The following is a 56198-nucleotide window of genomic DNA, read 5'->3' on the forward strand; positions in this document are numbered from 1 at the left end:
TACCGGCCAGGTTTCCAACGCCTCGGGCAACAAGGTGTGGTTGGTGTAGGAAAGCGTTTCAACCGTCACGTCCCACGCGGCTTCCCACGGAATGTCGTGCAGGTCTACCAGTTGGCGCATCAACTCGGCCACGGCGATGGACGGGTGGGTGTCATTGAGCTGGATGGCAGCGTGCTCACCCAGGCTGAGCACCGAGCCGTGCATGTTTTTGTGGCGGCGCAACAAGTCTTGCAGCGAAGCGGAGACGAAGAAGTATTCCTGGCGCAGGCGCAGTTCCTGCCCTGCTTCGGTGCTGTCGGCAGGGTAAAGCACGCGCGAGATGCTTTCGGCGCGGGCCACTTCGGCGACGGCGCCCAAGTGGTCACCGGCATTGAAGCGTTCCAGGTGCAGGTCTTCCACGGCCCGTGCACGCCACAGACGCAGGGTGTTCACACTGGCGCCGCGCCAGCCCACTACCGGGGTGTCATAAGCAACGGCGCGCACGGTTTCGTTGGGCGTCCACACCTGGATCAGCTTGCCGGAGGCATCCGGCAGGGTTTCGACGCTGCCGCCAAAGCCGATCGGGTAAATCACTTCGGCCCGTTCAAACTCCCACGGGTTGCCGAAGTCCAGCCAGCGTTCGGTCTGTTCCTGCTGCCAGCCATCCACAATCGCCTGGCGGAACAAGCCGTGCTCATAGCGAATGCCGTAACCGTGGCCGGCAATCCCCAAGGTCGACATGCTTTCCATAAAGCAGGCCGCCAAGCGGCCAAGGCCGCCGTTGCCGAGCGCCGCGTCGGGCTCCAGCAGGCGGATGCGTTCCAGGTCGACGCCCAGTTCGGACAGGGCTTCGCGCGCAATCTCCAGCACGCCGAGGTTGCTCAGGCTGTCGTAAAGCAAGCGGCCGATGAGGAATTCCAGCGAGAGGTAATAAACCCGCTTCTGGCCTTTGCGGTAAATACGGCGCGTATGGTTCATCCAGTGGTCGACCATCTGGTCGCGGGCGGCCAGGGCAATGGCTTCAAACCAGTCGTGGTCGAAGGCGTGGTCGGGGTCTTTACCCACCGCGTAAGTGAGTTTGGTCAAGACAGCATCGCGGAATGCGGCTACCTCTGCTTCTCGTGCAAGCGGTTCCTGAGACATCGGTGCGACCTCGGGCGAGATTGAAGGAGTTGCTAGAGCCTAGTCGGTCTGACAGACGGTGAACGTGCTGGTTCGGCAGTTTTTTAACTCATTCACCTTTGCGGGAAAATGATGCAGGGGTCGTGCCCGATCGGGGTTTGAGCAGCCTTCTGGCTGAAAGCCGCAAAATACTGTTCAAAAAATCATCAATCCCGGTATTATCGCGCGCCCAGATAGCGCCCCACCTTGGAACCCTGATGAAGCCTCAACTGATCGCCGCCGCGGAACTCGACCGTCTCGAGACTTGGCAGAAATATTCCGCCCACATGTGCGGTGGCTGTGTGTCCAGCTGCTGCACGCTGCCGGTTGAGGTGAAGATCAAGGACCTGATCCGCATTGGCATCGTCGATGAGTTCGAGCGCAGTGACCCACCGAAGAACATCGCCAAGCGCTTGCAGAAAGAAGGCATCGTCGAGCGCTACAACTCCAAATCGGAGATTTTTACCCTGCAGCGCATGAGCAACAACGATTGCCTGTACCTGGATCGTAAGACGCGCTTCTGCACTATTTATGACAAGCGCCCGGATACCTGCCGCAACCACCCGAAAATCGGCCCGCGCCCGGGGTATTGTGCGTACAAGCCGAAGGAAGTGGTGCGCGAGACCAATTTCCGGACTCTCGACAAGTTCTGATGATCATGATGATCGTTCCCACGCTCCGCGTGGGAATGCAGCCCTGGACGCTCTGCGTCCGCCCTTAAAAGCGGGACGCGGAGCGTCCCAAGCGGCATTCCCACGCAGAGCGTGGGAACGATCAGGCATAAAAAAACGCCCCCGGCCTTTCGACCGGGGGCGTTTTTCATTCAGCCTGAGTTAACTCAGTTCTTGGCTTTCTTGGCAGCGCGGGTACGCTCGCCTTCGTCCAGGATCTTCTTACGCAGGCGGATCGACTTAGGTGTCACTTCGCACAGCTCGTCGTCCTGGATGAATTCCAGAGCCTGTTCCAGGGTGAAGCGAACAGGTGGAACCAGAGCGATGGTTTCGTCTTTACCCGAAGCACGCATGTTGTCGAGCTTCTTGCCTTTGGTTGGGTTGACGCCCATGTCGTTGTCACGGCTGTTCAGACCAACGATCTGACCGTTGTAGATCTCTTGACCGTGTTCAACGAACAGCTTGCCACGCGCCTGCAGCGTTTCCAGGGAGTAGGTCAGTGCCTTACCGGTTTCTACCGATACCAGAACACCGTTCTGACGGCCGGACATGTCGCCGGACTTCATGGTGTCGTAGCGATCGAAGATCGAGGTCAGGATGCCAGCACCGTTGGTCAGGGTCAGGAACTGGTTACGGAAACCGATCAGACCACGAGCAGGGATGTTGTATTCCAGACGCACACGGCCTTTGCCATCCGGCACCATGTTGGTCAGGTCACCTTTACGCAGGCCCATCTCTTCCATGACCTTGCCCTGGGATTCTTCCGGGGTGTCGATGGTCACGTTTTCGAACGGTTCCTGCTTCACGCCGTCAACAGTACGGATGATCACTTCTGGACGACCAACGCCCATTTCGAAGCCTTCGCGACGCATGGTTTCGATCAGTACCGAGAGGTGCAGCTCACCACGGCCGGAAACCTTGAACTTGTCAGCCGAGTCGCCTTCTTCAACGCGCAGTGCAACGTTGTACAGCAGCTCTTTGTCCAGACGTTCCTTGATGTTACGGGAAGTCACGAACTTGCCTTCTTTACCGCAGAAAGGCGAGTCGTTTACCTGGAAGGTCATGGAAACGGTTGGCTCGTCAACGGTCAGAGGCTTCATCGCCTCGACAGTGTCCGGCTGGCACAGGGTGTCGGAGATGAACAGCGAGTCCATGCCGCTGACGCAAACGATATCGCCGGCGAAAGCTTCTTCAACGTCAATACGGTGCAGACCGTGGTGACCCATCAGCTTCAGGATACGACCGTTACGCTTCTTGCCATCAGCACCGATAGCCACAACCGGGGTGTTCGGCTTGACGCTACCACGAGCGATACGGCCAACGCCGATAACACCCAGGAAGCTGTTGTAGTCCAGTGCGGAGATTTGCATCTGGAACGCGCCTTCACGGTCAACCTTCGGCGGTGGAACGTGGTCAACGATTGCTTGGTACAGCGGGGTCATGTCTTCCGCCATGGCGGTGTGTTCCAGACCGGCAATACCGTTCAGGGCAGACGCGTAGATCACTTGGAAATCAAGTTGCTCTTCGGTAGCACCCAGGTTGTCGAACAGGTCGAAAATCTGGTCCAGAACCCAGTCCGGACGTGCGCCTGGACGGTCAACCTTGTTGATGCACACGATCGGACGCAGGCCGGCTTCGAAAGCCTTCTTGGTCACGAAACGGGTTTGCGGCATAGGGCCGTCTTGAGCGTCAACCAGCAGCAGAACGGAGTCAACCATCGACATTACGCGTTCTACTTCGCCGCCGAAGTCGGCGTGGCCCGGGGTATCCACGATGTTGATGTGGTAGCCGTTCCAGTTGATAGCGGTGTTTTTAGCCAGGATGGTAATACCGCGCTCTTTTTCCTGGTCGTTGGAGTCCATCACGCGCTCGTCGTTGAGCTCGTTGCGCTCCAGGGTGCCGGATTGACGCAAGAGTTTGTCTACCAGGGTGGTTTTACCATGGTCAACGTGAGCAATGATGGCGATGTTACGTAGATTTTCGATCACTTGTGTATCTCGATCAGAGGATTCGGTGTGCTGACAGGTCGTGGCAGCGATTAACAGTAGAGTCAGGCCTTGCCGTTACAGCTTGACGGCAGAGTCGGGGGGCCGGTGACGCAGGCCACAGGCAAACAGCCCCGGGCTCTTAGCTCGGTCGATAAACGCGCACATTGGCATGCCCCTCACTGAGCAAATGGTGGGCATGCAGGCGACTCATCACGCCTTTGTCGCAATACAGCAGGTACTGACGGCTGTTATCCAGTTCCTTGAAACGCGCGTTCAATGCGTAGAACGGCAGCGTTTGCACGTCGACGCCAGCGATTTCCAGCGGCTCATCTTCGGCGGCATCCGGGTGACGGATGTCGACGACAATCTGGCCGGCCAGGGCTTCACTGACTTCTTCGATTTGCACGTCTTGGCCCAATTCGTCGATTACGCGATCGATCGGCACCATTTTAGCGTTCTCGAGCGCACGCTCCAGAATCGCCATGTCGAACTGTTGTTCTTCGTACTCCACGCGGTTGCGCTTGGCGTGGGTCTTGGGGTTCACCGAAATGACCCCGCAATATTCAGGCATGTGCTTGGCGAAATCCGCCGTGCCGATTTCTTCGGCCAGGTCGATGATGTCCTGCTTGTGACTGGCGATCAGCGGGCGCAGCACCAGCTTCTCGGTCACGCAGTCGATCAGCGACAGGTTCGGCAGCGTCTGGCTGGAGACCTGGGAGATCGCTTCACCGGTCACCAACGCGTCGATCTGCAACTGATCGGCGATTCGGGACGCAGCGCGCAACATCATACGCTTCAATACTACGCCCATATGACTGTTATCGACTTTGCCGAGAATTTCACCCAGCACTTCCTCGAACGGCACGCTTACAAATAGCACGCGTTGGGAGCTGCCGTACTTCTTCCAGATAAAGTGCGCGACTTCCATCACGCCCAATTCATGTGCACGCCCGCCCAGATTAAAGAAGCAGAAGTGGCTCATCAGGCCGCGGCGCATGATCTGGTAGGCCGCCACCGTGGAATCGAAACCGCCGGACATCAGCACCAGGGTCTGTTCCAGGGCACCCAGCGGGTAGCCGCCGATGCTGTTGTGCTGGCTGTGAATCACAAACAACCGTTGGTCGCGAATTTCCATGCGCACTTCAATTTGCGGCGCTTTCAGGGAAATTCCGGCGGCGCCGCACTCGCGACGCAGCTTGCTGCCGACGTATTTCTCGACGTCCATGGAGCTGAAGGTGTGCTTGCCGGCGCGCTTGCAGCGCACCGAAAAAATCTTGCCTTCAAGCTCATTGCCAAAGTGCAGCTTGCACTTCTCGGTGATGTCGTCGAAGTCGCCCAGCGGGTACTCATCCACCTGCAGGAAATGCGCGATGCCCGGCATGCAGCTCAGGCGCTCGGTCATGTCCTTCAAGGCTTTGGCATCGGTGATACGGGTTTCCAGCTCGAGGTTGTCCCACACGCCATTCACCACCACAGCCGGGTCCAGGTCACGGAGCACGGCACGGATGTTCTTGGCCAATTGACGGATGAAACGCATCCGTACCGGTCGGCTTTTGATGGTGATCTCGGGGAACACTTTAACGATTAATTTCATGGAAACAGCGCGCGCCGGGCCTGCTGAAAAAGGGGGGCGCGGATTATAGCGGAAATCGCTCAAGGTTTAACCAGTTAATATGCATTACACACGACGCGCACCAAAACGGGTCATTTACGTCAATTAACGCTACATTGCAGTGCGTGATTTATTCCGTTTCGGCGGATTGCACCGTTATAGGGGCCATTTTGAGGCAAAAAGGCCATGTTGGCGCACTGGCATGCAATTTGCTCTCTTGTGAGGCAGGTTGCCTTGGTCGAGTATTCGCGCCGGCATCACCCACATTCTAAGGGCTAACTCCACTATCCAGCCCGAAGCCACCCGGAGGACACCATGTCGAAGTCGGTTCAACTCATCAAAGATCATGACGTTAAATGGATTGATCTGCGCTTCACGGACACTAAAGGTACTCAGCACCACGTGACCATGCCGGCTCGCGACGCGCTGGATGATGCTTTCTTCGAAGAAGGCAAAATGTTCGACGGTTCCTCCATTGCCGGCTGGAAAGGCATCGAAGCTTCCGACATGATCCTGATGCCGGACGACAGCACTGCCGTTCTCGACCCGTTCACCGAAGACCCAACCCTGATCATCGTCTGCGACGTGATCGAGCCTTCGACCATGCAAGGCTACGACCGCGACCCACGTGCGATCGCCAAGCGCGCCGAGGAATACCTGAAGTCGACCGGTATCGGCGACACCGTATTCGTAGGCCCGGAGCCAGAATTCTTCATCTTTGATTCGGTCAAGTTCAAGTCCGACATCTCCGGTTCCATGTTCAAAATCTTCTCCGAACAAGGTTCGTGGATGTCTGACCAGGACATCGAAGGCGGCAACAAAGGCCACCGTCCAGGTATCAAAGGTGGCTACTTCCCAGTTCCGCCGTTCGACCACGACCACGAAATCCGTACCTCCATGTGCAACGCCATGGAAGAAATGGGCCTGGTCATCGAAGTTCACCACCACGAAGTGGCGACTGCCGGCCAGAACGAAATCGGTGTGAAGTTCAACACCCTGGTGGCCAAGGCTGACGAAGTTCAGACCCTGAAGTACTGCGTACACAACGTGGCTGATGCCTACGGCCGTACCGCTACCTTCATGCCTAAGCCACTGTACGGCGATAACGGTTCGGGTATGCACGTTCACCTGTCCATCGCTAAAGAAGGCAAGAACACCTTCGCTGGCGAAGGTTATGCCGGCCTGTCCGACACTGCCCTGTACTTCATCGGCGGTATCATCAAGCACGGTAAGGCCCTGAACGGCTTCACCAACCCGTCGACCAACTCCTACAAGCGTCTGGTGCCAGGTTTCGAAGCACCGGTAATGCTGGCCTACTCGGCGCGTAACCGTTCCGCTTCGATCCGTATTCCTTACGTGTCCAGCCCACGCGCTCGCCGTATCGAAGCACGCTTCCCGGACCCGGCAGCCAACCCATACCTGGCCTTCGCTGCCCTGGTCATGGCTGGCCTGGACGGCATCCAGAACAAGATCCACCCTGGCGACGCCGCCGACAAAAACTTGTACGACCTGCCGCCTGAAGAGGCCAAAGAGATCCCACAAGTGTGCGGCAGCCTGAAAGAAGCCCTGGAAGAGCTGGACAAGGGCCGTGCGTTCCTGACCAAAGGCGGCGTATTCAGCGACGACTTCATCGATGCCTACATCGAGCTGAAAAGCGAAGAAGAAATCAAAGTACGCACCTTCGTACACCCACTGGAATACGAGCTGTACTACAGCTGCTGATCCGGTAGCGCTGCTTAACGTGGCGTAACGAAAAGACCTCCTTCGGGAGGTCTTTTTTTGCCTGGCGTTTAGCGAGCCGGGGCGTGGCGGTCGAGCAGTTTGCCAACCATCAAGGTGCCGAGAGCACTGAGCTGATGAATCGCCAGGACGGTATCGCGGTGTTTGCCTTCCAGCGCCTCTGACAAATCAAGCAACAAGGTGCTGACCGAGGTAAAGGCTTCGAAGCTGTTGACCAGCAGGGACTCGTCGTCGCTGCCAGAGTCGATGGTGAAGACGGATAGAGGTGGATTTGGGGTTGCTTTGAACATGTCTTAACTTCCTCGAATGAGGCCGCCATCGACTCGCTACTAAACGATAGGGTGGCAGCTATGCGCAGGTTAGTAGACCGGGGAAGTTAAGCAAAAGCCGGCGCACCCGAAGATGCCCTACGCACAGCCGCCATAAAGGTCGGAGTGGTACGACTTAACTTAACCCTCAGGCTACTAAACCTGATCGCTGATGAGCAGCGACCGAGCAACCTTAGAGACGACAAGCCAGCCGTACAAGCCGGCGGATTCTGGCGCACCTGTAGGCAAGCACGCAAGCTAAGGTAGCCTCTGGCTGACACTGCCCAAAATCTGCAAACCCAATCAAAATGTGGGAGCGGGCTTGCTCGCGAAGGCGGTGTATCAGTTAATGCATCGGGTGACTGACACACCGCCTTCGCGAGCAAGCCCGCTCCCACAAGGAGATCTACGTTGAAACATAAACTTGCATTCGCCCTGTTGTTCGCCTGCGCCACAGCCAGCGCCGCGCCGCCCACCCTGGAGCCTCTGCTCAACAGCATCGCCGAACGCCTGGAGATTGCCGACCAGGTGGCCCTGAGCAAATGGGACAGCCACAAGCCCGTAGAGGACAGGAAGCGCGAACAGGAAGTGATCGCCAGCGTGGTCGCCCAGGCGCCCACTTACAAACTCGACCCCGCCGCCGCCGAGCAATTTTTCTCGGCACAGATCGAAGCCAATAAGCTGGTGCAATACACCCATCTGTCCGACTGGCAGTTCCAGGGCAACGCGCCCGACGACCCGCGCCCAGACTTGGTCAAGCAAATTCGCCCGCAACTGGACCAACTGCAAAAACGCCTGCTGCAGCAACTGGCCGACTTCACCCCGCAGCGCACCGATCCACAGTGCCCGCAATGGCTGGCCACCGCCGTGCATGAGCCGCAGAATGATCCGCTGCGCCAACTGGCAATGATCCGCGCCACCGCCGAGCTGTGCATCTACAAAGGTTGAGGCCTGAAACCCAATCAAAATTGTGGGAGCGGGCTTGCTCGCGAAGGCGGTGTGTCAGTCACCTGATGCATTAACTGAAACACCGCCTTCGCGAGCAAGCCCGCTCCCACATTTGGACTCGGTGCATTCAGTTGCGCCTTCCAAGCCTTCCTGAACAACCTTCACAAAACTGCACTATATTGGTGCGATAGCTTGCACGCTTCCCACCTGCCCAGCCCATTTTGGTTCGATTCTTCCCGAACAAGCTGGCAGAACGCCACAGTTTCGCGCCTTAAACCCCTATTTCAGGGCTTTAACGCTTCTTTTCGGAGCCTTGGTTTGGTTTTTGCATTTTCCTTGTATCAGCGTGTGCCTCAAGCCCGCGCCTTGCTCCAAAAGAGGTCCTGATGACCATCAGCGATGCACTGCACCGTTTGTTACTCGACAACCTGACCACCGCGACCATCCTGCTCAATGACGACCTGCGTCTTGAGTACATGAACCCGGCGGCGGAGATGCTCCTGGCCATCAGCGGCCAGCGCAGCCATGGGCAGTTCATCAGCGAATTGTTCACCGAGTCGGCCGAAGCCTTGAGCTCGTTGCGCCAGGCGGTGGAACAGGCACACCCGTTCACCAAGCGTGAAGCGATGCTCACTGCCCTCACTGGCCAGACGCTGACCGTCGACTACGCCGTGACCCCAATCCTGAGCAACGGCGCAACGTTGCTGTTGCTCGAAGTGCACCCCCGCGACCGCTTGCTGCGCATCACCAAAGAAGAAGCGCAGCTGTCCAAGCAGGAAACCAGCAAGATGTTGGTGCGCGGCCTGGCCCATGAAATCAAGAACCCGCTGGGCGGGATTCGCGGCGCGGCGCAACTGCTCGCCCGCGAACTGCCCGACGAGCACCTCAAGGACTACACCAACGTCATCATCGAGGAAGCCGACCGCCTGCGTAATCTGGTGGACCGCATGCTCGGCTCGAACAAGTTGCCCTCCTTGGCCATGACCAACGTGCACGAGGTGCTGGAGCGCGTCTGCCAGTTGGTGGAAGCCGAAAGCCAAGGCTGCATCACGCTGGTGCGCGACTACGACCCGAGCATTCCCGATGTATTGATCGACCGCGAACAAATGATTCAGGCGGTGCTTAATATCGTGCGCAACGCCATGCAGGCCATCAGCAGCCAGAACGAGCTGCGCCTGGGCCGTATCAGCCTGCGCACCCGTGCCCTGCGCCAGTTCACCATCGGCCATGTGCGCCATCGCCTGGTGACCAAAGTCGAGATCATCGACAACGGCCCGGGCATTCCTGCGGACCTGCAGGAAACCATCTTCTTTCCCATGGTCAGCGGCCGCCCGGACGGTACCGGGCTGGGCCTGGCCATTACCCAGAACATCATCAGCCAGCACCAGGGTCTGATCGAATGTGAGAGCCATCCTGGCCACACCACGTTCTCGATCTTTCTGCCTCTGGAACAAGGAGCCCCATCGACATGAGCCGTAGTGAAACCGTCTGGATCGTCGATGACGACCGTTCTATCCGCTGGGTCCTCGAGAAAGCCTTGCAACAGGAAGGCATGACCACCCAGAGCTTTGACAGCGCCGACGGAGTGATGAGCCGCCTGGCTCGTCAGCAGCCGGATGTGATCATCTCCGACATCCGCATGCCCGGCGCCAGTGGCCTGGACTTGCTGGCGCGGATCCGCGAGCAGCACCCGCGCCTGCCAGTGATCATCATGACCGCGCACTCGGACCTGGACAGCGCTGTCGCGTCCTATCAGGGCGGCGCCTTTGAGTACCTGCCCAAGCCATTCGACGTGGACGAGGCGGTGGCGCTGGTCAAGCGCGCCAACCAGCACGCCCAGGAACAACAAAGCCAGGAAGCCCCGCCCGCGCTGACCCGCACCCCGGAAATCATCGGCGAAGCGCCGGCGATGCAGGAAGTGTTTCGCGCCATCGGGCGTTTGAGCCACTCCAACATCACCGTGTTGATCAATGGCGAGTCGGGTACCGGTAAAGAGCTTGTCGCTCATGCGCTGCACCGTCACAGCCCACGGGCGGCCTCGCCGTTTATCGCGCTGAACATGGCGGCGATTCCCAAGGACTTGATGGAGTCCGAGCTGTTCGGCCATGAGAAAGGCGCGTTCACCGGCGCCGCCAACCTGCGGCGTGGCCGCTTTGAACAGGCGGACGGCGGCACACTGTTCCTCGATGAAATCGGCGACATGCCGGCCGACACCCAAACCCGCTTGCTGCGCGTATTGGCCGACGGCGAGTTCTACCGCGTTGGCGGGCACACGCCGGTCAAGGTCGACGTGCGCATCATCGCCGCGACGCACCAGAACCTCGAAACCCTGGTGCACGCGGGCAAGTTCCGCGAAGACTTGTTCCACCGTCTGAACGTGATCCGTATCCACATCCCACGCATGTCGGACCGCCGCGAAGACATCCCGACCCTCGCCCGCCACTTCCTCAGCCGCGCCGCCCAGGAGCTGGCCGTCGAGCCGAAGCTGCTGAAAAGCGAGACCGAGGAATACCTGAAGAACCTGCCGTGGCCGGGCAACGTGCGCCAGCTGGAGAACACCTGCCGCTGGATCACCGTGATGGCATCCGGGCGTGAAGTGCATATCAGCGACCTGCCGCCGGAGCTGTTGAGCCTGCCGCAGGACTCCGCGCCGGTCACCAACTGGGAGCAAGCGCTGCGCCAGTGGGCCGACCAGGCCCTGGCACGTGGGCAATCGAACCTGCTGGACAGCGCCGTACCGGCCTTCGAGCGCATCATGATCGAAACCGCCTTGAAGCATACCGCCGGCCGCCGCCGCGACGCCGCCGTGCTGCTCGGCTGGGGCCGCAACACCTTGACGCGCAAGATCAAGGAGTTGGGGATGAAGGTCGATGGCGGGGATGATGACGAGGGTGATGAGGCTTAACACCTCTTCCTGACCCACTGAAGATCCCCTGTGGGAGCGGGCTTGCTCGCGAAGGCCGTGCGTCAGTCAGCAGATGTATTGACTGACACACCGCCTTCGCGAGCAAGCCCGCTCCCACATTTGGTTCTCCACAAGGTTTGGGATCGTGCACCGCTTCAATGCACCATGAACTAGCATCGCGCACATCCAGCCAGCCTGAAACACCCGCCGAATCAACAAAAAATCAAATCGCAAAAACAGCAAAGCCCCGTATTCCGGGGCTTTGCGCATTCTGGAAATTATTTTTGGCACACATTGCAAACTCTGGCACGCGCCCTGCAATAACCCTGACATAACCCAGTTTCGGGGACCTTGGTACAGGCAGGCCGAGAATCCCCTCTTTACACCCGGGGTGCTTGATGCGAACCGCGTCGTGCCCCACACCCGTTTCGGGAACCTCGGTACAGGCAGGCCGGGGATTCCCTCTTTAATACCGAAGCCTTGTAAGGCTTCACCCCGTTTTGGGAGCCCTGGTACAGGCAGGCCGGGAACTCCCTTCTTTACACCCGGGGCTTATGCGGCACAGCGCCCATAGCCCCAGCCCGTTTTGGGAACCTTGGTACAGGCAGGCCGGGAATTCCCTCTTTTATTGCTCTCGGAGATGGATCTCCAACCGCCAGCGGCCATCGGCCTTCTCGCCTTTCCATTCCCCGTGCAATGGCCGAGCCGCCACCAGGTTCAGCAGCAAGCCGCCATCCGTTTTGCGGATGCGCCAATTCACATCGTTGTCATTGACCTTGAGCTGCCCACTGGCGGCCTTGCCTTGCGCGTCGAACAACAGCGCCACGGTGCCGTCGATATGTTCGCCGTGCAGCTTGGGCTCACTGTTGAACCACACCACCACATTGTCCGCAGCGGTCTCTACCTGCTGCAGCTCAACCGGGTCCGGGGTGGTCAGGCGGCCGATCATCAGGCCGATCATCAAACCGACAATCGCCAATGAGCCCATGACCTTGGGCAATAGCTTCGGTCTTGGGTCGTCTTCAGGGGTAGAATGCAGCGCATCTTTGCCTTCGGAGCCGTGCATGTTTCACGTCATCCTTTTTCAACCAGAAATTCCGCCGAATACCGGCAACGTTATCAGGCTGTGCGCCAACAGTGGCTGCCACCTGCATTTGATCGAGCCGCTGGGCTTCGACATGGACGACAAGCGCCTGCGCCGCGCCGGGCTGGACTACCACGAGTACGCCACCCTCAAGCGCCACGCCGATTTGGCCAGCTGCCTGGAAAGCCTTGGCCACCCACGGCTGTTCGCGTTCACCACCAAGGGCTCGCGGCCGTTTCATGATGCCCGCTTTGCCGAAGGCGACGCCTTCCTGTTCGGCCCGGAAAGCCGTGGCCTGCCGGCCGAGGTGCTCGATGCCCTGCCCGACGGCCATCGCCTGCGCCTGCCAATGCGCGAGGGTTGCCGCAGCTTGAACCTGTCCAACACCGTGGCCGTTGCCGTCTACGAAGGCTGGCGCCAGCTCGGCTTTAAATAACACCGCATAACAAATGTGGGAGCGGGCTTGCTCGCGAAAGCGGAGTGTCAGTCAACGAAGATATCGACTGAAGTACCGCATTCGCGAGCAAGCCCGCTCCCACATTTGATCGGTGTCGTTGCTCAGAACAGCTTATTGAACAGTCGACGAACCTTCTGTTTGCATGCGCTGCAGCTCTTGAGCGTACAGGGCATCGAAGTTCACCGGAGCCAGCATCAGCGCCGGGAACGAGCCACGGGTGACCAGGCTGTCCAGGGTCTCACGGGCATACGGGAACAGAATGTTCGGGCAGAACGCACCCAGGGTGTGGCTCATGGACGCTTCGTCCAGGCCCTGGATCAGGAAGATACCAGCCTGTTGCACTTCAGCGATGAAAGCGACTTCTTCGCCGTTCTTGACGGTGACCGACAGGGTCAGCACGACTTCGTGGAAGTCACCTTCCAGTGCCTTTTGACGGGTGTTCAGGTCCAGCGCAACGCTTGGCGTCCATTCCTGACGGAAGATAGCCGGGCTTTTCGGCGCTTCGAACGACAGGTCACGCACGTAGATCCGCTGCAGCGAGAATTGTGGGCCTTGGGCTTCTGCTGCTTCGGTGTTCTGTTGGTCAGTCATCGCAGATCCTTCTTGATCTTGGGGTCTTTTAGGGTTTTGGCGTCAGACGAGCAGCAGCGCATCGAGTTTACCGGCGCGCTCCAGAGCGAACAGGTCATCGCAACCACCGACATGCTTGTCGCCGATCCAGATCTGCGGCACGGACGTGCGTCCCGCTTTCTTGGTCATCTCGGCGCGCACCTGGGGCTTGCCGTCGACCTTGATCTCTTCGAAGGCAACGCCTTTTTTCTCAAGCAAGGCCTTGGCCCGCATGCAGTAAGGGCAATAATCGCTGGAATAAACGACGACCTGGCTCATATCACTTCACCAGCGGCAGGTTATCGGCCTTCCAGCTGCCAATACCGCCGGACAGTTTGGCGGCGGTGAAACCGGTCTTGAGCATCTCGCGGGCGTGGGTGCCGGCGTGCTGGCCTTGGGCGTCGACCAGGATGATGGTCTTGGCTTTGTATTTTTCCAGCTCGGCCAGGCGTGCGATCAGCTTGTCCTGCGGAATGTTCAGTGCGCCGACGATATGCCCGGCAGCGAAATCCTTGGCCGGGCGAATATCCACGACAACGGCCTCATCCTTGTTGACCAGCGCGGTCAGCTCCGACGTGCTCAGGCTGCGGCCACCGCGGCTCATTTCATGAGCGATCAGCAGCGCCAGCAGGATGACGAAGGCACCCGCGAGCAGGTAGTGGGCAGTGGCAAATGCAATCAGGTGATCAACCATCAAGGAGGTTCCAGGGCGTTAAAATGGCGGTAAGTATACACAGCCGTCAGGGGCGGCCAACCCCCGTAAAGCGGTGACGTGGTCGGAAGTTCGCTTTAAACTGCCACTCACTTTTAGAATGCCTTCCTTTATTACCGCCGCGAGAGGATCTATGACTACCACGCCTAAACCTTTGGTCCTGATAATTCTCGATGGCTTCGGACACAGTGAAAGCCACCACGACAACGCCGTGTACTCGGCCAACAAGCCGGTACTCGACCGCCTGACTGCCACCGTACCCAACGGCCTGATCTCCGGTTCCGGTATGGACGTGGGTCTGCCGGACGGCCAGATGGGCAACTCGGAAGTCGGCCACATGAACCTCGGCGCCGGACGAGTGGTATACCAAGACTTCACACGCGTGACCAAATCGATCCGCGACGGCGAGTTCTTCGAGAACCCGACGATCTGCGCGGCGGTGGATAAAGCAGTCGCCGCCGGCAAGGCCGTGCACTTCATGGGCCTGCTGTCCGACGGCGGCGTTCACAGCCACCAGGACCACCTGGTCGCGATGGCCGAACTGGCCTTCAAGCGCGGCGCTGACAAGATCTACCTGCACGCCTTCCTCGATGGCCGCGACACCCCGCCTAAAAGCGCGCAATCGTCCATCGAACTGCTCGACGCCACCTTCGCTGCGCTCGGCAAAGGCCGTATCGCCAGCCTGGTCGGCCGTTACTTCGCCATGGACCGCGACAACCGTTGGGACCGCGTCTCCCAGGCTTACAACCTGATCGTCGACGGCCAGGCCGAATTCAACGCCGCCACCGCCCAGGAAGGCCTCGAAGCCGCCTATGCGCGTGGCGAGAGCGATGAGTTCGTCAAAGCCACCACCGTCGGCGAGCCGGTCAAAGTTGAAGACGGCGATGCCGTGGTGTTCATGAACTTCCGCGCCGACCGTGCCCGCGAACTGAGCCACGTGTTTGTCGATGCCGGCTTCAAAGACTTCGAGCGCGCCCGCCAGCCGAAGGTCGAGTTCGTCATGCTCACCCAATACGCCGCCAACATCCCGGCCCCGGCAGCTTTTGCCCCGGGTAGCCTGGAAAACGTGCTGGGCGATTACCTGGCGAAAAACGGCAAGACCCAGCTGCGCATCGCCGAAACCGAGAAATACGCCCACGTGACGTTCTTCTTCTCCGGCGGCCGTGAAGAACCGTTCCCAGGTGAAGAGCGCATCCTGATTCCATCGCCAAAAGTCGCCACCTACGACCTGCAGCCGGAAATGAGCGCGCCGGAAGTCACCGACAAGATCGTCGATGCCATCGAACACCAGCGCTACGACGTGATCGTGGTCAACTACGCCAACGGCGATATGGTCGGCCACAGTGGCAATCTGCAAGCGGCTGTGAAGGCAGTCGAATGCCTGGACCTGTGCGTCGGCCGTATCGTCGACGCCCTGGAGAAAGTCGGCGGCGAGGCGCTGATCACCGCCGACCACGGCAACTGCGAGCAGATGTCCGACGAATCCACCGGCCAGGCCCACACCGCTCACACCACCGAGCCGGTGCCGTTCATCTATGTCGGCAAGCGCGACCTGAAAGTGCGTGAAGGCGGCGTGCTGGCGGACGTGGCGCCGACCATGCTGAAGCTGATGGGGCTGGAGAAGCCGAAAGAGATGACCGGCACCTCAATCCTGGTCTGACACACCGCAAAACCTTGTGGGAGGGGGCTTGCTCCCGAAAGCGGTGGATCAGTCGACCTCTATTTGACTGACTCACCGCCTTCGGGAGCAAGCCCCCTCCCACATTCGATCGCCAGCGTTTGGCAGATGTCTTTTTGCCATATGCCCGCCACTCGGCACCTATCTTGCCTTCCAGCCCGAATTGGGCGTTTTTTTTGCGGCGCTTGGCGGGCATACTAGGCCGTCCCTTTCCCTGGTGTCGCCCGCCTCTATGCTTCGCGCCTTGATTACCCTCGCTTTAGTCTGCCTGCTCCAACCGGCGTTTGCCGATGAGCGCGCACAAACCCAACAACAGTTGGACGCTACGCGTCAGGACATTACCGAGCTGAAAAAACTGCTCGGCAAGCTCCAGGAAGAGAAGTCCGGGGTGCAGAAAGACCTGCGCGGCACGGAAACCGAGATGGGCAAGCTGGAGAAGCAGGTCCAGGAGCTCCAAAAAGAATTAAAGAAGAGCGAGTCGGAACTGGAGCGACTCGACGCTGAGAAAAAAAAACTCCAGACCGCACGCGTTGAACAGCAACGCCTGATCGCGATCCAGGCCCGCGCCGCCTACCAGAGCGGCCGCCAGGAATACCTCAAGCTGCTGCTCAACCAGCAGAACCCGGAAAAATTTGCGCGCACCCTCACCTACTACGATTACCTGAGCAAGGCGCGCCTGGCGCAATTGAAGGGGTTTAACGAAACCTTGCGGCAACTGGCCAATGTCGAACAGGAAATAGCCGACCAGCAGTCGCAATTGCTCGACCAGAAGACCGCCCTCGACACGCAGCGCGACCAGTTGGACAAAGTCCGCAAGGAACGCCAGCAGGCCCTGGCCAAGCTCAATGACGACGTAAAAGCCCGCGACGCCAAGCTGCAAGCCCGCGAGCAAGACCAGGCCGACCTGGGCAAAGTCCTCAAAACCATCGAGGAAACCCTGGCCCGTCAGGCACGTGAGGCCGAGGAAGCGCGGCAAAAAGCGCTGATCGCCCAGCAGGAAGCGGAAAAAAAGCGCCAGCGTGAGGCCGAGCTGGCCGCCACCACCGACGCGCCAGCGCCGCGTAAACCGGCGCACGCAGCGCCTGGCCCAGTGGTTTCCAGCAGCGGCGAGTCTTTTGGCGGACCTTTTGCTTCAGCCCGTGGAAAACTTCCATGGCCTGTTGATGGTCGACTACTGGCACGCTTCGGTGAAACCCGTGGCGATGACACCCGCGCCAAGTGGGATGGGGTGATGATCAGTGCTGCCGCCGGCAGCCAGGTCCATGCCGTCCACGGCGGGCGCGTGGTGTTTGCCGATTGGCTGCGAGGCGCTGGTTTGTTGGTGATTCTTGACCACGGTAATGGCTATTTGAGCCTTTACGGCCACAATCAGACTTTACTCAAGTCGGCAGGTGATGTTGTAAAAGCCGGTGAATCCATCTCCACTGTCGGTAACAGTGGCGGCCAGGACACTCCGGCGCTGTACTTCGCTATTCGTCAGCAGGGCCGCCCAAGCGACCCTGCACAATGGTGCCGTTCCCAAGGATAGGGCCGCACCTACATTAGGAGTTCGTTCGACATGCTGCATTTGTCCCGCCTCACTTCGCTGGCCCTGACGATCGCCCTGGTGATCGGCGCGCCGCTGGCTTTTGCCGACCAGGCTGCACCGGCTGCACAAGCTGCCACGGCCGCGACCACCAAGGCGCCGCTGCCGCTGGACGAGCTGCGCACCTTTGCCGAGGTCATGGACCGGATCAAGGCAGCCTATGTCGAACCTGTAGACGACAAGACCCTGCTGGAAAATGCCATCAAGGGCATGCTCAGCAACCTCGACCCGCACTCCGCCTACCTGGGCCCGGAAGATTTCGCCGAGCTGCAGGAAAGCACCAGCGGTGAGTTCGGTGGCCTGGGCATCGAAGTCGGCTCCGAAGACGGCCAGATCAAAGTGGTCTCGCCAATCGATGACACCCCGGCGTCCAAGGCCGGCATCCAGGCCGGCGACTTGATCGTGAAGATCAACGGCCAGCCGACCCGTGGCCAGAGCATGACCGAAGCCGTCGACAAGATGCGCGGCAAGCTCGGCCAGAAAATCACCCTGACCCTGGTGCGCGATGGCGGCAACCCGTTTGACGTGACCCTGGCCCGCGCGACCATCACGGTCAAAAGCGTGAAGAGCCAGCTGCTGGAGTCGGGCTACGGCTACATCCGTATCACCCAGTTCCAGGTCAAGACCGGCGACGAAGTGGCCAAGGCCCTGGCCAAGCTGCGTAAAGACAACGGCAAGAAGCTCAACGGCATCGTGCTCGACCTGCGTAACAACCCGGGCGGCGTGTTGCAGTCTGCGGTGGAAGTGGTCGACCACTTCATCACCAAAGGCCTGATCGTCTACACCAAGGGCCGTATCGCCAACTCCGAACTGCGCTTCTCGGCCACCGGCAATGACCTCAGCGAAAACGTGCCGTTGGCCGTGCTGATCAACGGCGGCAGCGCCTCGGCGTCGGAAATCGTCGCCGGCGCCCTGCAAGACCAGAAGCGCGGCGTACTGATGGGCACCACCAGTTTCGGCAAAGGCTCGGTACAAACCGTGTTGCCGCTGAACAACGATCGCGCATTGAAGATCACCACGGCGCTGTACTACACGCCGAACGGTCGCTCGATCCAGGCCCAGGGCATTGTGCCGGACATCGAAGTACGCAAAGCCAAGATCACCAACGAGATCGACAGCGAGTACTACAAAGAGGCGGACCTGCAAGGTCACCTGGGCAATGGCAACGGCGGCGCCGACCAGCCGACCGGCAGCAGTGCCAAAGCCAAGCCCATGCCACAGGACGATGATTACCAACTGGCCCAGGCACTGAGCCTGCTGAAAGGCCTGAGCATTACGCGCAGCCGTTGATATGCGTTTTGCCCTGATCATCGCTGTGCTGTGCAGCCTGGCCGGAATCGCCCATGCGACTCCGGCCGACGCGCCTCGCAAAGCCTACCTGACCCTCATCATCGACGACCTGGGGCAAAACCTGCCGCGGGATCGGCGCGTGCTGGCCCTGCCCGGGCCGGTGACCACCGCGATCATGCCCGACACGCCCCACGCCGCCGAATTCGCCCGTGAGGCGCACAAGGCCGGCAAGATCGTGATCCTGCACATGCCCATGGACCCGGCCACCGGCCCGTTCGCGTGGCACCCCGACCTGCCCCTCGAAGAACTTGGCAAGCGCCTGGACGCCGCCTTCAAGGCCGTGCCTTACACCGCCGGCATCAACAACCACATGGGCAGCCGCATGACCGCCCAACCGGCTGCCATGGCATGGTTGATGGCCGAGCTGCAACGGCGCAACAAGTTCTTTGTCGACAGCCGCACCAGCGCGCAAACCGTCGCGGCCGCCGAAGCACAGAAGATCGACCTGGCCCATGTCTCGCGGGATGTTTTCCTCGATGACGAACGCACGGAAGCGGCGATTACCACGCAGCTGCAAACCGCGATCAAGCTGGCGCACAAACAGGGTTCAGCAGTGATGATCGGCCATCCTTATCCACAGACCCTGGCCGTCCTTGAACGCGAGCTGCCCAAGCTCAAAGCCCAGGGCGTCGACTGGATTGATATCAAGTTGATGATCAGCGTGCGCAGCAACCAAGCCATGGCGGCACACGGCAAAAACGGTACGTACCTTCCGGCGCGTAGATAGTTACCGCTCGGCACCGACTGCACTGCTCGATAGTTGATGCTCCCATCAACTGGAGAGCCCTCCATGAAGCCTCTGCAATTTAATGACCTGCTCATCAGCTTTACCAGCGAGTTTCTGCCGCTATGGAACGACAAGGGGTCGGGCGCGCACAAAGCCGTCGGCCTCTGGCGGCCGAGCACCGCCTCCGATGCCCTGAGGCCGTTTTTTACCTTGGGTGATATCGCGGTCAACCACTATCGCAATATCAACTACAGCAACGTTGTCGCCGTGGTCAGCGACGTGAACACCGTCGATGGCACGGCCCTGCGTGCGCCAGTCGATTATCAATTGGTGTGGCAGGATGAAGGCAGCGGAGCGCTGAGCAATGCGTCCATCTGGCGCCCGCTGCCGCCCGAGGGCTATGTGGCGATGGGGCTGGTGTACGGCGTCGACTACGACAAACCCTCACGCCATGCCGTGCGGTGCGTGCGACAAGACCTGGTGATGGCCGCTCAAGCGGGCGAATTGATCTGGGACGATAAAGGCAGCGGCGCCGCCAACGACTTGAGCCTCTGGTCGGTGACACCTCCCGATGCACCTGCAGGCGAAATATACCTCGCCCCCGGCACCTTCATCGGCCTTGGCGACTATGCCAAGCCAAACCTTGAGGCCTATTCACTGCGCCTGACATTGACAGCGCAGCTGCACGACCTGCCGCCACCGCCCGCGCTCAGCGGGTACGAAAACCCGGGCACTGATGAAGCCGTCCACACGCCTCAGGTGTGCGAACTGCCATGGTTCTGTATCAAAGACCCGGAGTTGGCCGTGATTGAACAGTTTCAGTCATCGCCCACCTACCGCCTGGAGCGCACGGACCGCCACCTGTGCGTCGGTTTTGGGCACAACACTGAGGCTACCAGTCAGCCATTCATGTGGACGGCCGCAAAAGGTGACGTAGGAGCGACCGCCAAGGCACTGGCGGCCAACACCAGCCTCGGCCTGGGTAAAGAGTGGCCGGTGGGCGAACACGTCTTCGAATTGAGTTTTTCGGCGCACCTGGATCGCAACTTCACACACACGCAGCGCTCAGCGAAAGGCTGGAACCAGCCTTCGTCGCTGGAAATCATCACGTATGTTCCGCCGAAAAAAGCCGTTGCGGCGTACCTTGTACAAAGCGAATACCGCCTGCTGCGACAGGACGGCAGCCAGGTTTCAAGCACCGCCCGCTATACCAATGGTGACAACGTCTACATGAGCGATTATCCAAACGCCGAGGTGCTGCCTGATGAGCAGCCTCCACCGGTAGAAGCGCCTCAAGCAGAGCCCGAACTAGAGGTAACGGGCCATGATCTGATCGACACCCCCCTCACCCCGTAACTGGTCGAGTGCTGCCTGAAGCTTGGCCACCACCTCATCCGGCACGTCTTTATTCAGCGCCAGGTACAACTGGGCACTGTTGAAGCGCAGCACGGTTTTCAGCTGGGTCACCCCCACCTGGCGGGCCAGATAACGGCCCGCCGGATCACCGGTGGCCCACAGGTCGATCTGACCATCCACCAGTTTTTGCGCGTTGTCCTGGTCACGCAGCGCAACGATCGGGTTAAGGCCCTGTTTTTCCAGGGTCTGCGCAATGGCGTCACCCTTGTAGGCGCCGATCTTGTAACGATGAGCTTGCTCAAGGCCTGTCAGCTCAATCTTGCTGTCGGCCTTGGCCAGCATCACCCAATCATCCGGGCCGATGGGGCCGACCCATTTGAACAGGGCTTCGCGGTCCGGTAGGCGGGCCATGACGAAGACGCCGTAGCCAGGTTTTTCCAGGGCGAGTTTGTAGATTCGCTCCCAGGGAAAGCGCAGGGTGAGGTTGTAGGAAATGCCGGCGCGCTTGAAGGTCTCACGCACCACGTCCACCGCGATGCCTTCGATGTTCTCGTCTTTGGCGAAGTTCTTGCCGTTTTTCGCCATGTTGTAAGGCGGGAAGTTTTCCGTCAGCAACACCAGGGAGGCGTCGGACGGTTCCTCGGCGTGAGCCGAACCCGTCAACAGAATGGAGGTACTGGCGAGGGCAAGCAGCAGGGTCTTGAACATGAAGGCTACCGGATTCCATGGCAAGCGCAGAGAGTGCCGCGCGCCTGCCATGGTGTCCAGCAGCGTTTAACGAACGACGATACCGCGCGCCGCCATGTAGGCCTTGGCCTCGGGAACGGTGTATTCACCAAAGTGGAAAATACTCGCCGCCAGCACCGCGCTGGCGTGACCTTCGATCACGCCGTCGGCCAGGTGCTGCAGGTTGCCGACGCCGCCGGAGGCGATCACCGGAATGCCCAGCGCATCACTGATGGCACGGGTCACACCGAGGTCGAAACCGTTTTTCATGCCGTCCTGGTCCATGCTGGTCAGCAGGATTTCACCGGCGCCCAGGCCTTCCATCTTCATCGCCCATTCCACCGCATCCAGGCCGGTTGGCTTGCGACCGCCGTGGGTGAAGATCTCCCAGCGCGGGGTTTCGCCCGGGCCGGAGACTTTCTTGGCGTCGATGGCGACCACAATGCACTGCGATCCGAAGTGCTGCGCGGCTTCGCCGACGAACTCCGGGTTGAACACCGCAGCGGTGTTGATCGAGACCTTGTCCGCACCGGCATTGAGCAGGTTGCGGATGTCTTGCACGGTGCGCACGCCACCGCCCACGGTGAGTGGGATAAACACCTGGCTGGCCATGCGCTCCACGGTGTGCAACGTGGTGTCGCGGCCGTCGACGCTGGCGGTGATGTCGAGAAAGGTAATCTCGTCGGCACCTTGCTCATCGTAGCGACGGGCGATTTCCACCGGGTCGCCGGCATCGCGGATGTTCTCGAACTTGACGCCCTTGACCACGCGACCGTTGTCGACGTCCAGGCAAGGGATGATGCGTTTGGCCAGCGCCATGGTCAGTCCTCAGCCGTTGTAGGCGTCGCAGTAAGCCTGGGCTTCGGCGACGTCCAGGGTACCTTCGTAGATCGCGCGACCCGTGATGGCGCCGATAATGCCGGGCGCCTTGGCGTCCAGCAGCGACTTGATGTCACCCAGGTTGTGAATGCCACCGGAAGCGATTACCGGAATCCTGGTGGCCGCCGCCAACGCAGCGGTGAACGGTACGTTGCAGCCCTGCATCATGCCGTCTTTGGCGATGTCGGTATAAACGATGGCGGACACGCCGTCGGCTTCGAACTGCTTGGCCAGGTCGATGACCTGCACGGTGCTGATTTCAGCCCAGCCGTCGGTGGCGACAAAACCGTCTTTGGCATCCAGGCCGACAATCACTTTACCCGGAAAGGCGCGGCAGGCTTCTGCAACGAACGCCGGGTCTTTTACCGCCTTGGTGCCGATGATCACGTAGCTCACGCCGGCTTTGACGTAGTGCTCGATGGTTTCCAGGGAGCGAATGCCGCCGCCGATCTGGATTGGCAGGTGCGGGTAGCGCTTGGCGATGGCGGTAACCACCTCGCCATTCACCGGCTGGCCTTCGAAGGCGCCGTTCAAGTCCACCAGATGCAGACGACGGCAGCCCCCTTCCACCCATTTGGCAGCCATGCTCACCGGGTCATCGGAGAACACGGTGGAATCTTCCATGCGGCCTTGGCGCAGGCGGACACAAGCGCCGTCCTTGAGATCGATAGCGGGGATAATCAGCATCTGGCAAACCTTATTCGATATTCAGCAATGCTTGGGAAATCAGGGTTTCTCAAGCGACCACAGGTCGCTTTCGATGCTTTCGAACCTTTCTTTAAGGAGCGTCTGCGTGTCGAAAATCGCCCTGTTGTAATAGTGCGGCGCCACTTCGGTGGTGAACAGCTCAAGCATCTCGGCGACCTCGAACGAGCCCAGCTTGAGCTCGAAACGGTCCTCCATGAAGCGCTTGATCTTGAAGGTAGCCTCACGCTCCTGCTCGGGCGTGAGGTTCAAGACCGGCACCTTGGGCTGCTTGGCCATTTACCAGCGGCCATCCCACGCGGCGAAGTTCTGCAGCAACTGCAGGCCATGGGTATGGCTCTTCTCCGGGTGGAACTGCACGGCAAAGCGCGAACCGTCGGCCAGCGCCGCGGCGAAATCGACGCCGTAATGCCCGCCACCCACCACCTGGCGCGGGTTACCGGCGGCGATGTAGTAACTGTGCACAAAGTAAAAGCGCGCCATGTCCGGGATTTCGTGCCACAGCGGGTGATCCACAGTGCGGCGCACTTCGTTCCAGCCCATGTGCGGGACTTTCAAATGCTCGCCGTCTTCATGCAGGTCCTTGCCGAAGAACTTCACCTGGCCGGGAAACAGCCCGATGCAGTCGACGCCGCCGTTCTCTTCACTGCTGTCGAGCAAGGCTTGCATGCCCACGCAGATGCCGAGGAACGGGCGGTCCTGGCTGACTTCGCGCACCAGGCTGTCAAAGCCCAGGCGGCGGATCTCGGCCATGCAATCGCGAATCGCGCCGACGCCCGGGAACACTACCCGGTCGGCTTCGCGAATCACCTTGGCATCGCTGGTGATCAGAACCTTGCCGGCCCCAACGTGCTCGAGGGCCTTGGCCACCGAGTGCAGGTTACCCATGCCGTAGTCGATAACCGCGACCGTCTGCATTACAGAACGCCCTTGGTCGATGGCATTTGCCCGGCCATGCGCTCATCGAGCTCGACAGCCATGCGCAGGGCGCGGCCGAAAGCCTTGAACACGGTTTCGATCTGGTGGTGGGTGTTGGTGCCGCGCAGGTTGTCGATGTGCAGGCTGACCAGGGCGTGGTTGACGAAGCCCTGGAAAAACTCCTGGAACAGGTCGACGTCGAAGCCGCCCACGGTGGCGCGGGTGTAGGGCACGTGCATCTGCAGGCCTGGGCGGCCGGAGAAGTCGATGACCACACGCGACAGCGCTTCGTCCAGCGGGACATAGGCGTGGCCGTAGCGACGGATGCCTTTTTTGTCGCCGATGGCCTTGGCAAACGCCTGGCCGAGGGTGATGCCCACGTCTTCCACCGTGTGGTGGTCGTCGATATGCAGGTCGCCCTTGCTGACGATATCCAGGTCGATCAGCCCGTGACGGGCGATCTGGTCCAGCATGTGCTCAAGAAAAGGTACACCGATATCAAATCGGGCCTTTCCGGTGCCATCCAGGTTAATCGAGGCTTTGATCTGGGTTTCCAGAGTGTCGCGCTCGACGGACGCCTTACGTTCGGCCATCACCAGCTCCGCAAAATCATTGGGCGAAAAAGGCAGCCATTATAGGGGCGCGGGCGCCAAACAGAAACATCGAAGGGCATAAGACTGATGGAGTGTCGAGGATAGACATGTGCATACAAGTGGCCGCCCCAGGATGGTGCACCCAGCGCATTTACCCGATGCCGCCGGCAGCTTCGCGGTAATATGGGCGCAATGTTTAAAACCGAATGAATATTCAACCATGACGATACCGACAGTCTTGCAGCGCAGCGGCGTCCTCCTCCTGTGGGCGGTGACCTACTACGTGACCGGCGTGGTGTCGCTGGCCTTTGAAGATCCCGTCTCGCAGATGGCGATTATCTGGTTCCCGGCGGGTATTTCCGTGTCGGCGTTCCTCAGCTCGCGACGCGCTGAGTGGCCGATGTTGTTTGCGGTGTTTCTGGTCGCACGGCTACTGCTGGATAAACACGGCTGGCAACATCTGCCGGCCGCCGCGACGCTTTCCGCGATGGCACTGTCAGGCTCTGTTGCGATTGCCTGGTTCGTTCGGCGCTTCGCTCGGCGTGGCGACGAACTGCATGCCATTTTGCTCTGGTTGCTGGCGACCTTGGCCGTTTGCTGCGCCCTGGCACTGCTCAGGAAAGGCTGGCAGATGCTGGCCGGCGAAGTTTCACCCAACACATTCTTGACCAACTGGATGTCGGGCATGAACGGCGTGTTCTTTTCCACCGTGGTGGTGATGAATCTACTCAACAGCAACCTGCGCGACTTTCCTGCTCGCCTGCGCACGAGGCTGGCCGGCGGGGTATGGTTGCTGCTGCTGGGATTGAACACCTGGTACGTTTTCGGGGCGACACCGCTCTGGCTCATCGACAGGCTGGGCTCCGACGCCGGCGCAGCGGCGTATTTCATCCTGGCCTGCCTGCCCATCGCCCTCACCCTCGCCGTTTGCATCACGTGGCGCAGCCCTGGCGGCTCGATCGCGCTACTGGTGCTGGGCAGTATCGTGGTCAATTTCACCGACCAGAAGACCGGGCCGTTTTATGTGCACGGTCTGTTGGAAGGCGAGCCGTTGCTGCTTGCACAAAGTTACCTGTCCATCACGGCATTGCTGGTGTTGGTAATCCGCTTGATGAGGCAATCCGCCCAACCTTATGACCTGCAGACCGGGCGCTTGGCGGGCAGCGGTGTGATGTACCAACTGCACCCGGGAACCGGGGAAATTCTCTGGGACGACAACCTTGAAACGCTGCTGGATGTGGGTGCCGCGCCCCTGCACACCGTGCAGCAGGTCCTGGAGCGCGTACACCCAGAGGACCGCGACAGCCTCAAACGCCACTGGTCGCCGGAAACACATACCCGCGCTGCGTCGTTGGCCTTTCGCATCGACAAGGGCAATGGTGAATGGCTGACCCTTTATGACCAAAGCCCCGGCGCCCTGCGTGATGCCCATGGCCAAGTGATTGTCGGCAACTGGCAAAGCGGCCGCTATGCCTGAACGTTCGCCTGTGACAGCCTGCTTTTCCCTGTAGGGGTACCTAATGATTCAGATTGCTTTACTGCTGTTCGGCGTTGAGTTCGTGCGTTCCAAATTCTGGATTCTCGGCCTGGCCGGCATTCTGTGGGGCTCGCTGGGCCTGGGCGTGATGTACGACGGCCTGGATGGCGCACTGTACTTTCCGATGCGCGCATTCGGTTTGATGCTGCTGCTGGAAAGCATTGTCACCCTCAGCGTGGCCGCCAGCGGCGTGGGTTCTCAGCGGGCAGTCCTGTATTTCAAGGGCGGGATTTTCTTCTTCGTCGCCGTGCTGATTCTTGCGAACAATATCTATAGCCACCTGCTGCTGGCGATCATCTTTGGCCTGACTTACTTCGTGATCGGCTTGCTGACCATCAGCTCGGCCTGGGTGGTCAGGTTCCCGCACTGGCGATCGTCGTTGATCAGCGGCGTCGCTCAGTTGGCGTTCGCGGGGTTGCTGGTCAGCCCTTATCCCATCGCCCTCAGTGCAACGGTGTCGTTTTTCCTCGGTGCATTGATGATCGTCAGCGGCTTCAACACGGTGCGCATTGCGCATCGCGTGAGGCGATTGCGCGACGGCACGTCAACGTTCGAACTGCTTGAGCCACGGGATCTGCTGTCGGACTTCAAGAAGCTGCCACCGCAAAAACCGCTGGAGCCGCGCCAGGAACACGCGCCTGACTTGCAGGACCCGCTGATCGTGCACATCTGGACGCCGGAAGGCACCGCCGGCGCAACGACGATCCCTCGCCCGATCATCAACCGCTACATTGCGGCGGTGGATGAACAAGGCGTGATTTCCACCGGGCACGCAGCGCTTGAGCTGTCGCCCTCGGTGTACCTGAGCCTGTACCCGGTCGCGGACATCGATCGCTCCCCGGCGGAGTTCTTCCGCATCCTCAAGGCCACGCGCAACAACGACGTGCCCGGCACATTCCAGCCGGACTACGCCACTGAAGTGGCCAACTGGTGCGACTCGGATCGCAAGATCATTTTTCACCAGTACAGCCGCAAAGCGCTGATTGAGTTCTCGAATAACTATCGCCAACAGGCCACCTACAACCTGACCTACCGCAACTGTTCCAGCAGCGTGGCCTTTGCGTTGGAAGCATCGATGGATGGCGTGTTGTCAGAGCGGTCCCGGCGCTGGCGCTCGGTCCTGCAGACCTTGCTCATGCCTGAGTTGTGGATTGCCGCGCAAGTGCGCAAGCGCGCCATGACCATGGCATGGACACCCGGCCTGGTCATGGACTATGCACGTGCCTTGCGGGTGATTGTTCACCCGGTGCCGCGCCCCTGGTTTCAACGCATTCCATGGCGAGGCTCTTCAGCCCGGTCGTTGCCTGACAAGAAGCAGGACTAAAGTGCCCGACGCCCGCTCACCTTGCATGAGCGGGCACCGGGAAACCGGGTATCAGTGGAACAGTACGGCCGTCTTCTGCAGGGTCACCCACACACCCCACGCCAACGGAATGCCCACCACCAGCCACGCCGCGACAGCCATTGGCACGCTGCCAGACGAAGCCTTCCACTCCAGCGAAGTGCTGGCGTCAGCGCCTTTGTCATGGCCCAGCGCCTGTTCGGCGGCCAGTTCTGCGTCCGTCATGAAGTACTTGTCGGCCACCGGGCGCACCAGCAGGTTGCAGATGAAGCCCAGCACCAACAGGCCCGCGAGGATGTACAAGGTGATGTCGTAGGCCGCCGCGCGTTCAACGCCGATGCTCAACTGATACTCACGCAGGTAGTTCACCAGCACCGGGCCCAACACGCCCGCCGCAGCCCAGGCGGTCAGCAGGCGACCGTGGATCGCACCGACCATTTGGGTGCCGAACAGGTCGGCCAGGTAAGCCGGGACGGTCGCAAAACCACCGCCGTACATCGACAGGATGATGCAGAACGCCGCCACGAACAGCGCTACGTTGCCCAGGTGACCGAGGTTCGGAATCAGCGCGTACAGGGCAAAACCCAGGGCGAAGAACACGAAGTAGGTATTTTTACGGCCCAGGTAGTCGGAGAACGACGCCCAGAAGAACCGGCCACCGATGTTGAACAGGCTCAACAAACCGGTAAAACCCGCTGCGATGGCGGCGATCGACGCCAATTGCCCTGCATCCAGCTGACCGAACGTCAGCCCATTGCCTAGCAACTTGCCACCGAACACTTCCTGAAGCAGTGGCGAAGCCATGCCGAGAATACCGATACCCGCGGACACGTTCAGGCACAGTACCAGCCATACCAAACGGAATTGCGGGGTTTTCCACGCCACACTTACGTGAACGTGACGATGGGTAATCATCGCATTGCTGGCTTTTTTCGCCGGGGCAGTCCAGCCCTCAGGCTTCCAGCCGGTTGGCGGCACGCGGTACGACAAGGCACCACCGATCATGAACACAAAGTAGATCACGGCCATGACCACGAAGCTCTGCCACACACCCACGCTGGTCGGCGAGGCGAAGTGGCCCATCAGCGCTGCGGCCAAAGGTGCCCCCACCATCGCGCCGCCGCCGAAGCCCATGATCGCCATGCCGGTGGCCATGCCGCGCTTGTCCGGGAACCACTTGATCAGGGTCGACACGGGCGAGATATAACCCAGGCCCAGACCGATACCGCCAATCACGCCGGAGCCGATCCACATCAGCCAGATCTGGTGGGTGTAGACACCCAATGCCGAGATCAACAGGCCGCCACACCAGCACAGCGCCGAAACAACGCCGGCCTTGCGTGGCCCGGCATGTTCAAGCCAACCGCCCCAAATGGCTGCCGAGCAACCCAGGAAGATGAAGAACAGGGTGTAGATCCAGCCCAGCATGGAGATGGGCCAGTCGCATTGGGAGGAGAAGACTTGCGCGATGAAACTCATGTCCGGCGCACAGGCGACCGGTGCGGTGATACCCAGCGCCTTGGACAGTGGCAACCAAAATACCGAGAACCCGTAGGCCATGCCGATACACAGGTGGATGGCCAGGGCGGCCGGTGGAACCAGCCAGCGGTTGAAACCCGGCTTGGCGATAATGCGCTCCTTGGACAGGAACGCAGGCTGTGCGGCATGACTGCTCGCCGCAGTGCTAGTGCTCATTGGTGTTTCCCCCAGTTATTAGTATGTGTCCGTCAGGCGCTCTCTCCCTCGGCCTTGCACGCAAAGCGTGGCCGTTGTTTTGAGTAAAGCTTCCTTATAAACGCGACGTTGTGTCGCAGACGACAGACGAACTCGCGAAGATTAGCACCAGTGAGTGACAGAAAAACCAAACTGACATCACCTTTTTCACGCAATCTGGTCTGTTCGGCGACAAAATCCGATTTTGCCGACGCCAGATACAATGTAACGATGCGTGAACTGACGTAAGCCTTCGGGCGTTATACTCTGCGGCTAAATTTTGAAATCGACATACAAGGACTCGCCCATGAAAGCGTTCGGCAAAATCCTGGGTCTGGTACTTCTCGGGCTGTTGCTGATCATTGTGGCCCTGGGCTTTGCCCTGACCCACCTCTTCGATCCCAACGATTACAAAGACGAGATTCGCCAGATTGCCCGCGACAAGGCCCACATCGAGCTGACGCTCAATGGCGATATCGGCTGGAGCCTGTTCCCCTGGCTAGGCCTGGAATTGCACGAAGCCAGCGTGGCGACCCTGACCACCCCCACCCAACCGTTCGCCGACCTGCAAATGCTCGGCCTGTCGGTGCGCGTGCTGCCGCTGCTGCGCCGCGAAGTGCAGATGAGCGATGTGCGGGTCGAAGGCCTGAACCTGCGCCTCAACCGCGACAAGCAGGGCCATGGCAACTGGGAAGACATCGGCAAGAACGTGCCGGTCGCCAGCGCCGATGCGCCAGCGCCCGCCCCCGTGCAAACGCCGGCCGAACCGGAACCGGAAAAGCCGCCGAAGCCGATCCGCCTGGACATCGACAGCCTGACCATCAACAACGCCCGCGTTGAATACAACGATGAGCAGACCGGCAAGCAATACAGCGCCGAAAGCATCCAGTTGAGCGCCGGCGCCGTGCACGAAGGCGCGAGCATTCCACTCAAGCTCACCGCCTTCCTGGGCAGCAACCAGCCGCTGTTGCGCGTCAAGACCGAGCTCAACGGTAACCTGCGCATCCAGAACGCCCTCAAGCGCTACCAGTTCGAAGACATGAAGCTCAGCGGCGAAGTCACCGGCGAGCCGCTGCAAGGCAAGACCGTCACCTTCTCCACCCAGGGCCAATTGCTGGTGGACCTGGCGGCCAACATCGCCGAATGGACCAACTTGAAACTCTCCGCCAACCAGCTGCGCGCGCTGGGCGAACTGAAGGTCAACAACCTGGACAAAACCCCGCAACTCAGCGGTGCCTTGTCCATTGCCCAGTTTGACCTGGCCAAGTTCCTCGACAGCGTCGGCCATCCGCTGCCGGCCATGGCCGAAGGCAGCCTGAGCAAGGTTGAACTGGTCAGCCGTCTCAAGGGCTCGCCCACCAGCGTGGCCCTGGAAGACCTGAACGTGAAACTCGATGGCAGCACCTTCACCGGTCGCATCGCGGTCGATGACTTTGCCAAGCAATCCCTGCGCGTTCAGCTCAAGGGCGACACGTTCAACGCCGACAACTACTTGCCGGCCAAGTCCGAAGCCGCCAAAGGCGCGAGCGCCGCACGCCAGGCCGAAGTGCAGAACAGCGAAGCCGGCGCCATGGCCGCCGGTGGCACCACACCGCTGCCGGAGGCACCGACCAAAGGCGCGTGGAGCACCGACAAGCTGCTGCCGCTGACCCGCCTGCGCACGCTGGACGTGAACGCCGACCTGGCCTTCGGCCAACTGACCCTGAGCAAACTGCCGATCCAGAATGCGGGACTCAAAGCCTCCGGCATCGATGGCCAGCTCAAGCTCGACAGCCTGAGCGGCGGCCTCTACAACGGCAGCTTCCAGGCCAACGGCACACTCGATGTGCGCCAGGACATCCCGGTGTTGGCGCTGCAAACCCACATCAAGCAAGTACCGGTTGAGCGCATCCTGCAGGCTCAGGGGCAAAATCCGCCGGTGAAAGGCCAAATCACCCTTGATAGCAACCTCACCGGCCGTGGCAATAGCCAGAAGGCGCTGATCGACAGCCTCAATGGCACCGCCAGTTTTGTGATCAATAACGGCGCGCTGCTCAACGCCAACATTGAACAGCAACTGTGCACCGGCATCGCCCTGCTCAACCGCAAGACCTTGAGCAACACGCCACAAGGCAAGGACACGCCGTTCCAGGAACTGCGCGGCAACCTGACCTTCCGTAACGGCGTGGCCAGTAACCCTGATCTCAAAGTGCGCATCCCCGGCCTGACCGTCAACGGCAACGGTGACGTCGACCTGCGCGTGCTGGGCATGGATTACCGCGTCGGCATCATCGTCGAAGGCGACCAGCGCGACGTGCCGGACCCGGCCTGCCAGGTCGGCAGCAATTTCCAGGGCATCGAAGTGCCGCTGCGCTGCCGTGGCCCGCTGGAGCTGGGCGCCAAGGCGTGCCGCCTGGACAAGGACGGCTTGACGCAAGTCGCCATCAAGGCGGCCGGCAACAAGCTCAGCGATAAACTTGAAGAGAAGCTCGACAAGGTCAACCCACAGTTGAAAGACGCTCTGAAGGGCCTGTTCAAACGATGAGAAACGAGCAGTTTTCACAGGCGGTGCTGGATTGGTACGACCGCCACGGTCGCCATGACCTGCCCTGGCAACAGGGCATCACGCCTTACCGGGTGTGGGTCTCGGAGATCATGCTGCAACAGACTCAGGTCAGCACTGTGCTCAACTATTTCGACCGTTTCATGGCCTCGCTGCCGACGGTCGAAGCGCTGGCTGCCGCGCCGGAAGACGAAGTGCTGCACCTGTGGACCGGCCTGGGTTACTACACCCGCGCACGCAACCTGCAGAAGACCGCGAGGATTATCGTCGCCGAGTACGCGGGTGAGTTCCCAAGGGATGTCGAGAAGCTCACCGAATTGCCCGGCATCGGCCTGTCCACTGCCGGCGCCATCGCCAGCCTGAGCATGGGCCTGCGTGCGCCGATCCTCGACGGCAACGTCAAGCGCGTGCTGGCGCGCTTTACCGCGCAGGAGGGCTACCCAGGCGAGCCCAAGGTCGCCAAGCAGCTCTGGGCGACCGCTGAGCGCTTCACGCCACACGATCGCGTCAACGCCTACACCCAGGCGATGATGGACATGGGCGCCACGCTCTGCACCCGCAGCAAGCCCAGCTGCCTGTTGTGCCCACTGGAAAAAAGCTGCGAAGCCCATATGCTCGGCCTGGAGACGCGCTACCCGATCCCCAAGCCGCGCAAAACCATCCCGCAGAAGCGCACGCTGATGCCGATGCTGGCCAATGCCGACGGTGCGATTCTGCTTTATCGCCGCCCGTCCACGGGCCTCTGGGGCGGTTTGTGGAGCTTGCCGGAACTGGATGACCTCGACGACCTGGAACACCTGGCCAACCAGCACTCACTGGCGCTGGGCGACCCACAGGCACTGCCGGGGCTGATCCACACGTTCAGCCACTTCCAGCTGGCAATTGAGCCCTGGCTGGTGCAGGTCGAGGAATCCGCCCATCACGTGGCCGAGGCCGACTGGCTCTGGTATAACCTCGCCACCCCGCCGCGCCTGGGCCTTGCCGCCCCGGTTAAAAAACTGCTGAAGCGCGCGGCTGAAGTATTGAACGCAGGAGTTCCGTCATGACCCGCACCATCATGTGCCGCAAGTACAAAGAAGAATTGCCAGGCCTCGAACGCCCGCCGTACCCGGGTGCCAAAGGTCAGGACATTTTCGACCATGTCTCCGCCAAAGCCTGGGGCGACTGGCTGAAACACCAGACCCTGCTGATCAACGAAAAACGCCTGAACATGATGAACGGTGAAGATCGCAAATACCTGGCCGGCGAAATGGATAAGTTCTTTTCCGGCGAGGATTACGCCAAGGCCGACGGTTACGTGCCGCCTGCTCAATAATTGATCAAAACCCGGGGTCGGCACGTAAGCGACGGTAATAATTAAATATTTTTTGAAAACTTGCTTGACGACCCCCTGAAAAACCAGTTTAATGCGCCCCGTTGCCCAGATAGCTCAGTCGGTAGAGCAGGGGATTGAAAATCCCCGTGTCGGCGGTTCGATTCCGTCTCTGGGCACCACTAATACCGAAAAACCCCAAGCGAAGATGATTCCTTGGGGTTTTTTATTGCCTGCGATTTGGTGGTTGCCGGGCGACGCTCATCCCTGTCCCCGCCCGGGGTTATTTATCGCAAGGCTGATTCGTTTAGCTGTTACTGAATTTTCTGTTGCAAGGTAGTTATTTGATGACCCGTTACTTGTTCTGCGCGCTGTTGCTGCTGACGGCGCTGCTCAGTGGATGCGCCACGCAAATGGACGTCTCGATCGACGCGACACCGGATCCGGACTATCACTTTGATCGACAGGCCACGGTACTGGTGACGACGTCCGTGGGCGGCAGTGCGCAAAGCACGCTGAATGCCCGCTACTACCTGCGGGACATGGTCAATGCCATGAAGGACCAGGGCTTTCGGGAAGTGTTTACCGACACGACCCTCCCCAAGCACCATGCACCGATCAAAATGACCGTCACCCTTGATGTCGACAGCCGGCAGGTCACTTACCGCTACACCGCCACCGACTACGGCCAGGTGCCCACCAGCACGACCACCCAGTGCAAGAAAAACAAGAAAAAAGACGACCAGTTGACCTGCACCAGCAAGCCAAACACCACCTATGGTCCGGTGGGCACTTCCGAGCGAACCGGCTACACCACGCTCACCACCTTCACCGCCACTGCGCGGGATGAAGTCAGCAGGCGCGCGGTGTACCTGCTCCGGGCGATGTCCTACAACGAAGACTGCCAGGCCGCCAAGATTGAAACCTTCCTGGTGGAGCAAGGCCTGCAGAACCTGAATTTCCAGGACCGCGTGCACCGCAACTACACCGTTACGATGCCCGAGGGCTACCAGTGCAAATAGCCCGCCCTGGATCGCCGGCCTTACTTAAGTAAAAACACCATCAGCGGGTTGTCGTTCAAGCGCCCTTCGAAGTCTGGCGCCTGCTGCTGCATCGGTGTGCCCTTGAGCAGCGCGGCCTCTTTGCGCGGCACGATCACCCAGGATGGCCGCGGCAAGGTGAGCAGCTTCTCAGGCTCGTTCCCTGCCACGAACAGCGGTTGCTCATCGTGCGTAAGGTTCATCATGTAGCGTATCGCCCAGGTGTCGCGGCCGAGGTCGACAAATACCAGCGGCCCTGGCTGCGACGCACGCAGCGTCTCCACTTGGCTGACGAAATTATGCGTGTCGAACTGCAGGTCCTTGGACGGCTCTATCACCACCACCAGCAGTAACCACTGCGCCACCAGTGCAATCAGGCTGAGCCACACCAGGCGCACTGCCCGACGCCAGGCAATCAACGCCGCCCCTTGCAGAATCACCCACGCGCCGATCAACAGCGGCAACGAAACATCAGGCCAGTAACCGTGTTTTTGCCAACTGGACCGACACACCAACAGGACAACCACGCACAACGCCGGTAGCGCCGCGACAAGCACTTCGTAGCAGCGGCGCACGCCGACCAGCCAGTTTTGCGCCTGGAGCAGCCCATAGGCGGCGACAGCGGCAAACATCGGCACCATCGGCAAAATGTAGTAAGCGCGTTTGAAGTGCGGCACCGACAGCCCGAGCAAAATCATCAAGCCACACGCCCCCAGCCGCACCACCAACTGCACGTCGTCATTGACCCATCGCTCAGACCAGCGATTGCGCAGCGCAATCAAGGTCGCCAGCGCCAGCGGCACCACCGGGAAGTACCGGTACAAACTCAGCTTGAAGTAGAAGTAGAACGGCTCGCCACTCTCATCGAGCCGCCCGCTGACCTGCATCCTGAACACGTCATCGGCAAACGCATCGCCACCGCTGAACCGCGCCAGTTTCATCAACACCCACCAGCAGGCCACGAGCAGCGCCAAGCCCACAACGCCGTGGATCAGCACCTGCTTAACCCGCTCCCCCGGCCGGCCCAGCGCCCAGTACACGCACACCACACCGCAGACCTCGATCAGCCCCAATGGCCCGCGAATCGCAAACGCCAACACAAACAACGGGAATACGGCCAGCTGCCTGACGCGCGACCCCAGGCGCTCGCCACTGTGCAGCAGGTAGAAACTGCCCACGCATAACAGCGCGACCATCAGGTCCAGGCACACCGAACGTGACTTATCGAGCAGCTGGGTGGTGAGTAACGTGAGCAACACCGTCAGCAACGCCCAGGGCCGGCTGGACGGCGCCAGCAGGCGATAGATCAGGGCGATCACGCCCGCCGAAGCAAGTGCTGTCGGCAGGACATTCGCGAGATGGTTCGGCGCACCGAACAGGCGCGCAAATACGAAACTGAAGAAGGTGGCGGTGCCCGGGTAGTCGGGATACGGCTGCCCGTAGGTGGTGGGGAAAAGGCTCGCGCCGTGGCGAAACATCTCCTGCATGAACAACGCCCAGCGCCCGTCAAATCCTTGGGGTTGTTCGTCCCAGACACCCAACGTAAACAGTAATAAAGCGATCAGAAAAATGCCCAGGGACTCCAGGCGAAAACGACTGCGGTGATCCATTGAATGTCCTTTCAGGTAGGGTGCGCCCTCTCCATGGTGCCGACTCTGCCCCTGAATAGCGGCTGAACAAACCCGAATATTTATGGATCTAGCGACCGGCGCGCCAGACCAGCGCGGGAATCAGCCGGATGTAGAGCAGCTCGCCCATCAGCTCAATCAGGGTTTGCAGAATCACCGCCGTCGCAGCCAGCCCGCGCACGTCTTCGGGCAAGGCCAGCGCCAGCGGCAATACCACCAGGGAGTTGCGGGTCGACGCACTGAACGTGACCGCCCGCGCAGTGACGGCCGGCAAGGCGAACAGCCGTGCAGCCAACGCGCCCATCAATGGCGCCAGTAACAGGAAGCCGACGTAGACCGGAATCACCGGCAACAACGACGCGATATCGCGCACCACCGAGGTGATCTGCGAGCCGATGACCACAAACAGCACCAGCGCCATCGCCGGCACCGGCAACCAGGCCCAGGCACTGTTCCACAGGTTGATGACCCTTGAGCGCCGTGCCAGAGAAGTCGTCAGCACCGCCAGGACCATCGGCAGCACGATCAACCACAGGAACGCCTCGACAAACGGCCCGGCCGCTACCACCACGGCGGACTGCGCGCCCAGCATGAAACTCAGGTACACCGGCAACAACGCTAACTGCAGCAACAACAGCACGGGCGTCGCCGCCAACATCCCCCGCGAGTCGCCTTTGCCGATATGGGTAAACACCACCACGTAGTCGATACATGGCGTCAGCAACACCAGTAAGGCGCCCACCAGCAAGGCCGGGCGCTCCACCAGACCACGGGTCAACGCCCACACCAGCAACGGCACCAGGATGAAATTGGCCAACAGCAAAGCCGAGATGAAACGCTTGTTACCCAGGCCCTGGCGCAGATCCAGAAATGGAATTTGCAGGAACATGGCGTACATCAGCACGGCGATGGCGGGCGTGACCAGCACGCCAAGGCCCTGGGCCGACGAAGGCGCAAGCACACCGAATGCCGCCGCCAGCAAGACGGCGGCAAAGTACACAGGGATCTGGTTGTGCTCAAGGGTGTCGCGGGTCATGGGCTGACTCTGGCTGCTCAATAGACCGCCAGCCTAAGCACCGCGGGCGCTCAGGTCGAGCCTCGAAAATTTCCTGCGCGCATGGCGGGCTAAATTTGTTAGTTTCGGATGCTTATAAAAGCGCACGGCTCCCAAGCCCAAAGCGTGAGGATCGAGCCGCCCCATGAACATGCCCACCCGACCTGCCCCAGAAGCTTTTCGCGAGCCGGCTGCCGATGGCTACCCTGTCAGCGGCTTCACCTGGCGCCATATCAGAACCGACCCGACACGCCCGGTCGTCATCATCAACGCCGCCACCTCGGTACGTTGCCGCCACTATTCACGCTTCGCCGACTACCTGTTCGCCAACGGCTTCGACGTCATCACTTACGACTACCGTGGCATCGGCGAATCCCGCCAGGGCTCGTTGCGCGGGTTCAAGGCGTCGTGGTCGGATTGGGGCGTGCTGGATTTCGAAGCGATGTTGCAGCGCGCACAACGGGAGTTTGCCGGGCAGCCGATTGATGTGGTCGGCCACAGTTTTGGTGGCTGCGCGGCGGGGTTGGGCGCCTCTGGCGCGGTGATTCGGCGAATCGTGACGGTCGGCGCGCAGTTTGCGTATTGGCGCGATTACGCAGCGAACGGACGTTGGCGCATGGTCGGCAAATGGCATGTGCTGATGCCGTTGGTGACGGCGCTGTGCGGGTATTTCCCCGGTAAACGACTGGGCTGGCTGGAAGATACGCCGGCCGGTGTGGTGCGCGACTGGGGCACGCCCACGCCCAGGTACGAGACGCGACCCAGCGGGCGCACCTTGGGTGAGTTGCCCTTCAGCCGCGTGAACGCGCAACTGCTGGCCATCAGCATCACCGATGACCCCTTTGGCACGGTAGCGGCCATCGAGCGGTTGCTGAGCTATTTCGATAGCAGCGAGCGCACTCATCTGCGGATTGCTCCGCAAGACATTGGCGAAACCGCCGTCGGGCATTTCGCCTTCTTCCGCAGCGATTATCAGGACCGGCTGTGGCCAATTGCGCTGAAGTGGCTGCAACACGGCGCACTGGCGCAAGGCACACCCGGCCAGCGCGTCTAGAAACCCTTGGGATTTGCCCCAACCTGCGCTTCAATACGCCACCCAGATCCAGAACCCAAGGACGTTGAGCCCATGGCCTCGCCGAACAAGCAGCAAAAACGTGCCCACCGGGCCAAGGCCAAGGCCAAGCAAAACCGTACCCAGCGCGCCGTTGCGACCAAGCCGGATGCGTTCGCAGGCGACGACAGCCGCATTGACCTTGAGTCCGTGGATTTAACCGAGTTGTTTGTCGAAATGCGCACCGCAGGCGAGACCAGCCAGCAGGCACTGTGTGCGGTGTTCCTGGCGCACCCGTTGCTGGCGGTGGTGCTGGAGCAGGAAGGTGAGGAAGAGGCGACCGACTTTATCCTGGCGGCGCTGATCGAGTATCGGCAATGGGCGACGGATACCGAGGATGAAGCCGCGGCGCTGGCGTGGGTCGAGTCGCCGCAATTCCAGGCCGATTATGTTGCCGCGTCCCAAGCGCTGATTGGCGCACAAGACTGATCCAAAACAAAAGGTGGGAGCGGGCAAGCCCGCTCCCACAGGGTGGATGGCGTGCTGCAGAAGCAGCACGCGTCACATCAATTGAGCACTGCAGCACCGGCCCTTTGCGCCTTGCGACGGCTCGACACATACAACCCCGCCAACACCACCAGCAAGCTCAGGATCCCGGTCGCAATGATCTCGACCCGGTGCGCTTCCTGGAACAGCATGATTGTCAGCGTACCCACGATGAACACCATCACCGCGTAGGTCAGGCCAGGGAACAGCCACATCTTGAAGACAATCTTCTCGCCCGCTGCCGTGCGCTTCTGGCGCATGCGCAGTTGCGACACCGCAATGACCAGGTACACCAGTAACGCAATGGCGCCGGAACTGGCCAGCAGGAATTCGAACACTGCCGCCGGGGCCACGTAGTTGGCGAATACCGCCAGGAACGCCGCGCCAGTCGACAACATCACCGCCCAGTAAGGCGTGCCGCTCTTGTTGGTGCGCTTGGCCACAGCCGGTGCGTCACCGCGACGGCCCAGGGAGAACAACATGCGCGAAGCGGTGTACAGCGCCGAGTTGAGGCAACTGGTCACGGCAACCAACACCACCAGGTCGACGATCAACTTGGCGTTCGGAATGCCCATGCGTTCCAGCACGGTCTGGTAGGAACCTACGGCCGCCAGGGTCGGGTCGTTCCATGGCACCAGGGACACAACGATGAAGATCGACAGCAGGTAGAACAAACCAATCCGCCAGATCACGGAGTTGGTGGCCTTGGTGATTTGCTGGCCCGGGTTCTTCGATTCCGCTGCGGCGATGGTGACGATCTCGGTGCCCATGAAGGAGAACATGGTGGTCAGGATTGCTGCCAACACCGCGCCCATGCCGTTGGGCATGAAGCCCTGCGTATCAAACAGGTGGGAAACGCCGCTGACCTGGCTGGTCGGCAGGAAGCCGAAAATGGCAGCCAGACCAAGAATCACAAAGCCCACGATTGCCACGACTTTGATCAGTGCAAACCAGAACTCGAACTCACCATAGTTTTTCACGCTGAACAGGTTGGTCGCTGTCAGCAGCAAGGTGATGATCAAGGTAAACGCCCAGATCGCCACATTCGGGAACCAGGCATGAAGGATGGTCGCGGCCGCGTTGGCTTCCAACGGAATCACCAACACCCAGAACCACCAGTACAACCAGCCGATGGTGAAACCGGCCCAGTGACCGATCGCGCGGTCAGCGTAGGTGGAGAATGAACCGGTGTCCGGCGAAGCCACCGCCATTTCGGCGAGCATGCGCATCACCAACACCACCAGCGTACCGGCAGCCGCATAAGCCAGCAGCACTGCAGGGCCGGCGGCAGCAATCGCGTGGCCGGAGCCGACAAACAAACCGGCACCAATAACGCCGGCAATCGACAGCATGGTGACGTGACGCGGTTTGAGCCCCTGTTCGAGGTCATTGGAGCTTTGCGTACTACTCATTGACACACCTTTGCGAGGAATTGCGAAAACGGTCCGCCCGACCTGCGATCCTTCTCGTGAAAAGAAACCAACGGGGCGTTCTTTATTTTTTACGCAAGATTTGCGCCAAAATGTTACAAGGTCGCGATTGACGCGGGCTGTAGGACAATTGATCAGTCATCGCAAGTCATTGAGAACAATGGCATTCCGCTATAGCGTTACCGTGCGACCCACTTTCAAGACACCTGCGCGCACCAAAAACACACACGAAAAGTACGTGACGCTCCAATACAGGGCCGATATGGACCGTTTGCCCGGTTAACCCTTCCAACACCCGGCCAAAGCTGGCACCATCGCGCCCTTTTTTACGCGAAGCCTGTGGATTTATCGGGTTCAAACGTCTGTTAGGTTGTTGATGGCGCGACACACTGCTGTGCCGATGCGACACCCTGCCGCACACCACCCGTTAACCGTCCGTAGCGCTGTTGGCTGCCATCTGAACGCTATGCTAGCTTGGCGCCTCGCCAGGAAGGCAGCCCAACAGCAAGAACGCACTGAACACAATGAGGACCGCACATGGCCCAGGCCGCGCCCGCGCTTGAAATCCGCAACTTGCACAAACGCTATGGTGAGCTGGAGGTACTTAAAGGTATCTCGCTGACCGCTCGCGACGGCGACGTGATCTCGATCCTGGGTTCCTCCGGTTCCGGCAAGTCCACATTCCTGCGCTGCATCAACCTGCTGGAAAACCCGCACCAGGGTCAGATCCTGGTCGCCGGTGAGGAGCTCAAGCTCAAGGCTGCAAAGAACGGCGAGCTGATGGCCGCCGACGGCAAACAGATCAACCGCCTGCGCAGCGAAATCGGTTTTGTGTTTCAAAACTTTAACCTGTGGCCGCACATGAGCATCCTCGACAACATCATCGAGGCGCCCCGCCGTGTGCTCGGCCAGAGCAAGGCAGAAGCGATAGAAGTGGCCGAAGCCCTGCTGGCCAAGGTCGGCATCAGCGATAAACGCCACGCCTACCCGGCGCAACTGTCCGGTGGCCAGCAACAACGCGCGGCGATTGCGCGCACCCTGGCGATGCAGCCCAAGGTCATCCTGTTCGACGAGCCAACATCGGCGCTTGACCCGGAAATGGTCCAGGAAGTACTTAATGTGATCCGCGCGCTGGCCGAAGAGGGCCGCACCATGCTGCTGGTCACCCATGAAATGGGCTTCGCCCGGCAGGTTTCCAGTGAAGTGGTGTTCCTGCACCAGGGCCTGGTCGAAGAGCAAGGATCGCCACAGCAGGTGTTTGAAAACCCGCTTTCGGCGCGCTGCAAACAATTCATGTCCAGCAACCGCTAACGGAGCAACATGCATGCAGAACTATAAAAAATTCCTTCTGGCCGCGGCCGTTTCGATGGCGTTCAGCGCCACGGCCATGGCAGAAACCTTGAAAATGGGGATCGAGGCGGCCTACCCGCCCTTCAACAATAAAGACGCCAGCGGCAACGTTGTCGGCTTCGACAAAGACATCGGCGACGCCCTGTGCGCCAAGATGAAAGTCGAGAAATGCGAAGTGTATGTGTCCGACTGGGACGGCATCATCCCGGCCCTGAACGCCAAGAAGTTCGACTTCCTGGTGTCCTCGCTGTCGATCACCGATGAGCGCAAGCAGGCTGTCGACTTTACCGACCCGTACTACTCCAACAAGCTGCAATTCATCGCGCCTAAAGCCACTGCGGACTTCAAGCCCGACGCGGCTTACCTGAAGGGCAAGATCATCGGCGCCCAGCGCGCGACGTTGGCCGGTACTTACCTGGAAGACAAGCTGCCAGACACCGAGGCCAAGCTCTACGACACCCAGGAAAACGCCTACCTCGACCTGACGTCCGGCCGCCTCGACGGTATCCTCGCCGACAAGTACGTGCAGTACGAATGGCTCAAGAGCAAAGACGGTTCGGCCTATGAATTCAAAGGCGACCCGGTTGTAGAAAGCGACAAGATCGGTATCGCCGTACGTAAAGGCGACCCACTGCGCGAGCGCCTGAACAAAGCCCTGGCAGAGATCAAGGCAGACGGCACCTACAAGAAAATCAACGACAAGTACTTCCCGTTCAGCATCGAATGATCTGAACGGCCTGACCGACGCGCTCGCTTGAGCGCGCCGGCTTTTAGCAATGCCTGCCGCGATATGAAAACACCATGAATTTCGATCTCTACGGATTCGGCCCGGCCCTCGCCGCCGGCGCGCTGATGACCGTCAAACTGGCGCTCACGGCCTTGTGCCTGGGGCTGGTGCTGGGCCTTGCCGGCGCCTTGGCCAAGACATCCCCCTACAAGCCGTTGCAATGGCTGGGCGGTGCTTACTCGACTATCGTTCGTGGCATTCCCGAGCTGCTGTGGGTGCTGCTGATTTACTTCGGCACCGTCAACCTGATGCGTGCCCTCGGCGAGTTATTCGGTAACCCCGACCTTTCGCTCAGTGCCTTCGCCGCCGGGGTTATCGCCCTGGGGCTGTGCTTTGGCGCCTACGCCACCGAAGTGTTTCGTGGCGCGATCCTCGCCATTCCCAAAGGCCACCGCGAAGCCGGTGTGGCGTTGGGCTTGTCGAAGTTTCGGATTTTCACCCGGTTGATCATGCCGCAGATGTGGCGTATCGCCCTGCCGGGGCTGGGCAACCTGTTTATGATTTTGATGAAAGACACCGCACTGGTGTCGGTGATCGGCCTCGAAGAAATCATGCGCCATGCGCAGATCGGCGTGACCGTGACCAAGCAGCCGTTCACCTTCTTTATGGTCGCGGCGTTCATGTACCTGGGCCTGACCGTGCTGGCCATGACCGGCATGCACTTCCTGGAAAAACGTGCCGCCCGCGGCTTTGCAAGGAGCACCCAATGAGCGGTGACTACAGCTGGCTGTCGCACTTCGACCTGGGCCTGAACTGGGCGGTGATCATCAAGTGGCTGCCCAAACTGGCCCAAGGTGCGACCCTGACCCTGGAGCTGGTGGCCATTGCCGTCATCGCCGGCCTGCTGCTGGCGATCCCGCTCGGTATCGCGCGCTCCTCGCGCCGCTGGTACGTGAGCGCCCTGCCCTACGCGTACATTTTCTTCTTCCGTGGCACGCCGCTGCTGGTGCAGCTGTTCCTGGTTTACTACGGCCTGGCGCAGTTCGATGCCGTGCGTGAGAGCTTCATGTGGCCCTACCTGCGCGATCCGTTCTGGTGCGCCACCGCCACCATGACCCTGCACACCGCCGCCTACATCGCCGAGATTCTGCGCGGCGCGATCCAGGCCATTCCGCCGGGTGAAATCGAAGCGGCGCGGGCCTTGGGCATGTCCAGGCCGAAGACGCTGTTCTACATCATCCTGCCGCGCGCCTCGCGCATCGGCCTGCCGGCGTACAGCAATGAAGTGATCCTGATGCTCAAGGCCAGTGCCCTGGCCAGTACCGTGACCTTGCTGGAACTGACCGGCATGGCGCGGACCATCATTGCGCGCACCTACCTGCCGGTGGAGATCTTCTTCGCCGCCGGGCTGTTTTATCTGCTGATGGCCTACATCCTGGTGCGCGGCTTCAAACTGCTCGAACGCTGGCTGCGCGTCGATGCTTGCCAGGGACGTTGAAGCACGCTTCGAAGCGCTGGATGCGTTTCTAATCAAGCACCAAGGGCTGTGGCGACCACGGCCCTTTACGCACCTGCAACTGCCCTGGGAAACCCAACATCCCGAGTTGGCCCAGTGGCTGCGCCAGCGCTCGTTGGCCGATGCCGAACGCTGTCACAACCACCCCTACGACCTGCCGGCACCCGCACCCTTTGCACCGTTGGCCGCGCAGGCGTTGCAGCTCAGTGCTGTGGACCGGTTACCGGCACACGCGCTTGCACCCGCGCGCCATCGGCTGAACGTCGACGTACCGGGCCGCAAGTGGCAGCAAATCGAAGCCTTCGGTAATGCGCTTAATTTCGCCGAAACACCCACCCACTGGCTGGACTGGTGCGCTGGCAAAGGCCACCTCGGCCGCCGCCTGCTGCAACCCGGCCAACAGCTGAGCTGCCTCGAATACGACCCGGCCCTGATCGCCTCGGGCCAGGCCTTGAGCGACCATCACGGCCTGCCCGCGGCCCATCGCCTGCAAGACGTGATGGCGGACGTGTCGATCCGCGCCGACCACACGCCCGTCGCCCTGCATGCCTGCGGCGACCTGCACGTGCGCCTGTTGCAACTGGCCAGTGCAGCAGGCTGCAAGCAACTGGCGCTGGCGCCGTGCTGTTACAACCGCACCAGCGCTGACCATTATCAAGCGTTATCGAGGGTTGGGCGTGCGTCGCGGCTGCAGCTGTCGGTTGACGATCTGGGGCTGCCGCTGAGCGAAACCGTCACCGCCGGCAACCGTGTACGCCAGCAACGCGACACCTCCATGGCCCGGCGCCTGGGCTTTGATCTGTTGCAGAGGCAGTTACGCGGGCGTGACGAATACCTGCCCACGCCCTCCCTGCCCGCCCACTGGCTGGATAAACCGTTTGCCGACTATTGCCGGGAGCTGGCGGGCCTCAAGGGGTTTTCCACAGGTGAACAGGCTTGGGCGGCGCTTGAGGCGCACGGCTGGCGCCGCTTGGCGCACGTGCGAAACCTGGAGTTGGTACGAGCGCTGTTTCGGCGCCCTTTGGAAATGTGGCTGGTGCTGGACCGGGCACTTTTCCTGGCGGACCAAGGCTACAACGTCGAGATAGGCAGCTTCTGCGAACCCACTCTGACCCCGCGCAATTTGATGGTGCTGGCTGAGCGCGATTAGGGGGCAATTTTCCTACACGTGCCCTGTGGATAACTCTGTTGATACATTCTTGCCAGAGGCTGTAGCTATCAGCGCTACAGAGCAAAAGCCACCCTGGTCATTTTTTGTTCACAAAATAAAACGCACACAAAACAGGCAGTTGCAGCGTATTGAGAACGGTGCCACAAAATCGCGGTTTCCTGGCTACAACAACCAACCGATTGTGCATAAGCATTTGGCGCCACGCGAATAAACCGTGCTTTAGGCGGTTTTTTTCGGGGCCTTCAACAACCGGCAAAGCTCATTCAGATCGTCAGTGAACAACCTTTTTGCCACGGTATCCAACGGGTCAGTTGCAAAGGCCAAGGCTTCATTGATGGCCACGTCGCGATGAATCTCCAGCGGCGCTTTGCCCAACCGGTGCTTGAAGGCTTCAAGCATGTCCAGGCTGAATGCACTGCTCTCGTCCACCTGGTTGACCACCACATGCACAACGGGCGGGCGCTCACCCGCAAGGTGCGGCGCGAGCAGGACATCGAAATGGTCGAGCGTACCGAGGCAGGCGGCGTCGGCCTGCGCAATCACCAACACCACATCGGCAACGTTCAGCGCTTGATGGAAGTAGACGTTATTGCCGGCCGGCGTATCGATAATCACCGTTTGCCGCTCGCTCAGGCCCAGCGAAGCGAGCCGCTGCGCCAGCCAGCCGGGCTCGTGCTTGAGCCAACGCTCGAGGGTTTCCTGCTGCTCCATGTCGACATCGCCAAAGGTAATCACCTGGCAACCGGCAAAGCCAACCTGCTGCAACGGGCTCCATTTGCCATGTTCCAGGCTGGTGCGGCCGATGCCGGGCGATGTGGCACTGACGCCGAAGTGGTGATGCAAGGCGTTTTGGGGGTCCAGATCCAGCGCCACCACCGACTCGCCGTGGCGCTGTAAACCACTGCTCAAGGCCGTGGCCAGGGTGCTACGACCAACGCCGCCATTCATCGACACCAACGCCACCACTTTGGGGCGCAGCGCTGCGATATCAGTCAAGTGGGCTTGGGCAGGGTTGGGTTCATTTGCAGGCACGCTGCCAAAAAAGTGCAGGCGCGCATTAATGCCTTGGGCATCATGGGTGACGTTCTTGCCGAACAACATCAGCAGTTCTTCGCTAAGGCTCATAATCAGCTCCTCACGACGCAGCTGCAAGACGTGAAGGTCGGCAAGCAGGCACTTACCGCAGGTCTTATTATTGGCGTCTTAGTGAGGCATTCTGTGACAGGCGTACAAGAGTGTCATTATTTTGATGTTTTTACTGGCCAACTTCTAGACGAGCGGTAAATAGTCAAATTAATGGCTTTGGTGCATGCGCCCTTTTAAGGCACGGCATAACGCATTTATATCCTGGCAACCGACAGTGTTCAGCAACGGGTCGAGCGGGTCGCGCCCGTAGGCGTGGGCTTCGCTGAAAGCGCGATCGCGGCGCACCGCGCCCAGCACCGCATCGCCCAGGCGCAGCCTGAACACGCCGGCCATGTCCTGGCTGAACGCGTGGCCAACGTCCACTTGGTTGATCACGTAAAACCGTTGGAGTGGCGATTCGCCTGCGAGGTACGGCGCGAGCACGTCGTCCATGTTCGCCAAGCGGTGGAACGAAGCGGCGTCCGGCTGGACCACCACCAGCACCGCATCCGCCACCGACAGCGCTTGGCTGAGGTACACCGTATTACCCGCAGGGACATCAATCACCACCGTGTCCTGCCCATTCAGCCCGAGCCCGGCCAAACGCTTGCGCAGAAACCCCAGGTCCTGCCCCAGCCAGCGCTTCAGGCTTTGTTGCTGCACCGGGTCAGCCTCGCCAAAAGCGACCATACGGCACCCGGCAAACCCCCGCTTGGGCAAAGCCGCCCAGGTCTGGTTGAGCAGGCTGACAGCCCCAAGGCCCGGCAAATCAAACCCTGGGCACAAGTGATAACGCAGGGCGTTTTGCGGGTCCAGGTCCAACGCCAACGCCGGATGCCCCTGACGCTGCAAACCACTGGCAAGCGCCGCCGCCAACGTGCTGCGCCCCACACCGCCCGTGGCAGAAACCACCACCACAACCTTCGGCGCCGAAGCATCCGAATACACCTCGCCATGCCGCTCTTCAGCCACCTCGGGCGGATACACAGCCCGCGCAGCGCCCTGGTTCAATTGTTCGAACAACCGCTGCAAAGACTCAGCCAGCGCAGTGCCTGGTATTGGACTGTGATCTGCACGCCCCACTGACTGACCCCTGCGTTAAACCGCTGATTCATTGTGGGGCGCATTGTGTGATAGCAAACTGATGCTGTCAGTACTGGGTGTTTGTAACGAAACGCTTTCAGATGAGCGGCACACCACGAACCACTGGCAACCCTTCATCGCCGCCAGCCTGCTTTCCTGGAGCCTGACCGCCCAACGCCAATAGCGCCGCCCGCATGGGCTGCTGCGCAGTGAAGGCGCGGCTGACGTATCTGGACTCAGAGGCCCCAGTGCAAGTGCACAAGCCGATGAAATTCACCGACGATTGCGGCGACGAAAATTGAGCTGATTTGCACGCCCTGAAGCGACGAAAAAGCGGTGATCGCAAAAAAACCGTCACTTCTGCAAAAATAGTCAGAATTCAGGGGTTTACAGAAGCTTATCAATCGCTATAATCGTCGCCCTAACACGCCGGTATAGCTCAGTTGGTAGAGCAACTGACTTGTAATCAGTAGGTCCCGGGTTCGACTCCTGGTGCCGGCACCATACAAAACAAAGGCTTGCAGCGATGCAGGCCTTTTTTTTATCTCTCCACGTAACAGTGCACGTAACAACAAGGATGGCGCGACGTGGGAGATGACAACGTAGCAAATCCATTTCCCCGTGATTTCATCAAAAAGCACGGCGATTTATTCGACAGGCACTTCCCACCCGGCGTCGACGATGAGTCACTGATTCTGAAAACCCATCTCTTGCTCGAAGCAGTCTTACGGGATTTTTGTGCTAGCTGCGTCCCCCATCCTGAACACTTGTTGGGTGCGAGATTTCAATTCAATCAAGTAGTCCGCCTCGCTAGGGCGATGTGCCCGACGGTACTCAATGAGTACAGTGAGACGCTGTGGACGCTCGCCAAACATCTCAACCTCCTCCGCAATGCTATGGCCCACGAGCTTGAACCGGATCATAAAAAAGTCGAGAAGGAAAAGAAGGTCATGATGGATCTGGTTGGTCATTTGAATAAGGGCCAAAATTCTGACCTTCGAGCGACCTTGGAATACTTGCTGGGATCCATGAATGCTTTTCTGCAATTTGCCTTATATGTAGGCCAGCATCAGCGCGAAGACCACATCGAGTAGAAGGATTTGTTTAGGCCACTGACCGGTGGAGCGAAGCACGGCGGCCTTAAGGGCCAGTTCAGGACTCTAGACAACGCGGCAGCAGGCTAGGGCTAGGGCTAGGGCTAGGGAAGCGAATAGGTGCTGGAGCCTCTGTCAACAAGATCGTCCATGCCTATAATCCTTCCGTCGCAAGTGGTATCAAGGGAAAAAAACGCGTATACTGTACGAATGAACAGTATTGAATTTTGTTGTATCAACAAAAATATTGTGATAACCGGTACTAATGTCATTGTTAATGCGGATATACTCGCGCGCCGCTCGATAGGTCAATGGAGCGAGTAAAAGGAGGGCAAAATGATCACATCCATGCAGAACGCGATTGAGGTCGCAAAGCAAGCGCTCCAGATCGCTTGGAATGGCGCCCTGCCTGTCAATCCAGAAATTATCGCCACCAGTTTGGTCGTCTTCAAAAGAGACGAAACCACAGGTGCTGACAAAAATATCCCTATTCGCGTTCGAGCATTAAGCCCGTTCGAACTTGATGTAAGTGGTCGAGCTTCCCTCATCAACACACCAGAGGGACAGGTTTTCTATTGCGATTATAATAATAGCGAGATCGTTTATCGTAATCGCTTTACTCTAGCTCACGAACTTGGCCATGTATTACTTGGCCATGTAAACGAGGCAACTCCACAGCAACGGGATACGACTTTCGGGAATTACAATCCGATTGAAAGAGCAGCCAACGCTTTCGCTGCTGAGCTTGTGATGCCAGAACAGAAGGTTCGCGAACTCTTTGCAGGCGCTAGCTCGGTACCTCAAATGTCCGAGGCGTTTGGAGTTTCTAATGCTGCGATGTCCTACAGGCTGAAAAATCTGGGGCTCATCGGATGACCGAAGAAGCGCCAAATTTTGGCGCCATTGATCTAGCGGGTCCAAAATTTGCCTCGCCGAATCAAAGCAATGATGCTGAGTCTAGGCTCATTGACGAATCCATTAGGCGAAAAACATACAGTCGTTACTTCGCAACGTGGGCTTTGGTGTTTCTGACAATTGCCGCAGCCTGTTGCTTGAGCTTCTCGATGTGGGTTGGGAAGCACTTTCTAGACGGTTTGGATGATCAAAAAAATAAAGAAATCGCAATCGCGGCAGCCCAAGCGGCAGTTCCTCCTGTCGCAGCCTTGACTTCCGAGAAGAAAAACACGAAGGCCAAGACGTCCCCTATCAAAGAAGATCGTACTCCTCCGTCGGCTGAGGCGAATAAAGAGACGTTTTACGTTAAAATATTGGCTCCTCTCATCCCAGCATCTTTCTCTTCGGCCATTGCGATTATTTTGTTTATAACAATCGCACGACTAGTCACGAATTTTGAAAAGATGGGCAGAGAAAATCCAGAAAAGGATCATACGGAGGATTACGGAACGCTCGCCGCATTTTTCCAAGAGCTCGTAAAACTTATCAAGAGCTTTAAAAAAGAATAAATAGCCGCCCAATAGGCCGGCTTTTTTGTGAAGCAATTGCTCCGATGATGAGTCTAAAACCTCAAGACCATCTCTCCATCCGATCATTAACCTGGAACAACTTGTCCTGCTCAAGTTCTTCAGCTGCCACACCTACGCGACACGCAGCATGAATCACTCGGCATTCTGCATTCTGCGGCATCAGGTAAGTTCACAAGGCATTTCGCAACAATGCTGACAGCCAAACGGGCACGGCAGCTCCTAAACCCAGAAGGTAGCAGTGATTGCTGACGACGTCTCCAGTTCGGATCTCTTCGTCGTAGCGTTGCGCCTAAAATGTATGCCCCCTAGAAAAAAGAGTAATAAAGGTGATATGCCTTTTGAAATTCCGCTGCAAGCCACGTTTTGTAAGGCTTCGAGTGATTTTCGGAAAGGGTGATATTCGAGTGATATAAAAGTAATCGTATTACTCTTTTATAAGGTGATATTTCACAATCACGAAACCCAATGAAACCGGGGGGCTGACGGAAATATCACTTTTCATATCACCTCATATTACTTTTCCATGTGATATCGAAACCCCAGTGAAAACGGGGCTTCCAGAGCCTTTTCAGCGCCGTATTACCTGTATCACTCTTTTAGAAAAGCCTACCCTGTATCTGAGATTTAATCTCATCTAGATGACGTATTTCCGCGCCCGGTTTAGACTGGCTGCAGCCCCTCAAACGGCCAGGAGTACACATGCGCCAACTGACCAAAAACCCAGCACTCCCAATCATCCAGGTATCGAAGGAAGGCCGATATTGGCGGGTGGAGTGGGATTACCAGGAAGCGCCTGAAAGCAAAGTCTTGATCGACAGAAAAGATTTTTTGAACGGCTATATAAGCGGTCTCCTTGACTCATTCGGAGCCTCCGCAGGCGAAGTCGCTCTACCCTCTGCCCGTACCGGCACAGTCAAAAAGCTGAGTGAGGAAACAGCCCAAAAGCTGGCGACGCTGCTTACAGACCTGCTGCACTCGCACGTCAAAGCAGAACACCGTCGGCTTTTAAATGCAGCCGAAGTCGGTAGGTTCATCACCGGAGCGTGAGTGAAAGAGCCTGCAGTCGCTTGATACTGGCTCAACCCAAGTGCGACGGGGCTAATCACGCTTCCGTTGCCATACAGCGCAGATTGCACTGCCTCCCTTTCGCGGATCTGCGCTGAAAATGAAAACTTGAATTTCCATCGTTTTTTCGACGCATACCCCTTATAAACAGCGCCGTTCAGACTCACTAGCCTCTACTGCCGGCCAGTGCACTTTGTGCAAGCTCATAGCAATTCTTTGCAATTCTTCTCACTTGGTGAAATCGCCAAAGATCCCGCATACCCCGCAGCGGCCTTGGGCGGGGCGACGGTTTGTACCACCCCGCTGTTTTGCACAAAAAAGGGACACGAAGCCCGTCGGCGGGAGGGGGATAAGTGCTTTTCCAAGCGTTTTTTCTTAGCCAGAAACTTTTTGCGAAATGGAATTGACGGTGCGTTTTCAATAAAAAAACCGCCTGGAGTTCGTCCCCAAGGCGGTTTGGTAAACTGGCTATGGCTAAGCGATATAGCTATTCAGGCAGGTCAACTGTGATGATAAGCCCAGCCTTTTCGAACGCGTCCTTCTGCTCATCCCAGACCCGCTCGACGGCTTTTACCTCGCGCCCGTCAATAGTCACGCTTTTGCCGTCCAGTGTCTCCAGGGTTGCCTCACCGTAGTAGTAGGTCCGATGATCCTCGATTCGATTGCCTCCCCTCACGTTACGAACAACCCCTACGATTATCTGACCGTCGAGCAGTTCTACTTTGGCAATGGTTGCCATGGTTATCTGCGGCAAGAATGTGGCAATCCTTCGCACCTCATCTCTTTGGTTTGTAAGCGTCGACATTAGCGGCTCCTTTTGGATAGGTTCATGGACGCAAAGAGGTCCAATGAAGGCCGCCATTTGGTCCAGTCTTTCTATGGGGTCGAAGGGCAAAATAACAACTTCAGAGCGTGATTAGTTTGAGCTTCGCAGCCAATTGTGTGGCAATCATAGCTTTCGTGGTAAAGGACGTAGAGTCCGCAGGGCTTGGTGTTGGCCCAGGTAGATGGGTGTGTGCAGCCAATTGCGTGTTCATCTGCTGCAGTAGATCGAGCAAGTCGCACAACACCTGCAGCACGTTCACTCCCTCGGATCCCAACCATGTCTTGGGCGCAATTAGCCGCTGACTGACCGCCGCCACACTCTTACGCAGCCCCTGAATCCTTTCCTCCATGTCGCCGCCCACCGTGATGTTGTGCTTCTGCCCCACCACCAGGTTCAAGTCCCGCCCGGTGGCCTGGTGCAAGTCGTCCACCGCCGCCAGGCTCGCAGACCCGCCCGACAGCAGCTTGAGCGCGCCCAGGGCTTCAAGCGTCTTTATGCCCCCTACCGACTCGGTTGAATGATCGTCCACGATGCGGCTGTGGCTCTGGAACCGCTCGGTATTGCCCATCGCCACCACTTCCCGCTCGATCGCCTTGTCCAGGATCTTGCCGTCAGTCTGGCGTAGCCAATTGCCGTCAGCGTCTACCCGCTGCTGACAGGCTTCGCTGTGCTGCCACACCTGGTCGCCCTTCGGGACGCTGGGCATGCTCAAGCCGTGCGGCAATATCGTTTGAATATACGGTTTGTGCGGCAGGCCGTATGCGAAGCACACGACAACTTGGGTGCCTTCCTCGGGGAACGCATAGATGCCCATTTCCTCGCCACCGGTGGGCAGCGGCAAAGGCACGCCGGCCAGGATCGGCAGCTTTGTGTCTGGCTCGCCGTCCGGCCCCAGGACCTCAATGTCGACCGCGTAGCGCGGCCGAAAGTCATCACAGATCCCGGCGCCGGCCGGGGCATCTGCTACGGCTACGACCCGCGCAAAGCGTGGCAGGTGGTAACCGCCGGTGAGTTCGGGGAATTGTCGTTCTACGCTGCGGCGGATTGCGTCGTCCATCGGATGGCCATCTGGTTGTCGATGAGCGCCACACTGGTGATGCGCTCGCCGTGGTTGATCGTTGCACCTGGTCGCAATCCTGGAAGGGCTGCAATCATCACGCTCTGGTTGCCCTGGTAGTCGTCGAACAGTTCCACCGGCAGCTGCAGCGGCGAGCGAACGCCAAAGAAGCTGTCAGCCCAACTTCCCACAAACACTTCGCCGTCACCCTGTTGCTGCCAGATGAAGTCGGGGATGTTGAAAACCCGGGCCAGGCTGTCCATGGCTTGATAGCCGGCGGCCAGGCTGTAGAAAAATGGCGCCTTGATGCTCGCATAGGGCTGTTCCGGGACGCGAAAGCGCAAACCTGTGTGCTGGCCGATCTCGACCAGCACGGCGCGCAGGTCGACGTGACGCATGTTCAGCGGCAGCGGGTTGGCCAGGATCGCGGCCAGCTCTCGACAGAACAGCACCTGCTGGGTGCTGCTGGCCGTGCTGCTGCGCTCGACGTAGCCAATGAAGTGTCGCTGCAGCGTGCTGCTGTTGTAGCCGATATCGAGCGTTACCAGCCCCTTGACCGGCGCCGTAGCCTGAATCGTGAACGTCGCCCGGCCCGGGCTTTTGGCATCCAGCCGGACTTCGTTATTGACCAAGACGTAAGGCGCCCCGCCGATGGTCAATTCCTTGAATGCTGAGCAATAAGATGTGAATGTCTGGCTGGGCCAGCGTTATCGCGGGCAAGCCCGGTTCCACCGGTGATCTGCATCGGTAGTTGATAGAGCGCCCCAGCCTGAGCAGGCCAGGGCGTTTTTTGTCAGTGCCCGGCGCTTTGCCCGCCGTCCACGTGGAGGATTTCGCCGGTGACGAACCCGGCGTTTTCCAGGTAGATGATTGCTTGGGCAATATCACTCGCTTCGCCCATGCGCCCGACTGGATGCAGGCGGCCCAACGCCGCGTGGGTGTCTTCGCCGTGCATTGGTGTTTTGATAATCCCGGGGCTGACTGCGTTCACGCGGATGCCGCGTTTGGCGTATTCAATTGCCAGGGATTTGGTCGCGGCGTTCAGTCCGCCTTTGGTCAGTGAAGCCAGCACCGAGGGCACGCCGTCGATGGCGTGGTCGACCAGGCTGGTGGTGATGTTGACGATGTGCCCGGCGCGCTGTTTGAGCATCTCGGTGATCGCCAGTTGGGTGATGTAGAAGAAGCCGTTGAGGTTCACGGCCAGCACGTTGGCGTAATCGTCCTGGGTGTAGGCGGTGAAGGGTTTGGCGATGAAGATGCCGGCGTTGTTGATCAGGCTGTCGACGCGCCCGAAGGTGGCCAGGGCTTCGCGGATGACGCGCTGGGCAGTGGCCGGGTCGGCGATGTCGCCGGGCACCGTGAGGATGTTCGGGTCGGTGGATGGCTGGATCGAACGCGAGGTGGCCACCACGCGATAATCGAGGGCGCGGTAGGCTTGAACCACAGCGGCGCCGATGCCTTGGGAGGCACCGGTAATGATCACGACTTTGCTCATTTTGTTTCTCCGGTAAGGGCTTGGGATTTGCGGTATTCGGTGGTGGTGATGCCGGCGTAGCCCCAGTTATCGGTGTCGATTTCTTCGATGACGATGTGGGTCAGGTCCGGGCGCTTGTTGAGCACGCGTTCGAGGGTTTCGGTGAATTCGGCGATGACCTGGGCTTTTTGCTCAGGGGTCACGCCGTCACGGGTGATGCGCAGGCTGACGAAGGGCATGGTGATGGCTCCAATGGGCGGGCATCGGGGTGATGGGCCGGCAGTGGGGTCAATTTAGGCGTGCGCTGAGTCGAGATAAATGGGGGTTTGAGTACTACATTAGTGATGTGGTGTAACAAGTTCCCGCGGTACTTCTACACGATTGGACGCCTCCCGCTGGCGTCCGCAAAACTGATAAAAAAACCACCCTTGATCTTTGACGGCGGGACGCGGAGCGTCCCTAGAGGCGTTCCCACGCAGAGCGTGGGAACGATCACCGTCGCTGATCCAAAGGCATAAAAAAACCCCGAACCAGTCGGGGTTTTTTATCGCCTGGCATCAGGCGCGACCTGCGATCAATTAGAAAACGTTGATCGGGTAGTCGGCGAACAGACGGATTTCGTTACCGCCTACGTTGTAGTTGCTGGCGTTGCTGGAGACGCGCAACCAGGACGCACGAGCGCGCAGGCTCAGGTCTTTGGCCGGGCCGCTCTGAACGACGTATTTGAACTGGTTGAAGATCTCACGCTCGGTGCCACTGCCGCGGTTGGAACCGTCGTCAATGTTGGTGCCGCGCACATAGGCGATGTTGTAGGTCAGGCCAGGTACGCCGAAGGCACTGAAGTCCAGGCCGTAGCCTGCTTGCCAGGAGCGCTCGTCCTTACCGTTGAAGTCGGACCAGTAGGAGTTGGCCAGCAGGATGGTGTTGCCGCCATCGCCAATGCCGCCAGCGTTGCGGTAGCCGCCGTACAGGTAGCCGGTGTCGCCGGTGCTGCGCTGGTGAGCGACGGTGAAGCTGTGCGGGCCAACAGCCCAGGTAGCGCCCAGGCTCCAGATTTTGTTGTCGCGAGCGTCCGCGTCACCTTGGTTTTCCAGGGCGAAGCTGCGGTCCAGCTTGGTTTTGTAGCCGTTGAAGTCAAAGGTCAACGATTGCTTCTCTGGCAGGGCCAGCACGTAGTTGACGTTGACGTATTGCTTCTTCAGCACGTCTTGCATGTTGGACGCATACAGCGCGGCGGACAGGCTTTCGGTGAATTTGTAGCTACCACCGATGTAGTCGATGCTTTTCAGGCGGCCGCTGTCGCCACCTTCGGCGCTCTTGCGAGCTTCCTTGGTGAAGTGACCCGCGTCCAGTTGCAGACCGGCGATCTCTTTGGACACGATCGAGGTGCCCTCGAAGGTTTCCGACAGCAAACGCGAGTTGTCGTATTCCAGGACCGGAACGGCTGGCATCTGCTGACCGTATTTGATCACGGTGTTGGAGATGCGCGCCTTGACGGCTGCGCCGCCCTTGGCCAGGTCTTTGGCAGCTTCGCCGCTGTCACCTTGCTTGAAGAAGTCGATACCGCCGGCGCCGCTGCGGCCTTTGCCACCGTCCAGGCGCAGCGCGTATTGGCCGATCACGTCCACACCCACACCGACAGTGCCTTGGGTGAAGCCGGACTCGAACTTGCCGATGAAGCCCTGGCCCCATTCAGCTTTGTCTTGCTTGCCGTTTTTGTAGTCACGGCTGATGTAAGCGTTGCGTACTGCGATGTTCAGGTGGCTGTCTTCAACAAAACCCTTGGATTGCTCCTGGTCGTTAGCCATTGCCTGAGTAGCGCTCAAAATCCCCAGAGCGATCAGACCCATCCGTTGCTTCAACATTTTTTATATTCCTTATTACTGTTTGAGTACGCGCTGTGACACCAGGCTCCGTGTTGCTTTTCTGGTGTCAACTTTCTCCGAAAAAAAGAAGGCCCGCGGACGACTGAACTGCCGCGGGCCTTTTTTTATTGGATGAGTTATGGCGGTTAGCCACAGGCGTTGGGCGCAATCGTATGCGCGCGTTGAACTATGTGTCAATTTCGTGAATCGTCTGTATTTAGGCGAAAAAAGTCTAAGCGGCGCACTCCAGGGCCTTCACACACGCCCGAAAAACCCTCCAGCCACCTCGGTGCGCTACGTGCCTCAGGCTATCGATTCGGTCAGAACCAACAGCCTGCGTATCCACGGTTTCGAGGCGAGCAATGACTTTTATCTGGACGCTCTACGTGACAGTAACACCGGGAGTTTTTAAGACGTTCACCCTGCCAATGCGGGAGCGGGCACTTCAGTTTTGCATCAGCTCGCACAATGCGCG

At 59.4% G+C, this 56198-nt stretch carries 54 protein-coding genes, 2 tRNA genes and 1 pseudogene (2 of these 57 only partly in view); 30 read left to right on the top strand and 27 right to left on the bottom strand.

Translation table 11 applies throughout. The annotated features are described in order from the left end of the window. Positions 1-1122, bottom strand: partial view of a glycogen/starch/alpha-glucan phosphorylase gene (locus JFT85_RS14185; protein WP_053253907.1) — the start only. The gene continues 1329 nt to the left of window position 1, outside the view; only the first 1122 of its 2451 coding nucleotides appear in the window; the start codon lies at positions 1120-1122; the stop codon falls past the left edge of the window. Between the two features lie 236 nt (positions 1123-1358). Here JFT85_RS14185 and JFT85_RS14190 point away from each other — a divergent pair, with 236 nt between their 5' ends. Beyond that, on the top strand, positions 1359-1793 hold the full coding sequence (locus tag JFT85_RS14190; protein ID WP_201230015.1) for a YkgJ family cysteine cluster protein: 435 nt from the start codon (positions 1359-1361) through the stop codon (positions 1791-1793). A gap of 185 nt (positions 1794-1978) precedes the next feature. Here the strand turns inward: JFT85_RS14190 and typA are convergent, their stop codons facing one another. Then, positions 1979-3799 carry a translational GTPase TypA gene (gene typA, locus JFT85_RS14195; RefSeq protein ID WP_053253905.1) on the bottom strand — a complete coding sequence of 607 codons (1821 nt, stop codon included), beginning with the start codon at positions 3797-3799 and terminating at the stop codon, positions 1979-1981. Between the two features lie 139 nt (positions 3800-3938). Then, positions 3939-5393 (bottom strand): tRNA uracil 4-sulfurtransferase ThiI, encoded by a 1455-nt coding sequence (thiI, locus tag JFT85_RS14200; protein ID WP_169875670.1) that lies wholly within the window; start codon positions 5391-5393, stop codon positions 3939-3941. Between the two features lie 333 nt (positions 5394-5726). Between thiI and glnA the strand changes: the two genes are divergently transcribed. Further along, a complete protein-coding gene (glnA, locus tag JFT85_RS14205; RefSeq protein WP_034117297.1) occupies positions 5727-7133 on the top strand; it encodes a glutamate--ammonia ligase in 1407 nt (468 codons plus the stop codon). A gap of 68 nt (positions 7134-7201) precedes the next feature. Here the strand turns inward: glnA and JFT85_RS14210 are convergent, their stop codons facing one another. Continuing rightward, entirely contained in the window at positions 7202-7441 is a 240-nt protein-coding gene (locus JFT85_RS14210) for a DUF6124 family protein (protein ID WP_069550829.1), read from the bottom strand. A gap of 429 nt (positions 7442-7870) precedes the next feature. Here JFT85_RS14210 and JFT85_RS14215 point away from each other — a divergent pair, with 429 nt between their 5' ends. The 3 genes from JFT85_RS14215 to ntrC all read left to right on the top strand — a co-directional run bounded on the left by JFT85_RS14215 (position 7871) and on the right by ntrC (position 11312). After that, positions 7871-8407 carry a chorismate mutase gene (locus tag JFT85_RS14215; protein ID WP_069550828.1) on the top strand — a complete coding sequence of 179 codons (537 nt, stop codon included), beginning with the start codon at positions 7871-7873 and terminating at the stop codon, positions 8405-8407. Between the two features lie 386 nt (positions 8408-8793). Continuing rightward, the gene (gene glnL, locus JFT85_RS14220; protein WP_053253901.1) at positions 8794-9879 is read left to right on the top strand and encodes a nitrogen regulation protein NR(II); all 1086 of its coding nucleotides are present in this window, start codon (positions 8794-8796) and stop codon (positions 9877-9879) included. Beyond that, complete coding sequence (gene ntrC / locus JFT85_RS14225; RefSeq protein WP_017138632.1) at positions 9876-11312, top strand: nitrogen regulation protein NR(I); 1437 nt, start codon at positions 9876-9878, stop codon at positions 11310-11312. Before glnL ends, ntrC begins: the two co-directional genes overlap by 4 nt. Positions 11313-11937: 625 nt before the next feature. Here ntrC and JFT85_RS14230 read toward each other — a convergent pair. Continuing rightward, the gene (locus tag JFT85_RS14230; RefSeq protein ID WP_053253896.1) at positions 11938-12378 is read right to left on the bottom strand and encodes a hypothetical protein; all 441 of its coding nucleotides are present in this window, start codon (positions 12376-12378) and stop codon (positions 11938-11940) included. Between JFT85_RS14230 and JFT85_RS14235 the strand changes: the two genes are divergently transcribed. Further along, entirely contained in the window at positions 12377-12832 is a 456-nt protein-coding gene (locus JFT85_RS14235; protein ID WP_053253895.1) for a tRNA (cytidine(34)-2'-O)-methyltransferase, read from the top strand. The two genes, JFT85_RS14230 and JFT85_RS14235, sit on opposite strands and share 2 nt — an antisense overlap. Positions 12833-12964: 132 nt before the next feature. On the opposite strand, the gene secB is transcribed toward JFT85_RS14235, so the two are convergent. From secB to JFT85_RS14250, 3 genes are read right to left on the bottom strand one after another with little or no spacing between them, the layout of a single operon-like run. Then, positions 12965-13444: a protein-export chaperone SecB gene (secB, locus tag JFT85_RS14240; RefSeq protein ID WP_053253894.1), complete on the bottom strand. Its 480-nt coding sequence runs from the start codon at positions 13442-13444 to the stop codon at positions 12965-12967. Between the two features lie 42 nt (positions 13445-13486). Further along, entirely contained in the window at positions 13487-13741 is a 255-nt protein-coding gene (grxC, locus tag JFT85_RS14245) for a glutaredoxin 3 (protein WP_053253893.1), read from the bottom strand. A 1-nt stretch (position 13742) separates the two neighbouring features. After that, the gene (locus JFT85_RS14250) at positions 13743-14156 is read right to left on the bottom strand and encodes a rhodanese-like domain-containing protein (RefSeq protein WP_053253892.1); all 414 of its coding nucleotides are present in this window, start codon (positions 14154-14156) and stop codon (positions 13743-13745) included. A 151-nt stretch (positions 14157-14307) separates the two neighbouring features. Between JFT85_RS14250 and gpmI the strand changes: the two genes are divergently transcribed. The 5 genes from gpmI to JFT85_RS14275 all read left to right on the top strand — a co-directional run bounded on the left by gpmI (position 14308) and on the right by JFT85_RS14275 (position 20870). Then, positions 14308-15834, top strand: coding sequence for a 2,3-bisphosphoglycerate-independent phosphoglycerate mutase (gene gpmI, locus JFT85_RS14255; RefSeq protein ID WP_053253891.1), 1527 nt, complete (start codon positions 14308-14310; stop codon positions 15832-15834). Positions 15835-16084: 250 nt separating this feature from the next. After that, positions 16085-17380, top strand: a complete 1296-nt coding sequence (locus JFT85_RS14260; protein ID WP_053253890.1) for a murein hydrolase activator EnvC family protein — start codon at positions 16085-16087, stop codon at positions 17378-17380. A 30-nt stretch (positions 17381-17410) separates the two neighbouring features. Then, complete coding sequence (locus JFT85_RS14265; protein ID WP_053253889.1) at positions 17411-18727, top strand: S41 family peptidase; 1317 nt, start codon at positions 17411-17413, stop codon at positions 18725-18727. A 1-nt stretch (position 18728) separates the two neighbouring features. Then, entirely contained in the window at positions 18729-19514 is a 786-nt protein-coding gene (locus JFT85_RS14270) for a divergent polysaccharide deacetylase family protein (RefSeq protein WP_069550827.1), read from the top strand. Positions 19515-19577: 63 nt separating this feature from the next. Beyond that, a complete protein-coding gene (locus JFT85_RS14275; protein WP_187601897.1) occupies positions 19578-20870 on the top strand; it encodes a Vps62-related protein in 1293 nt (430 codons plus the stop codon). On the opposite strand, the gene JFT85_RS14280 is transcribed toward JFT85_RS14275, so the two are convergent. From JFT85_RS14280 to hisB, 6 genes are all read right to left on the bottom strand, one after another. Beyond that, complete coding sequence (locus tag JFT85_RS14280; protein WP_053253886.1) at positions 20823-21578, bottom strand: substrate-binding periplasmic protein; 756 nt, start codon at positions 21576-21578, stop codon at positions 20823-20825. The genes JFT85_RS14275 and JFT85_RS14280 overlap by 48 nt on opposite strands. Positions 21579-21644: 66 nt before the next feature. After that, a complete protein-coding gene (gene hisF, locus JFT85_RS14285) occupies positions 21645-22415 on the bottom strand; it encodes an imidazole glycerol phosphate synthase subunit HisF (protein ID WP_003171107.1) in 771 nt (256 codons plus the stop codon). Positions 22416-22424: 9 nt separating this feature from the next. Continuing rightward, positions 22425-23162 (bottom strand): 1-(5-phosphoribosyl)-5-[(5-phosphoribosylamino)methylideneamino]imidazole-4-carboxamide isomerase, encoded by a 738-nt coding sequence (gene hisA / locus JFT85_RS14290; RefSeq protein WP_053253884.1) that lies wholly within the window; start codon positions 23160-23162, stop codon positions 22425-22427. A gap of 39 nt (positions 23163-23201) precedes the next feature. Next, positions 23202-23459 (bottom strand): DUF2164 domain-containing protein, encoded by a 258-nt coding sequence (locus tag JFT85_RS14295; protein ID WP_053253883.1) that lies wholly within the window; start codon positions 23457-23459, stop codon positions 23202-23204. After that, complete coding sequence (gene hisH, locus JFT85_RS14300) at positions 23460-24098, bottom strand: imidazole glycerol phosphate synthase subunit HisH (RefSeq protein ID WP_053253882.1); 639 nt, start codon at positions 24096-24098, stop codon at positions 23460-23462. It abuts the gene before it with no gap. Further along, positions 24098-24691, bottom strand: a complete 594-nt coding sequence (gene hisB / locus JFT85_RS14305; RefSeq protein ID WP_017849940.1) for an imidazoleglycerol-phosphate dehydratase HisB — start codon at positions 24689-24691, stop codon at positions 24098-24100. The genes hisH and hisB overlap by 1 nt, the downstream gene beginning before the upstream one ends. Positions 24692-24911: 220 nt before the next feature. Between hisB and JFT85_RS14310 the strand changes: the two genes are divergently transcribed. Beyond that, positions 24912-26168: an MASE1 domain-containing protein gene (locus tag JFT85_RS14310; protein WP_073638823.1), complete on the top strand. Its 1257-nt coding sequence runs from the start codon at positions 24912-24914 to the stop codon at positions 26166-26168. 43 nt (positions 26169-26211) lie between these two features. Then, entirely contained in the window at positions 26212-27552 is a 1341-nt protein-coding gene (locus JFT85_RS14315) for an HdeD family acid-resistance protein (RefSeq protein ID WP_053253880.1), read from the top strand. A 51-nt stretch (positions 27553-27603) separates the two neighbouring features. On the opposite strand, the gene JFT85_RS14320 is transcribed toward JFT85_RS14315, so the two are convergent. Continuing rightward, complete coding sequence (locus JFT85_RS14320; RefSeq protein ID WP_053253879.1) at positions 27604-29265, bottom strand: OFA family MFS transporter; 1662 nt, start codon at positions 29263-29265, stop codon at positions 27604-27606. 325 nt (positions 29266-29590) lie between these two features. Between JFT85_RS14320 and JFT85_RS14325 the strand changes: the two genes are divergently transcribed. The 5 genes from JFT85_RS14325 to JFT85_RS14345 all read left to right on the top strand — a co-directional run bounded on the left by JFT85_RS14325 (position 29591) and on the right by JFT85_RS14345 (position 34159). Beyond that, positions 29591-31807: an AsmA family protein gene (locus tag JFT85_RS14325; RefSeq protein WP_201230017.1), complete on the top strand. Its 2217-nt coding sequence runs from the start codon at positions 29591-29593 to the stop codon at positions 31805-31807. Then, positions 31804-32871: an A/G-specific adenine glycosylase gene (gene mutY / locus JFT85_RS14330; protein ID WP_069550823.1), complete on the top strand. Its 1068-nt coding sequence runs from the start codon at positions 31804-31806 to the stop codon at positions 32869-32871. The genes JFT85_RS14325 and mutY overlap by 4 nt, the downstream gene beginning before the upstream one ends. Then, positions 32868-33140 carry an oxidative damage protection protein gene (locus JFT85_RS14335; RefSeq protein ID WP_053253876.1) on the top strand — a complete coding sequence of 91 codons (273 nt, stop codon included), beginning with the start codon at positions 32868-32870 and terminating at the stop codon, positions 33138-33140. The genes mutY and JFT85_RS14335 overlap by 4 nt, the downstream gene beginning before the upstream one ends. A 103-nt stretch (positions 33141-33243) precedes the next feature. Continuing rightward, a tRNA-Phe gene (locus JFT85_RS14340) sits at positions 33244-33319 on the top strand. A gap of 165 nt (positions 33320-33484) precedes the next feature. After that, complete coding sequence (locus JFT85_RS14345; RefSeq protein ID WP_053253875.1) at positions 33485-34159, top strand: hypothetical protein; 675 nt, start codon at positions 33485-33487, stop codon at positions 34157-34159. A 20-nt stretch (positions 34160-34179) separates the two neighbouring features. Here the strand turns inward: JFT85_RS14345 and JFT85_RS14350 are convergent, their stop codons facing one another. Both JFT85_RS14350 and JFT85_RS14355 read right to left on the bottom strand, forming a co-directional pair. Next, on the bottom strand, positions 34180-35787 hold the full coding sequence (locus JFT85_RS14350; RefSeq protein WP_201230019.1) for an ArnT family glycosyltransferase: 1608 nt from the start codon (positions 35785-35787) through the stop codon (positions 34180-34182). A gap of 88 nt (positions 35788-35875) precedes the next feature. Then, a complete protein-coding gene (locus JFT85_RS14355; protein ID WP_078827620.1) occupies positions 35876-36841 on the bottom strand; it encodes an arsenic resistance protein in 966 nt (321 codons plus the stop codon). Positions 36842-37004: 163 nt separating this feature from the next. Between JFT85_RS14355 and JFT85_RS14360 the strand changes: the two are divergent. Continuing rightward, positions 37005-37981, top strand: a pseudogene (locus JFT85_RS14360) (alpha/beta hydrolase family protein). Between the two features lie 4 nt (positions 37982-37985). After that, positions 37986-38399, top strand: coding sequence for a hypothetical protein (locus tag JFT85_RS14365; RefSeq protein ID WP_053253871.1), 414 nt, complete (start codon positions 37986-37988; stop codon positions 38397-38399). Between the two features lie 77 nt (positions 38400-38476). On the opposite strand, the gene gabP is transcribed toward JFT85_RS14365, so the two are convergent. Beyond that, the gene (gene gabP / locus JFT85_RS14370; protein WP_053253870.1) at positions 38477-39868 is read right to left on the bottom strand and encodes a GABA permease; all 1392 of its coding nucleotides are present in this window, start codon (positions 39866-39868) and stop codon (positions 38477-38479) included. Between the two features lie 555 nt (positions 39869-40423). Here gabP and JFT85_RS14375 point away from each other — a divergent pair. From JFT85_RS14375 to JFT85_RS14395, 5 genes are all read left to right on the top strand, one after another. Beyond that, the gene (locus JFT85_RS14375) at positions 40424-41197 is read left to right on the top strand and encodes an ABC transporter ATP-binding protein (protein ID WP_053253869.1); all 774 of its coding nucleotides are present in this window, start codon (positions 40424-40426) and stop codon (positions 41195-41197) included. Positions 41198-41210: 13 nt separating this feature from the next. Next, entirely contained in the window at positions 41211-41963 is a 753-nt protein-coding gene (locus JFT85_RS14380) for an ABC transporter substrate-binding protein (RefSeq protein WP_069550801.1), read from the top strand. Positions 41964-42037: 74 nt separating this feature from the next. Beyond that, the gene (locus JFT85_RS14385) at positions 42038-42733 is read left to right on the top strand and encodes an ABC transporter permease (protein WP_078827618.1); all 696 of its coding nucleotides are present in this window, start codon (positions 42038-42040) and stop codon (positions 42731-42733) included. A gap of 38 nt (positions 42734-42771) precedes the next feature. Next, positions 42772-43461: an ABC transporter permease gene (locus JFT85_RS14390; protein WP_053253900.1), complete on the top strand. Its 690-nt coding sequence runs from the start codon at positions 42772-42774 to the stop codon at positions 43459-43461. Next, entirely contained in the window at positions 43442-44629 is a 1188-nt protein-coding gene (locus tag JFT85_RS14395) for a methyltransferase (RefSeq protein WP_201230023.1), read from the top strand. The genes JFT85_RS14390 and JFT85_RS14395 overlap by 20 nt, the downstream gene beginning before the upstream one ends. A 240-nt stretch (positions 44630-44869) precedes the next feature. Here the strand turns inward: JFT85_RS14395 and bcsQ (JFT85_RS14400) are convergent, their stop codons facing one another. Together bcsQ (JFT85_RS14400) and bcsQ (JFT85_RS14405) are read right to left on the bottom strand one after the other, a co-directional pair. Next, positions 44870-45775, bottom strand: coding sequence for a cellulose biosynthesis protein BcsQ (gene bcsQ / locus JFT85_RS14400; RefSeq protein WP_078827617.1), 906 nt, complete (start codon positions 45773-45775; stop codon positions 44870-44872). A 168-nt stretch (positions 45776-45943) separates the two neighbouring features. Then, positions 45944-46807, bottom strand: coding sequence for a cellulose biosynthesis protein BcsQ (gene bcsQ / locus JFT85_RS14405; protein WP_242486536.1), 864 nt, complete (start codon positions 46805-46807; stop codon positions 45944-45946). A 479-nt stretch (positions 46808-47286) separates the two neighbouring features. Between bcsQ (JFT85_RS14405) and JFT85_RS14410 the strand changes: the two genes are divergently transcribed. The 5 genes from JFT85_RS14410 to JFT85_RS14430 all read left to right on the top strand — a co-directional run bounded on the left by JFT85_RS14410 (position 47287) and on the right by JFT85_RS14430 (position 50483). Further along, positions 47287-47362 (top strand) — tRNA-Thr (locus JFT85_RS14410). Positions 47363-47445: 83 nt separating this feature from the next. After that, complete coding sequence (locus tag JFT85_RS14415) at positions 47446-47952, top strand: hypothetical protein (protein ID WP_201230024.1); 507 nt, start codon at positions 47446-47448, stop codon at positions 47950-47952. A gap of 336 nt (positions 47953-48288) precedes the next feature. Continuing rightward, the gene (locus JFT85_RS14420; RefSeq protein ID WP_201230026.1) at positions 48289-48828 is read left to right on the top strand and encodes an ImmA/IrrE family metallo-endopeptidase; all 540 of its coding nucleotides are present in this window, start codon (positions 48289-48291) and stop codon (positions 48826-48828) included. Further along, positions 48825-49415 carry a hypothetical protein gene (locus tag JFT85_RS14425; RefSeq protein WP_201230028.1) on the top strand — a complete coding sequence of 197 codons (591 nt, stop codon included), beginning with the start codon at positions 48825-48827 and terminating at the stop codon, positions 49413-49415. The genes JFT85_RS14420 and JFT85_RS14425 overlap by 4 nt, the downstream gene beginning before the upstream one ends. Before the next feature lie 720 nt (positions 49416-50135). Further along, a complete protein-coding gene (locus JFT85_RS14430; protein WP_201230030.1) occupies positions 50136-50483 on the top strand; it encodes a hypothetical protein in 348 nt (115 codons plus the stop codon). Positions 50484-50988: 505 nt separating this feature from the next. Here JFT85_RS14430 and JFT85_RS14435 read toward each other — a convergent pair. The 7 genes from JFT85_RS14435 to JFT85_RS14465 form a co-directional block, all read right to left on the bottom strand. Next, entirely contained in the window at positions 50989-51306 is a 318-nt protein-coding gene (locus JFT85_RS14435) for a hypothetical protein (protein ID WP_201230031.1), read from the bottom strand. A 100-nt stretch (positions 51307-51406) separates the two neighbouring features. Beyond that, positions 51407-52384, bottom strand: a complete 978-nt coding sequence (locus JFT85_RS14440; RefSeq protein ID WP_201230032.1) for a hypothetical protein — start codon at positions 52382-52384, stop codon at positions 51407-51409. Beyond that, positions 52357-53043 (bottom strand): hypothetical protein, encoded by a 687-nt coding sequence (locus JFT85_RS14445; protein WP_201230033.1) that lies wholly within the window; start codon positions 53041-53043, stop codon positions 52357-52359. The genes JFT85_RS14440 and JFT85_RS14445 overlap by 28 nt, the downstream gene beginning before the upstream one ends. 134 nt (positions 53044-53177) lie before the next feature. Beyond that, entirely contained in the window at positions 53178-53879 is a 702-nt protein-coding gene (locus JFT85_RS14450; protein ID WP_201230034.1) for an SDR family NAD(P)-dependent oxidoreductase, read from the bottom strand. Beyond that, the gene (locus tag JFT85_RS14455) at positions 53876-54097 is read right to left on the bottom strand and encodes a tautomerase family protein (RefSeq protein ID WP_053253821.1); all 222 of its coding nucleotides are present in this window, start codon (positions 54095-54097) and stop codon (positions 53876-53878) included. The genes JFT85_RS14450 and JFT85_RS14455 overlap by 4 nt, the downstream gene beginning before the upstream one ends. A 339-nt stretch (positions 54098-54436) precedes the next feature. Beyond that, positions 54437-55723, bottom strand: a complete 1287-nt coding sequence (locus JFT85_RS14460; RefSeq protein WP_069553457.1) for an OprD family porin — start codon at positions 55721-55723, stop codon at positions 54437-54439. A gap of 445 nt (positions 55724-56168) precedes the next feature. Continuing rightward, positions 56169-56198: the end of a hypothetical protein gene (locus JFT85_RS14465; RefSeq protein WP_073637915.1), read on the bottom strand. 183 nt of this gene lie beyond the right edge of the window; 30 of the gene's 213 nt are visible here — the last part of the coding sequence; its start codon lies beyond the right edge, outside the window; it ends in the stop codon at positions 56169-56171.

The organism is Pseudomonas sp. TH04 (genome assembly GCF_016651355.1).
Lineage (GTDB): Bacteria > Pseudomonadota > Gammaproteobacteria > Pseudomonadales > Pseudomonadaceae > Aquipseudomonas > Aquipseudomonas fluorescens.

Excerpts from the sequence above, each read along its gene's own strand:
- JFT85_RS14190 (WP_201230015.1), top strand. The coding sequence starts at position 1,359 with ATGAAGCCTCAACTGATCGCCGCCGCGGAACTCGACCGTCTCGAGACT.
- thiI (WP_169875670.1), bottom strand. The coding sequence starts at position 5,393 with ATGAAATTAATCGTTAAAGTGTTCCCCGAGATCACCATCAAAAGCCGA.
- glnA (WP_034117297.1), top strand. The coding sequence starts at position 5,727 with ATGTCGAAGTCGGTTCAACTCATCAAAGATCATGACGTTAAATGGATT.
- JFT85_RS14210 (WP_069550829.1), bottom strand. The coding sequence starts at position 7,441 with ATGTTCAAAGCAACCCCAAATCCACCTCTATCCGTCTTCACCATCGAC.
- glnL (WP_053253901.1), top strand. The coding sequence starts at position 8,794 with ATGACCATCAGCGATGCACTGCACCGTTTGTTACTCGACAACCTGACC.
- ntrC (WP_017138632.1), top strand. The coding sequence starts at position 9,876 with ATGAGCCGTAGTGAAACCGTCTGGATCGTCGATGACGACCGTTCTATC.
- JFT85_RS14235 (WP_053253895.1), top strand. The coding sequence starts at position 12,377 with ATGTTTCACGTCATCCTTTTTCAACCAGAAATTCCGCCGAATACCGGC.
- JFT85_RS14230 (WP_053253896.1), bottom strand. The coding sequence starts at position 12,378 with ATGCACGGCTCCGAAGGCAAAGATGCGCTGCATTCTACCCCTGAAGAC.
- secB (WP_053253894.1), bottom strand. The coding sequence starts at position 13,444 with ATGACTGACCAACAGAACACCGAAGCAGCAGAAGCCCAAGGCCCACAA.
- grxC (WP_053253893.1), bottom strand. The coding sequence starts at position 13,741 with ATGAGCCAGGTCGTCGTTTATTCCAGCGATTATTGCCCTTACTGCATG.
- JFT85_RS14250 (WP_053253892.1), bottom strand. The coding sequence starts at position 14,156 with ATGGTTGATCACCTGATTGCATTTGCCACTGCCCACTACCTGCTCGCG.
- gpmI (WP_053253891.1), top strand. The coding sequence starts at position 14,308 with ATGACTACCACGCCTAAACCTTTGGTCCTGATAATTCTCGATGGCTTC.
- JFT85_RS14260 (WP_053253890.1), top strand. The coding sequence starts at position 16,085 with ATGCTTCGCGCCTTGATTACCCTCGCTTTAGTCTGCCTGCTCCAACCG.
- JFT85_RS14265 (WP_053253889.1), top strand. The coding sequence starts at position 17,411 with ATGCTGCATTTGTCCCGCCTCACTTCGCTGGCCCTGACGATCGCCCTG.
- JFT85_RS14270 (WP_069550827.1), top strand. The coding sequence starts at position 18,729 with ATGCGTTTTGCCCTGATCATCGCTGTGCTGTGCAGCCTGGCCGGAATC.
- JFT85_RS14275 (WP_187601897.1), top strand. The coding sequence starts at position 19,578 with ATGAAGCCTCTGCAATTTAATGACCTGCTCATCAGCTTTACCAGCGAG.
- JFT85_RS14280 (WP_053253886.1), bottom strand. The coding sequence starts at position 21,578 with ATGTTCAAGACCCTGCTGCTTGCCCTCGCCAGTACCTCCATTCTGTTG.
- hisF (WP_003171107.1), bottom strand. The coding sequence starts at position 22,415 with ATGGCGCTGGCCAAACGCATCATCCCTTGCCTGGACGTCGACAACGGT.
- hisA (WP_053253884.1), bottom strand. The coding sequence starts at position 23,162 with ATGCTGATTATCCCCGCTATCGATCTCAAGGACGGCGCTTGTGTCCGC.
- JFT85_RS14295 (WP_053253883.1), bottom strand. The coding sequence starts at position 23,459 with ATGGCCAAGCAGCCCAAGGTGCCGGTCTTGAACCTCACGCCCGAGCAG.
- hisH (WP_053253882.1), bottom strand. The coding sequence starts at position 24,098 with ATGCAGACGGTCGCGGTTATCGACTACGGCATGGGTAACCTGCACTCG.
- hisB (WP_017849940.1), bottom strand. The coding sequence starts at position 24,691 with ATGGCCGAACGTAAGGCGTCCGTCGAGCGCGACACTCTGGAAACCCAG.
- JFT85_RS14310 (WP_073638823.1), top strand. The coding sequence starts at position 24,912 with ATGACGATACCGACAGTCTTGCAGCGCAGCGGCGTCCTCCTCCTGTGG.
- JFT85_RS14315 (WP_053253880.1), top strand. The coding sequence starts at position 26,212 with ATGATTCAGATTGCTTTACTGCTGTTCGGCGTTGAGTTCGTGCGTTCC.
- JFT85_RS14320 (WP_053253879.1), bottom strand. The coding sequence starts at position 29,265 with ATGAGCACTAGCACTGCGGCGAGCAGTCATGCCGCACAGCCTGCGTTC.
- JFT85_RS14325 (WP_201230017.1), top strand. The coding sequence starts at position 29,591 with ATGAAAGCGTTCGGCAAAATCCTGGGTCTGGTACTTCTCGGGCTGTTG.
- mutY (WP_069550823.1), top strand. The coding sequence starts at position 31,804 with ATGAGAAACGAGCAGTTTTCACAGGCGGTGCTGGATTGGTACGACCGC.
- JFT85_RS14335 (WP_053253876.1), top strand. The coding sequence starts at position 32,868 with ATGACCCGCACCATCATGTGCCGCAAGTACAAAGAAGAATTGCCAGGC.
- JFT85_RS14345 (WP_053253875.1), top strand. The coding sequence starts at position 33,485 with ATGACCCGTTACTTGTTCTGCGCGCTGTTGCTGCTGACGGCGCTGCTC.
- JFT85_RS14350 (WP_201230019.1), bottom strand. The coding sequence starts at position 35,787 with ATGGATCACCGCAGTCGTTTTCGCCTGGAGTCCCTGGGCATTTTTCTG.
- JFT85_RS14355 (WP_078827620.1), bottom strand. The coding sequence starts at position 36,841 with ATGACCCGCGACACCCTTGAGCACAACCAGATCCCTGTGTACTTTGCC.
- JFT85_RS14365 (WP_053253871.1), top strand. The coding sequence starts at position 37,986 with ATGGCCTCGCCGAACAAGCAGCAAAAACGTGCCCACCGGGCCAAGGCC.
- gabP (WP_053253870.1), bottom strand. The coding sequence starts at position 39,868 with ATGAGTAGTACGCAAAGCTCCAATGACCTCGAACAGGGGCTCAAACCG.
- JFT85_RS14375 (WP_053253869.1), top strand. The coding sequence starts at position 40,424 with ATGGCCCAGGCCGCGCCCGCGCTTGAAATCCGCAACTTGCACAAACGC.
- JFT85_RS14380 (WP_069550801.1), top strand. The coding sequence starts at position 41,211 with ATGCAGAACTATAAAAAATTCCTTCTGGCCGCGGCCGTTTCGATGGCG.
- JFT85_RS14385 (WP_078827618.1), top strand. The coding sequence starts at position 42,038 with ATGAATTTCGATCTCTACGGATTCGGCCCGGCCCTCGCCGCCGGCGCG.
- JFT85_RS14395 (WP_201230023.1), top strand. The coding sequence starts at position 43,442 with ATGCTTGCCAGGGACGTTGAAGCACGCTTCGAAGCGCTGGATGCGTTT.
- bcsQ (WP_078827617.1), bottom strand. The coding sequence starts at position 45,775 with ATGAGCCTTAGCGAAGAACTGCTGATGTTGTTCGGCAAGAACGTCACC.
- JFT85_RS14420 (WP_201230026.1), top strand. The coding sequence starts at position 48,289 with ATGATCACATCCATGCAGAACGCGATTGAGGTCGCAAAGCAAGCGCTC.
- JFT85_RS14425 (WP_201230028.1), top strand. The coding sequence starts at position 48,825 with ATGACCGAAGAAGCGCCAAATTTTGGCGCCATTGATCTAGCGGGTCCA.
- JFT85_RS14430 (WP_201230030.1), top strand. The coding sequence starts at position 50,136 with ATGCGCCAACTGACCAAAAACCCAGCACTCCCAATCATCCAGGTATCG.
- JFT85_RS14435 (WP_201230031.1), bottom strand. The coding sequence starts at position 51,306 with ATGTCGACGCTTACAAACCAAAGAGATGAGGTGCGAAGGATTGCCACA.
- JFT85_RS14440 (WP_201230032.1), bottom strand. The coding sequence starts at position 52,384 with ATGGACGACGCAATCCGCCGCAGCGTAGAACGACAATTCCCCGAACTC.
- JFT85_RS14450 (WP_201230034.1), bottom strand. The coding sequence starts at position 53,879 with ATGAGCAAAGTCGTGATCATTACCGGTGCCTCCCAAGGCATCGGCGCC.
- JFT85_RS14455 (WP_053253821.1), bottom strand. The coding sequence starts at position 54,097 with ATGCCCTTCGTCAGCCTGCGCATCACCCGTGACGGCGTGACCCCTGAG.
- JFT85_RS14460 (WP_069553457.1), bottom strand. The coding sequence starts at position 55,723 with ATGTTGAAGCAACGGATGGGTCTGATCGCTCTGGGGATTTTGAGCGCT.